This window comes from Micromonospora sp. NPDC049060, from assembly GCF_040649055.1.
GTDB classification, from domain to species: Bacteria; Actinomycetota; Actinomycetes; order Mycobacteriales; family Micromonosporaceae; genus Micromonospora; species Micromonospora reichwaldensis.
On sequence record NZ_JBEZEV010000019.1, the window covers coordinates 1 to 57,671 of the forward strand.

At 73.1% G+C, this 57,671-nt stretch carries 34 protein-coding genes, 2 tRNA genes and 1 other RNA gene (1 of these 37 running past the window's edge); 23 read left to right on the forward strand and 14 right to left on the reverse strand.

Going from position 1 to position 57,671, the window contains the following annotated elements:
• From AB0B83_RS10835 to AB0B83_RS10860, 6 genes are all read left to right on the forward strand, one after another.
• Nucleotides 1-8,592, forward strand: an 8,592-nt coding sequence (locus AB0B83_RS10835; RefSeq protein ID WP_357577969.1) for an SDR family NAD(P)-dependent oxidoreductase, incomplete at its 5' end; no start/stop codon positions are given.
• 36 nt (nucleotides 8,593-8,628) lie between these two features.
• Nucleotides 8,629-13,629: a type I polyketide synthase gene (locus tag AB0B83_RS10840; protein WP_357577970.1), complete on the forward strand. Its 5,001-nt coding sequence runs from the start codon at nucleotides 8,629-8,631 to the stop codon at nucleotides 13,627-13,629.
• A gap of 49 nt (nucleotides 13,630-13,678) precedes the next feature.
• Nucleotides 13,679-23,185, forward strand: coding sequence for a type I polyketide synthase (locus tag AB0B83_RS10845; protein ID WP_357577971.1), 9,507 nt, complete (start codon nucleotides 13,679-13,681; stop codon nucleotides 23,183-23,185).
• Between the two features lie 25 nt (nucleotides 23,186-23,210).
• Nucleotides 23,211-28,682, forward strand: coding sequence for a type I polyketide synthase (locus AB0B83_RS10850; RefSeq protein WP_357577972.1), 5,472 nt, complete (start codon nucleotides 23,211-23,213; stop codon nucleotides 28,680-28,682).
• Nucleotides 28,683-28,769: 87 nt separating this feature from the next.
• Nucleotides 28,770-29,822 (forward strand): ABC transporter ATP-binding protein, encoded by a 1,053-nt coding sequence (locus AB0B83_RS10855; protein WP_357577973.1) that lies wholly within the window; start codon nucleotides 28,770-28,772, stop codon nucleotides 29,820-29,822.
• Nucleotides 29,819-30,658, forward strand: a complete 840-nt coding sequence (locus AB0B83_RS10860) for an ABC transporter permease (protein WP_132240281.1) — start codon at nucleotides 29,819-29,821, stop codon at nucleotides 30,656-30,658. The genes AB0B83_RS10855 and AB0B83_RS10860 overlap by 4 nt, the downstream gene beginning before the upstream one ends.
• A 213-nt stretch (nucleotides 30,659-30,871) precedes the next feature.
• Here AB0B83_RS10860 and AB0B83_RS10865 read toward each other — a convergent pair whose 3' ends face one another.
• The 3 genes from AB0B83_RS10865 to AB0B83_RS10875 form a co-directional block, all read right to left on the reverse strand.
• Nucleotides 30,872-32,536, reverse strand: coding sequence for an ABC transporter substrate-binding protein (locus tag AB0B83_RS10865; protein WP_357577974.1), 1,665 nt, complete (start codon nucleotides 32,534-32,536; stop codon nucleotides 30,872-30,874).
• Nucleotides 32,537-32,856: 320 nt separating this feature from the next.
• Nucleotides 32,857-33,450: a recombination mediator RecR gene (gene recR, locus AB0B83_RS10870; RefSeq protein ID WP_089003014.1), complete on the reverse strand. Its 594-nt coding sequence runs from the start codon at nucleotides 33,448-33,450 to the stop codon at nucleotides 32,857-32,859.
• Between the two features lie 7 nt (nucleotides 33,451-33,457).
• On the reverse strand, nucleotides 33,458-33,766 hold the full coding sequence (locus tag AB0B83_RS10875; protein WP_357578012.1) for a YbaB/EbfC family nucleoid-associated protein: 309 nt from the start codon (nucleotides 33,764-33,766) through the stop codon (nucleotides 33,458-33,460).
• Between the two features lie 159 nt (nucleotides 33,767-33,925).
• Here AB0B83_RS10875 and AB0B83_RS10880 point away from each other — a divergent pair, with 159 nt between their 5' ends.
• Complete coding sequence (locus AB0B83_RS10880) at nucleotides 33,926-34,999, forward strand: DUF2332 domain-containing protein (protein ID WP_357577975.1); 1,074 nt, start codon at nucleotides 33,926-33,928, stop codon at nucleotides 34,997-34,999.
• 175 nt (nucleotides 35,000-35,174) lie between these two features.
• Here the strand turns inward: AB0B83_RS10880 and AB0B83_RS10885 are convergent, their stop codons facing one another.
• On the reverse strand, nucleotides 35,175-38,042 hold the full coding sequence (locus tag AB0B83_RS10885; RefSeq protein ID WP_357577976.1) for a DNA polymerase III subunit gamma and tau: 2,868 nt from the start codon (nucleotides 38,040-38,042) through the stop codon (nucleotides 35,175-35,177).
• Nucleotides 38,043-38,150: 108 nt separating this feature from the next.
• Nucleotides 38,151-38,240: signal recognition particle sRNA small type (gene ffs, locus AB0B83_RS10890), an RNA gene on the reverse strand.
• Between the two features lie 82 nt (nucleotides 38,241-38,322).
• Here ffs and AB0B83_RS10895 point away from each other — a divergent pair.
• The 4 genes from AB0B83_RS10895 to AB0B83_RS10910 all read left to right on the forward strand — a co-directional run bounded on the left by AB0B83_RS10895 (nucleotide 38,323) and on the right by AB0B83_RS10910 (nucleotide 40,174).
• A tRNA-Ser gene (locus tag AB0B83_RS10895) sits at nucleotides 38,323-38,407 on the forward strand.
• Between the two features lie 179 nt (nucleotides 38,408-38,586).
• On the forward strand, nucleotides 38,587-38,787 hold the full coding sequence (locus AB0B83_RS10900; RefSeq protein ID WP_357577977.1) for a hypothetical protein: 201 nt from the start codon (nucleotides 38,587-38,589) through the stop codon (nucleotides 38,785-38,787).
• Complete coding sequence (locus AB0B83_RS10905) at nucleotides 38,784-39,215, forward strand: hypothetical protein (RefSeq protein WP_357577978.1); 432 nt, start codon at nucleotides 38,784-38,786, stop codon at nucleotides 39,213-39,215. The genes AB0B83_RS10900 and AB0B83_RS10905 overlap by 4 nt, the downstream gene beginning before the upstream one ends.
• A gap of 158 nt (nucleotides 39,216-39,373) precedes the next feature.
• Nucleotides 39,374-40,174, forward strand: coding sequence for a sulfite exporter TauE/SafE family protein (locus AB0B83_RS10910; RefSeq protein WP_357577979.1), 801 nt, complete (start codon nucleotides 39,374-39,376; stop codon nucleotides 40,172-40,174).
• A 159-nt stretch (nucleotides 40,175-40,333) separates the two neighbouring features.
• Here AB0B83_RS10910 and AB0B83_RS10915 read toward each other — a convergent pair whose 3' ends face one another.
• Entirely contained in the window at nucleotides 40,334-40,585 is a 252-nt protein-coding gene (locus tag AB0B83_RS10915; protein ID WP_151457621.1) for a flavin reductase, read from the reverse strand.
• Complete coding sequence (locus tag AB0B83_RS10920; RefSeq protein WP_357577980.1) at nucleotides 40,582-40,950, reverse strand: hypothetical protein; 369 nt, start codon at nucleotides 40,948-40,950, stop codon at nucleotides 40,582-40,584. The genes AB0B83_RS10915 and AB0B83_RS10920 overlap by 4 nt, the downstream gene beginning before the upstream one ends.
• Nucleotides 40,951-41,352: 402 nt before the next feature.
• Between AB0B83_RS10920 and AB0B83_RS10925 the strand changes: the two genes are divergently transcribed.
• The 7 genes from AB0B83_RS10925 to AB0B83_RS10955 all read left to right on the forward strand — a co-directional run bounded on the left by AB0B83_RS10925 (nucleotide 41,353) and on the right by AB0B83_RS10955 (nucleotide 47,500).
• Nucleotides 41,353-42,120: a helix-turn-helix transcriptional regulator gene (locus tag AB0B83_RS10925; protein ID WP_357577981.1), complete on the forward strand. Its 768-nt coding sequence runs from the start codon at nucleotides 41,353-41,355 to the stop codon at nucleotides 42,118-42,120.
• Nucleotides 42,111-42,302, forward strand: coding sequence for a DUF397 domain-containing protein (locus AB0B83_RS10930; protein WP_357577982.1), 192 nt, complete (start codon nucleotides 42,111-42,113; stop codon nucleotides 42,300-42,302). The genes AB0B83_RS10925 and AB0B83_RS10930 overlap by 10 nt, the downstream gene beginning before the upstream one ends.
• 298 nt (nucleotides 42,303-42,600) lie before the next feature.
• Nucleotides 42,601-43,215: a hypothetical protein gene (locus AB0B83_RS10935; protein ID WP_357577983.1), complete on the forward strand. Its 615-nt coding sequence runs from the start codon at nucleotides 42,601-42,603 to the stop codon at nucleotides 43,213-43,215.
• The gene (locus AB0B83_RS10940; protein ID WP_357577984.1) at nucleotides 43,212-43,742 is read left to right on the forward strand and encodes a hypothetical protein; all 531 of its coding nucleotides are present in this window, start codon (nucleotides 43,212-43,214) and stop codon (nucleotides 43,740-43,742) included. The genes AB0B83_RS10935 and AB0B83_RS10940 overlap by 4 nt, the downstream gene beginning before the upstream one ends.
• Nucleotides 43,743-43,794: 52 nt before the next feature.
• Nucleotides 43,795-44,346 (forward strand): DUF5872 domain-containing protein, encoded by a 552-nt coding sequence (locus tag AB0B83_RS10945; RefSeq protein WP_357577985.1) that lies wholly within the window; start codon nucleotides 43,795-43,797, stop codon nucleotides 44,344-44,346.
• 424 nt (nucleotides 44,347-44,770) lie between these two features.
• Complete coding sequence (locus AB0B83_RS10950; protein ID WP_357577986.1) at nucleotides 44,771-45,862, forward strand: hypothetical protein; 1,092 nt, start codon at nucleotides 44,771-44,773, stop codon at nucleotides 45,860-45,862.
• 345 nt (nucleotides 45,863-46,207) lie between these two features.
• Nucleotides 46,208-47,500, forward strand: a complete 1,293-nt coding sequence (locus AB0B83_RS10955; RefSeq protein ID WP_357577987.1) for a hypothetical protein — start codon at nucleotides 46,208-46,210, stop codon at nucleotides 47,498-47,500.
• 334 nt (nucleotides 47,501-47,834) lie between these two features.
• Here the strand turns inward: AB0B83_RS10955 and AB0B83_RS10960 are convergent, their stop codons facing one another.
• The 3 genes from AB0B83_RS10960 to AB0B83_RS10970 form a co-directional block, all read right to left on the reverse strand.
• Nucleotides 47,835-48,920 carry a three-Cys-motif partner protein TcmP gene (locus AB0B83_RS10960; protein WP_357577988.1) on the reverse strand — a complete coding sequence of 362 codons (1,086 nt, stop codon included), beginning with the start codon at nucleotides 48,918-48,920 and terminating at the stop codon, nucleotides 47,835-47,837.
• Between the two features lie 80 nt (nucleotides 48,921-49,000).
• Nucleotides 49,001-49,777: a phage Gp37/Gp68 family protein gene (locus AB0B83_RS10965; protein ID WP_357577989.1), complete on the reverse strand. Its 777-nt coding sequence runs from the start codon at nucleotides 49,775-49,777 to the stop codon at nucleotides 49,001-49,003.
• 358 nt (nucleotides 49,778-50,135) lie between these two features.
• Nucleotides 50,136-50,222 (reverse strand) — tRNA-Ser (locus AB0B83_RS10970).
• Between the two features lie 75 nt (nucleotides 50,223-50,297).
• Between AB0B83_RS10970 and deoD the strand changes: the two genes are divergently transcribed.
• From deoD to AB0B83_RS10985, 3 genes are all read left to right on the forward strand, one after another.
• Nucleotides 50,298-51,005 (forward strand): purine-nucleoside phosphorylase, encoded by a 708-nt coding sequence (gene deoD, locus AB0B83_RS10975; RefSeq protein ID WP_357577990.1) that lies wholly within the window; start codon nucleotides 50,298-50,300, stop codon nucleotides 51,003-51,005.
• Between the two features lie 123 nt (nucleotides 51,006-51,128).
• On the forward strand, nucleotides 51,129-51,767 hold the full coding sequence (locus AB0B83_RS10980; RefSeq protein WP_132238435.1) for a TetR/AcrR family transcriptional regulator: 639 nt from the start codon (nucleotides 51,129-51,131) through the stop codon (nucleotides 51,765-51,767).
• A complete protein-coding gene (locus AB0B83_RS10985) occupies nucleotides 51,764-52,231 on the forward strand; it encodes a thioesterase family protein (protein WP_357577991.1) in 468 nt (155 codons plus the stop codon). The genes AB0B83_RS10980 and AB0B83_RS10985 overlap by 4 nt, the downstream gene beginning before the upstream one ends.
• A 67-nt stretch (nucleotides 52,232-52,298) precedes the next feature.
• On the opposite strand, the gene AB0B83_RS10990 is transcribed toward AB0B83_RS10985, so the two are convergent.
• The 4 genes from AB0B83_RS10990 to AB0B83_RS11005 form a co-directional block, all read right to left on the reverse strand.
• On the reverse strand, nucleotides 52,299-52,751 hold the full coding sequence (locus AB0B83_RS10990) for a nucleoside deaminase (RefSeq protein ID WP_357578013.1): 453 nt from the start codon (nucleotides 52,749-52,751) through the stop codon (nucleotides 52,299-52,301).
• 184 nt (nucleotides 52,752-52,935) lie between these two features.
• Nucleotides 52,936-53,463: a tRNA adenosine deaminase-associated protein gene (locus AB0B83_RS10995; protein ID WP_357577992.1), complete on the reverse strand. Its 528-nt coding sequence runs from the start codon at nucleotides 53,461-53,463 to the stop codon at nucleotides 52,936-52,938.
• 122 nt (nucleotides 53,464-53,585) lie between these two features.
• The gene (locus AB0B83_RS11000) at nucleotides 53,586-53,753 is read right to left on the reverse strand and encodes a hypothetical protein (protein WP_357577993.1); all 168 of its coding nucleotides are present in this window, start codon (nucleotides 53,751-53,753) and stop codon (nucleotides 53,586-53,588) included.
• Between the two features lie 142 nt (nucleotides 53,754-53,895).
• Complete coding sequence (locus AB0B83_RS11005; RefSeq protein WP_357577994.1) at nucleotides 53,896-54,288, reverse strand: hypothetical protein; 393 nt, start codon at nucleotides 54,286-54,288, stop codon at nucleotides 53,896-53,898.
• 60 nt (nucleotides 54,289-54,348) lie between these two features.
• Between AB0B83_RS11005 and AB0B83_RS11010 the strand changes: the two genes are divergently transcribed.
• On the forward strand, nucleotides 54,349-55,113 hold the full coding sequence (locus tag AB0B83_RS11010) for a peptidoglycan DD-metalloendopeptidase family protein (RefSeq protein ID WP_357577995.1): 765 nt from the start codon (nucleotides 54,349-54,351) through the stop codon (nucleotides 55,111-55,113).
• Between the two features lie 171 nt (nucleotides 55,114-55,284).
• Nucleotides 55,285-57,671: the 5' portion of a glycosyl hydrolase gene (locus tag AB0B83_RS11015; protein WP_357577996.1), read on the forward strand. Its footprint extends 550 nt past the window's final position; 2,387 of the gene's 2,937 nt are visible here — the first part of the coding sequence; the start codon lies at nucleotides 55,285-55,287; the stop codon falls past the right edge of the window.

Sequence of the window (57,671 nt, forward strand, 5' to 3'; positions counted from 1 at the left end):
CCGGCGCTGCCGATCGTGTCGAACGTGACCGGGGCGCTCGCCGACGCCGACGAGATCCGCACCGCCGACTACTGGGTGCGCCACGTCCGGCAGGCCGTCCGCTTCGCCGACGGGGTCGCCGCGCTGCGCGCCGCCGGGGCGGACACGTTCCTGGAGGTCGGGCCGCAGAGCGTACTGACCGCGATGGCGGCGGACATCCTGCCCGGCGACGACGGCGTGCTGGCCGTCGCCGTGCAGCGCAAGGACCGGCCCGCCGTGCACGGGCTGCTGGCCGGGCTGGCCGAGCTGCACGCGCACGGGGTGGCCGTCGACTGGCAGCCGTGGTTCGCCGACACCGGCGCGCGGCGGGTGGACCTGCCCACGTACGCGTTCCAGCACCAGCGCTACTGGCCCGAGGCGGGCGCCGGGTGGACCGGCGACGTCACCGCGTTCGGCCTGCGGCCCGCGCAGCACCCCCTGCTCGGGGCCGCCGTCGGCGTCGCGCACGCCGAGGGCTTCCTGTTCACCGGCCGGCTGGCCCGGCGTACCCACCCGTGGATCTCCGACCACGTCGTCTTCGACACCGTGCTGCTGCCCGGCACGGGCTTCGTCGAACTCGCCCTCCAGGCGGGCGCGCACGTCGGCGCGGACCACGTCCGCGAACTCACCCTGGAGTCGCCGCTGATCCTGCCGGAGACCGGGGGCGTCGACATCCAGCTCTGGATCGGCCCGGCGGACGAGACGGGCTGCCGGTCCGTGTCGCTGCACTCCGCCCAGGACGGCGAGCCGGCCGAGGGCGAGCGGGCCTGGACCCGCAACGCCAGCGGCGTGCTGGCCAGCGGCCCGGCCGTGCCGAGCGGCCCCGCCGGCTGGTCCGACCTGACCACCTGGCCCCCGCCAGGCGCGACCGAGGTCGGCACCGACGACCTCTACCTGAACCTCGCCGCCCAGGGCTACGACTACGGCCCGTCGTTCATCGCCCTGCGCTCCGCCTGGCGGCGCGGCGACGACCTCTTCGCCGAGCTGGCGCTGCCCGAGGCCCCCGCCGCCGAGGCCGGCGGGTACGGCCTGCACCCGGCCCTGCTCGACGCGGCGCTGCACACCCTCGGCCTGACCACGCCGGCCGGGGAGCCGTCCGGGGCGGACATGCCCCCGGGGTACGGCCGGCTGCCGTTCTCCTGGAACGACGTCGCCCTGCACGGCGCCGGCGCCGCGGCGGCCCGCGTCCGGGTCTCGCACACCGGCCCCGACAGCATCTCGCTGCTGCTCACCGACGTCACCGGCGCGCCCGTCATCTCCGTCGGCTCCCTGGTCCTGCGGCCGGTCTCCGCCGACCAGCTCCGCACCGCCTCCGGCGGCGGCGCCGAGTCGCTGTTCCGGGTGGAGTGGGCCCCGCTCGCGCTGCCCGCCGGCCCGTCCACCGTCGAATGGGCGGTCATCGGCGACGCGGCGGCGCTCACCGAAGCGGTCGCCGCCACCGGCACGACCGTGTCGGCGTACGCCGACCTGACCGCCCTGGCCACGGCGATGGACGACGGGACGGGCGCGCCCGGCGTGCTCGTCGTGCCGTTCCTCGACCCGCCCGCGTCGGCGGACGTGCCCGGGGCCGTCGCCGAGGTGACCCACCGGGCGCTCGCCGTGCTCCAGCAGTTCCTCGCCGAGGAGCGCTACGCGGACTCCCGGCTGGTGGTGCTGACCTCGGGCGCGGTCGCCACCGAATGGGACACCGACCTGACCGACCTGGCCGGCGCGGCCGTGATCGGCCTGCTCCGCTCCGCCCAGTCGGAGAACCCCGACCGGTTCGTGCTGGTCGACGTCGACGACGTTGCCGGCTGCGCCGCCGCGCTCGTCCCGGCCGTCGCCACCGACGAGCCGCAGGTCGTGATCCGCGCGGGCGTCGCCGCCGGCGCCCGGCTCACCCGGGTCCCCGCCCCGAGCGAGCCGCCGGCCGCCCCGTTCGACTCCGACGGCACCGTCCTGATCACCGGCGCCACCGGCACCCTCGGCCAGCTCATGAGCCGGCACCTGGTGGACACGTACGGTGTCCGGCACCTGATCCTCACCAGCCGGCGCGGCCGCGCCGCCGGGGGCGTCGCGGAGCTCTGCGCCGAGTTGGAGGCGCTCGACGTGAGCGTCACCGTCGCCGCCTGCGACGTCGCCGACCGCGCCGCCGTGGCCGAGCTGCTGGCCGGCATCCCGGTGGAGCACCCGCTCACCGCCGTCATCCACGCCGCCGGCGTCCGCGACGACGGCGTCATCTCCTCGCTCACCCCCGAGCGGATGGACGGCGTGCTGCGGCCCAAGGTCGACGCCGCCTGGCACCTGCACGAGCTGACCGCCGACCTCGGCCTGAAGGCGTTCGTCTCGTACTCCTCGCTCGCCGCCACCGCCGGCGGCCCGGGCCAGGGCAACTACGCCGCCGCGAACGCGTTCCTCGACGGGCTGGCCCAGCACCGCAAGGCGCGCGGCCTCGCCGCCCTCACCCTCGCCTGGGGCCTCTGGGCCGACCGCAGCGGCATGACCACCGAGCTGGACGACGTCCACCTCAACCGGATCTCCCGCTCCGGCGTCGCCGCCATGGAGGCCGAGGAGGGGCTCGCCCTCTTCGACGCGGCCTGCCGCACCACCGACGCCGCGCTCGTCCCGGCCCGGCTGGACCTCGCCGCGATGAAGGTGCAGTTCGCCGGCGGAAGCATCCCGCCGCTGTACCGGGCGCTGATCCGCACGCCCGCCCGCGCCGCCGCGGCCACCACCGGCGCCTCGCTGGTGCAGCAGCTCGCCGGGCTCGGCGACGCCGAGCGAGCCGCCGCGCTGGTCGAGATCGTCCGGGGCCAGGCCGCCGCCGTGCTCGGCTACCCCGACCCGGCGGCCATCGAGCCGCGCCGGGCGTTCAGCGAGTTCGGCTTCGACTCGCTCACCGCCGTCGAGATGCGCAACCGGCTCAACAACGCCTTCGGGATGCGGCTGCCGGCCACCCTCGTCTTCGACTACCCGACCCCGCACGACCTGGCGGGCTTCCTGGGTACGGAGATCGCCGGCACCCCGGTCCCCGTGCGACCCACGACGACCGCCGTGTCGGTCGGCGACGACGAGCCCCTCGCGATCATCGGCATGGCCTGCCGGCTGCCCGGCGGCGTGTGGTCGCCCGACGACCTGTGGCGGCTGGTGGTCGACGGCGTCGACGCGATCAGCGACCTGCCGACCGACCGGGGCTGGGACCTCGACAGCCTCTACAGCCCCGACCCGGACGCCCCCGGCACCTTCTACGCCCGCGGCGGCGGCTTCCTCAGCGGCGTCGACCGCTTCGACCCCGGCTTCTTCGGCATCTCGCCCCGCGAGGCCCTGGCCATGGACCCGCAGCAGCGGCTGCTGCTGGAGACCACCTGGGAGTCCTTCGAGTCCGCCGGCATCGACCCGACCGACGTACGGGGCAGCAGCACCGGCGTCTTCGTCGGCACCAGCGGCCAGGACTACGGCTCGCTGCTCGCGTACTCGCCGGAGGCCGCCGAGGGCTACATGCTGACGGGGATGACCAGCAGCGTCATCTCCGGCCGGGTGGCGTACACGTTCGGGCTGGAGGGGCCGGCGGTGTCGCTGGACACCGCCTGCTCCTCGTCGCTGGTCGCGCTGCACTGGGCCGGTCAGGCGCTGCGGCGCGGCGAGTGCGACATGGCCCTCGCCGGCGGCGTCATGGTGATGGCCACCCCGACCGCGTTCGTCGAGTTCTCCCGGCAGCGCGGCCTCGCGGCCGACGGCCGGTGCAAGTCGTTCGCCGCGTCCGCCGACGGCACCGGCTGGTCCGAGGGCGTCGGCATGCTGCTCGTGCAGCGGCTCTCCGACGCCCGCCGGCAGGGCCGCACCGTGTACGCGGTGGTGCGCGGCTCGGCGATCAACCAGGACGGCGCCTCCAACGGGCTGACCGCCCCGAACGGCCCCTCGCAGCAGCGGGTGATCCGCCAGGCCCTCGCGTCGGCCCGCCTGACGACCGCCGACGTGGACGTGGTCGAGGCGCACGGCACGGGCACCACCCTCGGCGACCCGATCGAGGCGCAGGCCCTGCTCGCCACGTACGGGCGGGAGCGGCCCGCCGACCGGCCGCTGCTGCTCGGCTCGATCAAGTCGAACATCGGCCACGCCCAGGCCGCCGCCGGTGTCGCCGGTGTGATCAAGATGGTGCAGGCCATCCGGCACGGCCTCGTCCCGGCGACGCTGCACGTGGACGAGCCGTCCCCGCACATCGACTGGACCTCCGGCGCGGTGGAGCTGGCGACGGAGTCGCGGCCGTGGCCGGCGGTGGACCGGCCGCGCCGGGCGGCGGTGTCGTCGTTCGGCATCTCCGGCACCAACGCCCACGTGATCATCGAGCAGGCCGACGAGCCGCAGGCCGTGGCCCCGGCCGAGCCCGGCCCCGGGCTCGTGACCTCCGACGCGGTGCTGTGGTCGCTGTCGGGGCGGTCGAAGGGCGCGCTGGCCGGTCAGGCGGCCCGCCTGGCGGAGTACGTGCGCGAGCGCGGCGACATCGACGCGGCGGCGGTGGGCTGGTCCCTTGCCGCCACCCGGTCGACGTTCGACCAGCGGGCCGCCGTGGTCGGGTCGAGCCTGGAGGAGTTGCTGGCGGGGCTGGACGCCCTGGCGTCGGGGGCGCCGGCCGGCAACGTCGTCGCCGGCACCGTCACGTCCCACGGCGCGGGCCCGGTGTTCGTGTTCCCGGGTCAGGGTGCGCAGTCGGCGCGGATGGCGGCCGGCCTCGTCAGTCGCACGCCGGTGTTCGACGCGCGGCTGGCGGAGTGCCAGCGGGCCCTGGCGCCGTACCTGGACGTCGATCTCGTGTCGGTGTTGACCGGCGAGGACGAGTCGTGGTTGGCGCGGGTCGAGGTCGTGCAGCCGGTGCTGTGGGCCGTCGGCATGGCGCTCGCGGCGGTGTGGCAGCACGCCGGTGTGACCCCGGCCGCGGTGGTCGGCCACTCGCAGGGCGAGATCGGTGCCGCGTGCGTGGCCGGGATCCTGTCGCTGGAGGACGCGGCGAAGGCCGTCGCGCTGCGGTCGCGGGCGCTGACGGTCCTGCGGGGCACCGGCACGATGGCGTCGATCGACCTCTCCGCCGACGCGGTCGCCGAGCGCCTCACTGCGTTCCCGGGCGTCGGGGTGGCGGCCGTCAACGGCCCGTCCACCGTCGTGGTGTCGGGTCCGCCGCAGCCGGTCGCCGACCTGGTGGAGTCCTGCCAGGCCGACGGGGTGCGGGCGCGGTTGATCCCCGTGGACTACGCGTCGCACTCGGCGGCGGTGCAGGAGGTCGCCGAGCAGTTGCGCGCCGACCTGGCCGACGTGACGCCGCAGCCGGGGCACACCCGGCTGGTGTCGACGCTGACGGGGGACTGGGTCGACCCGACGTCGATGACCGCCGCCTACTGGTACGACAACCTGCGGCAGACCGTCCAGTTCGACGCGGCCGTGCGGGTGGCCGTCGCCGCCGGGCACACCACGTTCGTCGAGATCAGCCCACACCCGGTGCTGACGATGCCGGTCACGGCGATCCTCGACGACGCCGGCGCGAGCGGGCACACCCTGGGCAGCCTGCGGCGCGGTGACGACGACGCGACGCGGCTGCTGACGAACCTCGCCACCGCCCACACGATCGGCCTGCCCGTCGACCTGGGCACGGTCCTCGCCGGGACCGACGTCGTGGCGCTGCCCACGTACGCCTTCGACCACCAGCGGTACTGGGTCGAGCCGCCGCTGCACCGGGCGCAGGACGTCAGCTCCGCCGGCCTCCAGGACGCCGGGCACCCGCTGCTCAGCGCCACGCTGACCTTCCCCGACAGCGAGCGGATGGTCTTCACCGGGCGGCTGTCGGTGCGTACCCACCCGTGGCTCGGCGAGCACCGGGTGATGGACAACATCCTGCTGCCCGGCACCGCCTTCGTCGAGCTGGCCACGTACGCCGGTGAGCAGGCCGGCTGCCCGACGGTGGAGGAGCTGACCCTCCTCGCCCCGCTCGTCCTGCCCGAACTCGGCGCGCTCCAGGTGCAGCTGATGGTCGGCGACCGGGACGACGACGGGCGGCGTACCGTCCAGCTCTACTCCCGGCCCTACCGGGACGGCTCCGACGAGATCCTGGCCGACGTCGCCTGGACCTGCCACGCCACCGGCCTACTCGGTCCGCAGCCGGCCGACGCCGCGCCCGCCTTCGACCTGGGGGTGTGGCCGCCGCCCGGCGCGACGCGCGTCGAGGCCGACGACTTCTACTCTGGCATCGAGGCCACCGTCTTCGGGTACGGCCCGGCGTTCCGTGGCCTGCGCGCCGCGTGGACCCGCGACGACGAGGTCTTCGCCGAGGTCGAACTGCCCGCCGACCACCACGCCGAGGCCGGCCGCTTCGGGGTGCACCCGGCGCTGCTGGACGGCGCGTTGCAGGCCATGTCGATCGGCGGCTTCCTCGGCCGGATGGGCGACGGCGCCGACGCCAGCGTGCCCCGCCTGCCGTTCGCCTGGACCGGGGTGTCGCTGCTCGCCGCCGGGGCCACCGCCCTGCGCGTACGCGTCGCCGCCGCCGGCGAGGTCGGCGTCTCCTTCCAGGTGGCCGACGCCACCGGCGCCCCGGTGCTGCACGTCGACTCGCTGATCATGCGCCGGGTCGCCGGCGACTCGCTCGGCGCGGCCCGCTCCGGCCGGCACGAGTCGCTGTTCCAGGTGGACTGGCCGGCGCTGCCGGTGCCCACCGGGCCCGTGCCGGCGGCCACCCGCTGGGTGGCGCTCGGCGACGACCTGGCGCTCAGCGCCGCCTGCGAGGCGGCCGGCGCCCGGGTGCGTACCGACGTCGGCCTCGACTCGCTGGGCGACCTGCTCGCCGGGGGTGAGCCGGCGCCCGAGGCGGTGATCGTGCCGATCGGCGACGCCGGGGACCCGACGGACCCGGCGCTGGCCGGGCAGGCGCGGGCCACCACGCACCGTACCCTCGCCGCGTTGCGGACCTGGCTCGCCGACGACCGGTTCGCCGAGTCCCGGCTGGTGCTGGTCACCCGCGACGCGGTCGCGGCGGGCGAGCAGCAGGTGGTCAACCTGCGCCAGGCCCCGGTCTGGGGTCTGCTGCGCACCGCCCAGCTCGAACACCCGGGCCGGTGCCAGCTCGTCGACCTCGACGACACCCCGGACAGCGCCACCGCGCTGGCCGCCGCGATCGCCTCCGGCGAGCCGCAGCTCGCCGTGCGGGCCGGGCAGGTGCGCACGCCACGGCTCGGGCGGGTCCCGGCCGGCGTGGAGCCGCTGCCCGGCGGGATCGACCCGGACGGCACCGTGCTGATCACCGGCGGCACGGGCGTGCTGGGCCGCATCCTGGCCCGCCACCTCGCCACCACCCACGGCGTGCGGCACCTGCTGCTGGCCGGGCGGCGCGGCGCGGCGGCCGAGGGGATCGACGACCTCGTCACCGAGCTCGCCGGCGCCGGTACGGAGGTGACCGTCGCGGCCTGCGACGCCGCCGACCCCGACGCCCTGTCGGCGCTGCTGGCCGGGGTGCCCGCGGCGCACCCGCTCACCGCCGTGGTGCACGCCGCCGGTGTCCTCGACGACGGCGTGCTGGAGTCGATGACGCCCGAACGGGTGGACGCGGTCGCCGTGCCGAAGATCGACGCGGCGTGGCACCTGCACCGCCTCACGGCCGACGCGAACCTCGCGGCCTTCGTCCTGTTCTCCTCGGCGGCGGCCACCCTGGGCAGCGCCGGCCAGTCCAACTACGCGGCGTCGAACGCCTTCCTCGACGCCCTCGCGGCGCACCGCCGGGCCCGCGGGCTCGCCGGCATCTCGCTCGCGTGGGGCCTCTGGGAGCAGGCCAGCGGCATGACCGGCCACCTCGGCGACGACGACGTGCGGCGGATGGCCGAGCAGGGCGCCGCCGGCCTCGCCACCGAGCAGGCGCTGAACCTCTTCGACGCCGCCTGGCGGCTCGATGCGGCGGCCGTCGTGCCGATGCGCCTGGACGTCGGGACGCTGCGGGGGCAGGCCGAGGCCGGCACCCTCGCGCCGATGCTCCGGGCCCTGGTCCGGGTGCCGCTGCGGCGCTCCGTCGACGCCACCGGGGCCCGCTCCGGCGGGGTGCAGCTCAGCCAGCGGCTCGCCGGCCTGGCCGGCCCGGAGCGGCTCAAGGTGGTGCTCGACGTGGTACGGGCGAACATCGCCGCCGTCCTCGGTCACGCCGGCGCCGACGCCGTCGACCCGAACCGGCTCTTCACCGACCTGGGCTTCGACTCGCTCACCGCCGTCGACCTGCGCAACCGGCTCAACGGCCTGTCCGGGCTGCGGCTGCCGGCGACGCTGGTCTTCGACTACCCGACGCCGACCGCGCTCGCCGAGAAGCTGACAAGCGAGATCGCCGCCGACGCGGCGCCCTCCACGCAGCCCCTCTTCCAGGGCATCGACACGGTGGAGAGCCTGCTCAACGCCATCCCGCTCGACCCGGCGGCCCGGGCCCGCTTCACGGCCCGGATGCAGGACCTGCTCGCCAAGGCGTCCGACCTGGCGGCCGGGCCCGCCGCCGAGCCGGACCGGCCCGACCTCGACTCGGCCAGCGACGACGAGATCTTCGACTTCATCAGCAAAGAGTTTGGAATCTCCTGAGATGACCAACCTTCCAATCGAGGCAGGTGCCCCCCGATGAGCGATGACAAGCTGCGGTACTTCCTCAAGCGGGTCACCGCCGACCTGCACGAGACCAAGCGCAAGCTGCAGACCGTCGAGGCGCGCGACCAGGAGCCCCTGGCCATCGTCTCGATGAGTTGCCGCTTCCCCGGTGGGGTCCGGTCGCCGGAAGCCCTGTGGGACCTCGTCGCCGACGGCCGGGACGCGCTCACCGAGTTCCCGGACGACCGGGGGTGGGACCTGGAGGCGCTCTACGACCCCGACCCGAACAAGCCGGGCAAGAGCTACACGCGCATCGGCGGGTTCCTCGACGGCGCCGGTGACTTCGACCCGTCGCTGTTCGGCATCTCGCCGCGTGAGGCCCTCGCCATGGACCCGCAGCAGCGGCTGCTGCTGGAGACGTCCTGGGAGGCCATCGAGCGGGCCGGCATCGACCCGCTGTCGCTGCGCGGCAGCTCCACCGGCGTCTTCGTCGGGCTGAGCACCTCGAACTACGGCATGGGTCTGCCGCACGTGCCCGAGGGCGTCGACATGTACATCGGCACCGGCAACACCACGAGCGTCGCGTCCGGCCGGATCTCGTTCACCCTCGGCCTCAACGGCCCCGCCGTCACCGTCGACACCGCCTGCTCCTCCTCGCTGGTGGCCCTGCACCTCGCCGTGAACGCGCTGCGCCGCGGCGAGTGCGACCTGGCCATCGCCGGTGGCGTCACCGTGATGGTCACCCCCGGCGTGTTCGTCGTCTTCTCCCGGCAGCGCGGCATGTCCGTCGACGGCCGGTGCAGGGCCTTCGCGGCCGGCGCGGACGGCACCGGCTGGGGCGAGGGCGGCGGCGTGCTCGTCGTGGAGCGGCTGGCCGACGCCGAGCGCAACGGCCACCCGATCCTCGCCGTGATCCGGGGCAGCGCCCTCAACCAGGACGGCGCGTCCAACGGGCTCACCGCCCCGAACGGCCCCTCCCAGCAGCGGGTCATCCGGCAGGCCCTCGCGAACGCCCGGCTCGGCACCGCCGACGTCGACATGGTCGAGGCGCACGGCACCGGCACCACCCTCGGCGACCCCATCGAGGCGCAGGCGCTCATCGCCACGTACGGGCAGGACCGGCCCGCCGACCGGCCGCTGTGGCTGGGCTCGGTGAAGTCGAACATCGGCCACACCCAGAGCGCCGCCGGCGTCGCCGGGCTGGTCAAGATGGTGATGGCGCTGCGCAACGGCGTCATGCCGGAGACCCTGCACGTCGACGAGCCCTCCCCGCACGTGGACTGGACCGCCGGGGCGGTGTCCCTGCTCACCGAGTCCAAGCCGTGGCCGGAGCTGGACCGCCCCCGCCGCGGCGGCGTCTCCTCGTTCGGCGTGAGCGGCACCAACGCGCACGTGATCCTGGAGGAGTACCGGCCGCGCGTCGCCGAACCGGCGTCCGTGGACGGCGGCGAGGCCGTCGAGGCCACCGCCGTCGCGCCCGCGCGACGCCCCGGCCTGGTCGGCTCGGACGTGACCCTCTGGCCGGTGTCGGCCCGGTCGCGCTCCGCCCTCGCCGGGCAGGCCGCCCGGCTCGCGCGGCACGTGCGCGAGCACGGCGACCTCGCCCCGGCGGCGGTCGGCTGGTCGCTGGCCACCACCCGCTCGACGTTCGACCACCGCGCTGCCGTGGTCGGCCTCGGCACCGACGAGCTGCTCGCCGGGCTGGACGCCCTCGCCGCCGGCCACCCGGCCGGCAACCTCGTCACCGGTACGGTCACCAGCGCCGGTGCCGGCCCTGTCTTCGTCTTCCCGGGCCAGGGCGCGCAGTCGGCGCGGATGGCCGCCGGCCTCGTCGGCCGGACGCCGGTGTTCGACGCGAAGCTGGCCGAGTGCCAGCGGGCCCTCGCCCCGTACCTGGACGTGGACCTCGTGTCGGTGCTGACCGGCGACGACGAGTCGTGGCTGGAGCGGGTCGAGGTCGTGCAGCCCGTGCTGTGGGCCGTCGGCATCGCCCTCGCGGCCGTGTGGCGCGCGGCGGGCGTCGTCCCGGACGCGGTCGTCGGCCACTCGCAGGGCGAGATCGGCGCGGCGTGCGTGGCGGGCATCCTGAGCCTGGACGACGCCGCGAGGACCGTGGCGCTGCGCTCCCGCGCCCTGGCGGTGCTGCGCGGCACCGGCACGATGGCGTCGGTGGACCTGTCGGCTGACGCGGTCGCCGAGCGCCTGCCGGCGTTCCCGGGCGTCGGTGTCGCGGCGGTCAACGGCCCGTCCACCGTCGTGGTCTCCGGCCCGCCGCAGCCCGTCGCCGACCTCGTCGCGGCGTGCCAGGCCGAGGGCCTGCGCGCCCGGCTCATCCCCGTGGACTACGCCTCCCACTCCGAGGCCGTGCAGCAGGTCGCCGAGCAGTTGCGCGCGGACCTGGCCGACGTCACCCCGCAGGCCGGCCACACCCGCCTGGTCTCCACGCTCACCGGGGACTGGGTCGACCCGGCCTCGATGACCGCGGACTACTGGTACGACAACCTGCGCCGCACCGTGCGGTTCGACGCCGCCGTCCGGACGGCGATCGCCGCCGGGCACACCACGTTCGTGGAGATCAGCCCGCACCCGGTGCTGACGATGCCGGTGACGGCGATCCTCGACGACACCGGCGTCACCGGGCATACGCTGGGCAGCCTGCGCCGCGGCGACGACGACGCGACCCGGCTGCTGGCCAACCTCGCCACCGCGTACGCCATCGGCCTGCCCGTCGACCTCGCGAACGTCCTCGCCGAGACCGAGGTGGCGCCGCTGCCCACGTACGCCTTCGACCACCAGCGGTTCTGGCTGGACGGCAGCGGCGGCCCCGACCTGCAGAGCCTGCTCCAGGGCGCGGCCGGCGGCGACCCCAGCGACACGAGCTTCTGGGCGGCCGTGGAACGCGGGGACGTCACCGCCCTCGCCGAGACCATCGCCACCGAGGACACCCCGGCCCACGAGGTCCTCGACGCGCTGCTGCCGGCCCTGCCGCTGCTCACCTCCTGGCGCCGGCAGCGGCGCCGCCAGTCCGACATCGACAGCTGGCGCTACCAGGACACCTGGAAGCCGCTGACCGGCGTCACCAACCGGGGCATGAGCGGCACCTGGGTCGTCGTGCTGCCCACCGGCGACATCATCGAGCCCTGGCAGGACGCCTGCGTCGACGCGTTCGCGGCGGCCGGCGCGACGCTCGTCCCGGTGCCCGTCTCCACCCCCGACGTCGACCGCGACCAGTTCGGCAAGCTGCTTCAGGAGGCGCTCGCCGCCGCGCCGGGTGGCGCCGACGCCGCCGCCGAGGTGACCGGCGTGGTCTCGCTGCTCGCCTTCGACGAGCTGGCCCACCCGCTGCACCCGTCGGTGCCCGGCGGCTTCGCCGCCACCGTCGCGCTCTTCCAGGCCCTCGGCGACCTCGGCCTGCGCGCCCCGATGTGGAGCGTCACCTCCGGCGCCGCGTCCGTCGGCATGGCCGACCTGCTGCGCTCCCCGGTGCAGTCGCTGGTCTGGGGCTTCGGCCGGGTCGCCGCGCTGGAGCACCCGCAGCGCTGGGGCGGTCTCGTGGACCTGCCGGAGGCCGTCGACGAGCGCTGCGCCGACCTGCTGGTCGCGGCCCTCACCGCCGCCGGTGAGGAGGACCAGATCGCGGTACGCCCCGGCGGACTGCTCGCCCGCCGGCTCACCCGGGTCCCGCTCGGCGAGAGCCAGCCCGCGAACCCGTGGCAGCCGTACGGCACGGCGCTGGTCACCGGCGGCACGGGCGCGCTCGGCGGGCACGCCGCCCGCTGGCTGGCCCGCAGCGGCGTGGAGAACATCGTGGTCGTCAGCCGGCGGGGTATGGCCGCGCCGGGCGCGCAGCAGCTCGTCGACGACCTCACCGAGCTGGGCGCCCAGGCCACCGTCGTCGAGTGCGACGCCTCCGACCGGGACGCGCTGGCCGACCTGATCGACGCGATCCCCGTCGAGTACCCGCTCACCACTGTCGTGCACGCCTCCGCCGTGCTCGACGACGCCATGATCAACGACATCCGGCCGGAGCAGATCGAGCGGGTGCTCCAGGCCAAGGTCGACGTCGCGTACAACCTGCACGAGCTGACCCTCGACCACGAGCTGTCGGCGTTCATCATGTTCTCGTCCTTCGCCGGCAGCGTGGCCAGCTCCGGCGTCGGCAACTACGCCCCGAGCAACGCGTTCCTCGACGCCCTCGCCCAGCACCGGCGTGGCCTCGGCCTGACCGCCACCTCCATCGCCTGGGGGGCGTGGGCCGGCGGCGGCATGGCCGACGGGCCGCTCGGCGAGCTGCTGCACCGCCACGGCGTGCCCGAGATGACCCCCGAGGCGGCCATCGCCGCGCTGCACCAGGCCGTGGACCACGGCGAGGCGTTCCTGACCATCGCCGACATCGCCTGGGAACGGTTCTCCGTCGCCTTCACCGCCACCCGGCCCGGCCCGCTGATCAGCGACCTGCCGGACGTGCGGCGCCTCGTCACTGCCGAGCAGGTGGCCAGCGTGGAGGCCGGCGACGGCCCGGAGACGTTGCAGGACCGGCTCGCCGGCCTGCCCGCCGCCGAGCGGCTCGCCGTGCTGCTCGGCCTGGTCCGCAACCAGGTCGCCGCCGTGCTCAACTACCCGTCCGCCGAGTCGGTGGACGAGCACCGGGCGTTCCGGGAGCTGGGCTTCGACTCCGTCACCGCCGTCGAGCTGCGCAACCGGCTCGGCTCGGCCACCGGCGTGGCCCTGCCGGTCACCCTGGTCTTCGACTACCCGACCCCGACGACCCTGGCGGAGTACCTCTTCGCCGAGGTCGCCCACGACGACGTGGTCACCCCGACCGCCCTCCTCGACGATCTGGACCGGATCGCCGACAGCCTCGACGTGGTGGCGCGGGACGAGGCGGCCCGGGTGCGTGCCACCGTACGCCTGCAGGCGATGCTGTCCCGGCTCGCCCAGGACAGCGGTGGCGCCGACATCGGCCGGCACCTCGACGACGCCACCGACGACGAGTTGTTCGCGATGGTCGACAAGGACCTCGGCATCTCCTGACCTTCCAGCTCCAGCTCTCTCCCGTCCCTTTCGAGGAAGCGGCACTCCGATGGCCAACGAAGACAAGCTCCGCGACTACCTCAAGCGGGTCATGGCTGATCTCCACGACACCCGCCGCCGGCTCAGTGAGGCACAGTCCCAGGAACTGGAGCCGGTGGCGATCGTGGCGATGAGCTGCCGGTTGCCGGGCGGGGTGCGCAACCCCGACGACCTGTGGGAGCTGTTGCGGGACGGCCGGGACGCGGTCACCCCCTTCCCCGACGACCGGGGCTGGGACCTGGAGCGCCTCTACCACCCCGACCCCGACCACCCGGGCACCTCGTACGCCCGGGAGGGCGGGTTCGTCGACGGGGCCGGGGACTTCGACTCCGCCTTCTTCGGCATCTCGCCCCGCGAGGCGCTGACCATGGACCCCCAGCAGCGGTTGCTGCTGGAGACGTCCTGGGAGGCGGTCGAGGCCGCCGGGATCGACCCGGCCTCGCTGCGCGGCAGCCGGACCGGTGTGTTCGTCGGCACCAACGGGCAGGACTACGGGACCCTGCTGATGATGTCGCCCGACGGCGACGAGGGGCACTCGATGACCGGGGGCGCGGCGGCCGTCGCGTCGGGCCGGGTGTCGTACACCCTCGGGCTCGAAGGGCCGGCCGTCTCCATCGACACGGCCTGCTCGTCGTCGCTTGTGGCACTGCACCTCGCGGTGCAGGCGCTGCGGGCGGGGGAGTGCGACCTGGCGCTGGCCGGCGGCGTGACCCTGATGGCCACCCCGGGCCTCTACATCGGATCCAGCCGGCAGCGCGCCCTCTCCACGGACGGGCGGTGCAGGTCGTTCGCCGCCAGCGCCGACGGCGCCGGGTTCTCCGAGGGCGTCGGCTGGCTGCTGGTCGAGCGGCTGTCGGACGCCCGTCGCAACGGACACCACGTCCTCGCGGTGGTCCGCGGCACGGCCGTCAACCAGGACGGCGCGTCGAACGGGCTGACCGCCCCGAACGGGCCGGCGCAGCAGCGGGTGATCAGCCAGGCCCTCGCCTCCGCCCGGCTCTCCACCGCCGACGTCGACGTCGTGGAGGCGCACGGCACCGGCACCAAGCTGGGCGACCCGATCGAGGCGCAGGCGCTCATCGCCACGTACGGGCAGGACCGGGGGGACGCCCCGCCGCTGCTGCTCGGCTCGGTGAAGTCGAACATCGGCCACGCCCAGGCCGCCGCCGGCGTGGCCGGGGTGATCAAGCTGGTGCTCGCCATCCGGCACGGCGTCGTCCCGGCGACGCTGCACGTCGACGCCCCGTCCCCGCACATCGACTGGACGGCCGGCGCGGTGGAACTGGCCACCGAGGCCCGGCCGTGGCCCGAGACGGGCCGGGCGCGGCGGGGTGCCGTCTCCTCGTTCGGCATCTCCGGCACCAACGCCCACGTGATCATCGAGCAGCCGGACGAGTCGGCCGAGGAGCGCCGCGCCGAATCCGCCCCCGGGCTGGTCGCGGCCGACGCGCTCCTCTGGCCGGTGTCGGCCCGGTCGAAGGCCGCCCTGGCCGGGCAGGCCGCGCGGCTCGCGTCGCACCTGCGCCAGCGCGACGGGCTGGAGCCGGCCGCGGTGGGCTGGTCCCTGGCGGCCACCCGGTCGACGTTCGACCACCGCGCCGCCGTGGTCGGCTCGACCGCCGACGAGCTGCTGGCGGGGCTGGACGCGGTCGCGGCCGGCCTGCCCGCCGGGAACGTCGTCAGCGGTGTGGCGTCGGGCCCCGGCGCGGGCCCGGTGTTCGTCTTCCCCGGTCAGGGCGCGCAGTCGGCGCGGATGGCCGCCGGCCTGGTGGGCCGGACGCCGGTGTTCGACGCGAAGCTCGCCGAGTGCCAGCGGGCCCTCGACCCGTATCTCGCCGTCGACGTGGTGTCGGTGTTGACCGGCGACGACGAGTCGTGGCTGGAGCGGGTCGAGGTCGTGCAGCCGGTGCTGTGGGCCGTCGGCATGGCGCTCGCCGCCGTGTGGCAGCACGCCGGGGTCACCCCGGCCGCGGTGATCGGCCACTCGCAGGGCGAGATCGGCGCGGCCTGCGTCGCCGGCATCCTCAGCCTCGAGGACGCCGCGAAGGCGGTGGCGCTGCGTTCCCGCGCCCTGACCGTGCTGCGCGGCACCGGCACGATGGCGTCGGTGGACCTGTCGGCCGACGCGGTCGCCGAGCGGCTGCCGGCCTTCCCCGGCGTCGGGGTGGCGGCGGTCAACGGCCCGTCCACCGTCGTGGTCTCCGGCCCGCCGCAGCACGTCGCCGACCTGGTGCAGGCGTGCCAGGCCGAGGGGGTCCGGGCCCGGTTGATCCCCGTGGACTACGCGTCGCACTCGCCCGCCGTGCAGGAGGTCGCCGAGCAGTTGCGCGCCGACCTGGCCGACGTGACGCCGCAGGTCGGCCACACCCGCCTGGTCTCCACCCTCACCGGGGACTGGGCCGACCCGATCTCCATGGGCGCGGACTACTGGTACGACAACCTGCGCCGGACGGTGCTCTTCGACACGGCGGTGCGGGTGGCCGTCGCCGCCGGGCACACCACGTTCGTGGAGATCAGCCCGCACCCGGTGCTGACGATGCCGGTCACGGCGATCCTCGACGACACCGGAGTCACCGGCCACACCCTGGGCAGCCTGCGCCGCGACGACGACGACGCGACCCGGCTGCTGACCAACCTCGCCGCGGCGCACGCCATCGGCCTGCCCGTCGACCTGACGAAGGTCCTCCCCGCCGCGCCCACCGTCGACCTGCCCACGTACGCCTTCGACCACCACCGGTACTGGCCCGCTCCGCCGGCCTTCCTCGCCGCGCCCGACGGCGAGCCGGACCTCGACCGGTGGCGCTACCGGGTCACCTGGCAGGCCGTGCCCGACCTGCCGCTGACCTGGCTCGCCGGCACCTGGCTCGTCCCGGTGCCCGCGGCGCTGGCCGGGGACCCCCTGGTCGCCGACGTGCTGTCGGCGCTCGGCAACTTCGGCGCGGACGTCGTACCCGTGGAACTGGACGCCACCGACGACCCGGCGGCGCTGGCCGAACCGCTGCGCGCCGCGCTCGCCGGCCCGGACGGACCCGTCGCCGTGCTCTCCCTGCTGGGCCTCGACGAGCGGGCGCACCCGGAGCACCCGGCGACCTCGCTGGCAGTCTCGGGCACCGCCCTGCTGGTGCAGGCGCTCGGGACGCTCGGCGTCGAGGCGCCGCTGTGGTGCGCGACCCGGGGAGCCGTCGCGGTCAGCGCCGACGACCCGGCGCCGAGCCCCGTCGCCGCCGCCGTCTGGGGGCTCGGCCGCGCGGTCGCCCTCGAACACCCCGCCCGCTGGGGCGGCCTGCTCGACCTGCCGCACACCCTCGACGCGCAGGCCGGCGCCCTGCTCTGCGCGGCGCTCGGCGCCGGCGGCGAGGACCAGTTCGGCGGTGGCGCCGACCAGTTCGGCGACGACGACGGCGCGGAGCAGTTCGGCGGCGACGAGGACCAGCTCGCCGTGCGCGAGTCCGGGGTCTTCGTCCGCCGGCTCACCCGGCTCACCGAGCCCGAGCCGGCCGCGTCCGGCGACGCCGTCGACGACACCTGGCGGATGCGCGGCACCGTGCTGATCACCGGCGGCACCGGCGGGCTGGGCGGGCACCTGGCCCGCTGGGCGGCCCGCTCCGGCGCCGCGCACGTCCTGCTGGCCAGCCGGCGCGGCCCGGACGCCCCGGGCGCCGCCGAACTGGAGGCGGAGCTGACCGACCTCGGCGTACGGGTCACCGTGGCCCGCTGCGACGTCGCCGACCGGGCGCAGGTGGCCGACCTGCTGGCCGCCGTCCCCGCCGACGCCCCGGTGACCGCCGTGCTGCACACCGCCGCCGTCCTCGACGACGGGATCGTCGACACCGTCACCCCGCAGCGCCTGCACACCGTCGCCGCGCCCAAGTGCGCAGCCGCCGTCCACCTGGACGAGCTGACCCGCGACCGCGACCTCGACGCCTTCGTGCTGTTCTCCTCGGTCGCCGGCACCACCGGCAACGCCGGGCAGGGCGCGTACGGGGCGGCGAACGCGTTCCTCGACGCCCTCGCCGAGCGGCGCCGGGCCGAGGGCCTGCCCGCCCTCTCGGTGGCCTGGGGCGCGTGGAGCGGGGCCGGCCTGCCCGCCGACAACGAACGCGCCCAGCAGCGGCTGCGCCGGGGCGGCATGCTCGGCATGGACCCGGACCTGGCCGTCGAGGCCCTCGCCCGGGCGCTGCGGCGCGGCGAGACCACGACCCTGATCGCCGACATCGACTGGGCCCGCTTCGCCCCCGCGTTCACCCTGGTCCGGCCCAGCCCGCTGATCGGCGACCTCGAAGAGGTGCGCGAGGCGACGCGGCCGGCCCCGCAGGAGGCCGCCGAGGAGGCGACGGACGTACCGTCCGCCCTGGCGCGGCGGCTCGCCGGGCTCGCCGCGACGGAGCGCGCCGCGACGCTGCTGGAGCTGGTCCGCCAGTGCGCGGCGACCGCGCTCGGCTACGGCGCGGCCGACGACATCCCGGCCACCCTGCCCTTCCGCGACCTCGGCCTGGACTCGCTGACCGCCGTGGACATGCGCAACTTCCTGGCCACCGCCACCGACCTGCGGCTGCCCGCGACGCTCGCCTTCGACTACCCGAACCCGACGGCGCTCGCCGCGCACCTCGACGAACTGCTCACCGGGGCCGCCCCGGACGTGGCCACCCCCGCCCCGGCCGCACCGGTCGACGACGACGAGCCGATCGCCATCGTGGCGATGAGCTGCCGCCTGCCCGGCGGTGCGGACACCCCGGAGCAGCTGTGGCAGCTCCTCGCCGCCGGCGGCGACGCGATCGGCGAGTTCCCCACCGACCGGGGCTGGGACCTCGACCGGCTCTTCGACTCCGACCCGGAGAAGGAGGGCACCAGCTACGCCCGCGAGGGCGGATTCGTCACCGGGGCCGCCGACTTCGACGCCGGTTTCTTCGGCATCAGCCCCCGCGAGGCCCTGGCCATGGACCCGCAGCAGCGGCTCCTGCTGGAGGCGTCCTGGGAGGCGATCGAGCGGGCCGGGATCGACCCGCACGCGCTGCGCGGCAGCCCCACCGGCGTCTTCGTCGGCACCAACTACCAGGACTACCGGAACCTGATGTTCAGCGCCGAGGGCGCCGAGGGGCACCTGATGACCGGCAACGCCGGCAGCGTGCTCTCCGGCCGGGTGTCGTACACCCTCGGGCTGGAGGGGCCCGCCGTCTCGGTCGACACCGCCTGCTCGTCGTCGCTGGTCGCGCTGCACTGGGCCTGCCAGGCGCTGCGCCGCTCGGAGTGCTCCCTCGCCCTCGTCGGCGGCGTCACCGTCATGTCCACCCCCGGGGTGTTCGTCGGCTTCAGCCGGCAGCGGGGGCTCGCCCCGGACAGCCGGGTCAAGGCGTTCGCCTCCGCCGCCGACGGCACCAGCTGGGGCGAGGGCCTCGGCCTGCTGCTCGTCGAGCGGCTCTCCGACGCCCGCCGCAACGGCCACCCCGTGCTCGCCGTGATCAAGGGCAGCGCGGTCAACCAGGACGGCGCCTCCAACGGCCTGACCGCCCCGAACGGGCCGTCGCAGCAGCGGGTGATCCGGCAGGCGCTCGCCAACGCCGGCCTCACCCCGGCCGACGTGGACGCCGTCGAGGCGCACGGCACCGGCACCAAGCTCGGCGACCCGATCGAGGCGCAGGCCCTGCTCGCCACGTACGGCCAGCGGCCCGCCGACCAGCCGCTCTGGCTCGGCTCGATCAAGTCCAACATCGGGCACACGCAGGCCGCCGCCGGCGTCGCCGGGATCATCAAGATGGTGCTGGCACTGCGGCACGGCTACCTGCCGCAGACCCTGCACGTCGACGAGCCGACCGACCAGGTGGACTGGTCCGTCGGCGCGGTCGAGCTGCTCGGCGAGGGCCGCCCGTGGCCGGTCACCGACCACCCGCGCCGCGCGGCCGTCTCCTCGTTCGGCATCAGCGGCACCAACGCGCACACCATCCTGGAGCAGGCCCCGGAGCCGTCCGTCGTCGAGCCGCCGACCGGGGAGCCGGCCGGGCTGCCGGTGGTGCCGGTGCTGCTGTCGGGACGTACGGCGGTCGCGTTGGCCGCCCAGGCGGACCGCTGGGCCGAGCAGCTCACCGGGCTGGAGGCCCCCCGGACGGTCGACGTGGGCTGGTCGTCGGCGGTCTCCCGGGCCACCCTGGAGCACCGGGCCGTCGTGCTGGCCACCGACCGGATCGCGCTGGGCGCCGGGCTGCGCGCCCTCGGCGCCGGTGAGGACTCGCCGCTGGTGGTCACCGGCGTGGCCGCGTCCCGGCCGAAGGTGGCGTACCTGTTCTCCGGGCAGGGGGCGCAGCGGGCCGGGATGGGTCGCGAGCTGGCCGAGGCGTTCCCGGTCTTCGCCGCCGCGCTCGACGAGGCCTGCGCCGCACTCGACCCGCACCTGCCCCGCCCGCTGAAGCCGCTGCTCTTCGCCGAGCCCGACACCGGAGAGGCCGAGGCGCTGGACCGGACCGAGTTCACCCAGCCGGCGCTCTTCGCCGTGGAGGTGGCGCTGTTCCGGCTGTTCGAGGCGTGGGGGGTGCGCCCCGACGCGGTCGCCGGGCACTCCATCGGCGAGTTCGCCGCCGCCCACGCCGCCGGGGTGCTTTCCCTGGCCGACGCCGCCGAGCTGGTCGCCGCCCGGGGCCGGCTGATGCAGGCGCTGCCGGCCGGCGGGGCGATGCTCGCCATCGCCGCCACCGAGGCCGAGGTGACCGCCGGGCTCGGCGACCGCGCCGACCGGGTCTCCGTCGCCGCCGTCAACGGTCCCGCCGCCGTCGTGGTGTCCGGGGCCGGCGACGCCGTCGAGGAGCTGGCCGCCGAGTGGACCGCGCGGGGCGTCCGGATCCGGCGGCTGACGGTCAGCCACGCGTTCCACAGCCCGCTGATGGAACCGGTGCTCGACGACCTCGCCGCCGTCGCCGGGCGGCTGCGGTACCAGGACCCGACCATCCCGATGATCTCCACCGTCACCGGCGCGCCGGTCGACGCGGCGGAGATCGGCACGCCGGAGTACTGGGTGCGGCACGCCCGCGACGCCGTGCGCTTCGCCGACGCCGTCGCGGCGCTGCGGGAGCGCAACGTCACCGGCTACGTCGAGATCGGCCCGGACGGGGTGCTCACCGCCCTCGCCCAGGCCGTCCTGGCCGGGGACGCCCCGACCGGCGGCCGGGCCCCGCTGGTCGTGCCCGCCCTGCGCCGGGACCGCCCCGAGCCGACCACCCTGCTGCGGGCGGTCGCCGCGCTGCACACCCACGGCGTCTCCCCGGACTGGTTCGCCCTCTACGCGGGCACCGGCGCGCAGCGCGTCGACCTGCCCACCTACACGTTCGACCGGCAGCGCTACTGGCCGGAGCCGCCGCCGTGGGCCAGCCTGGCGGCCGAGGACGACCGCACCGACGTCGAGCGTCGCTTCTGGGCGGCCGTCGAGGCCGAGGACCTCGAGTCGCTGGCCCGCGACCTGGACGTCGACCGCGACCAGCCGTTCGGGACGGTGCTGCCCGCGCTCTCCGCCTGGCGGCGGCGCGGCCGGGAACGGTCCCTGGTCGACGGCAGCCGGTACCGGGTCGTCTGGGAGCCCATCGAGGAGACCCCGCAGGAGCAGGACCCCGGCCGCTGGCTGGTGCTGCTGCCCGCCGACCGGGCCGACGACCCCGACCTGAACTCCTGCACCTGGGCCCTGGGCACCGACGTGACGATCGTGCCCGTGGACACCGGCGCCGACCCCGACGAGCTGTGCGGCGGGTTCGCCGACGTGCTCACCGAGGCACTCGGCGAGGACGGGGGGCCGCTGTCGATCCTCTCCTTCCTCGGCCTGGACGACGCCCCGCACGCCGAGCACCCGGCGCTGCCGCGTGGCCTCGCCGCGACCGTGCACCTGCTCCAGCAGCTCGTCGACCTCGACGCCCCGGCCCGGCTCTGGTCCGTGACCCAGGGTGCCGTCGGGGTCGGCGACGGCGACGTCCCGGCCAACCCGCGGCAGGCGATGCTGTGGGGCCTCGGCCGGGTGGCCGCGCTGGAACAGCCCGCCCGCTGGGCCGGTCTGGTCGACCTGCCCACCGACCTCGAGCCCTGGACGGCGATGCGGCTCGGCGGCATCCTCACCGGCGGCGGCGTGGAGGACCAACTCGCCGTCCGCGAGTCCGGGGTGCTGGTGCGGCGGCTCGTCCCGGCCGTCACCGACGGGGAGCCCGCGCCGTGGCAGCCCCGGGGCACCGTCCTGATCACCGGCGGCACCGGCGCGCTCGGCGGGCACGTGGCCCGCTGGGTGGCCGGCGCCGGCGCGGAACGGGTGGTGCTGACCAGCCGGCGCGGCACCGACACCCCCGGCGCCGCCGAGCTGCTCGCCGAGCTGACCGGCCTCGGGGTGGACTGCCGGGTCGCCCGCTGCGACGCCGCCGACCGGAACGCGGTGGCCGAGCTCCTGGCCGACCTCGGGCGGGAGGGACCGCCGCTGCGCGCGGTGGTGCACGCCGCGGGCGTCAGCGAGGTGGTGCCGCTGGCCGACACCACCCTGGAGGACCTGGCGTACGTCATCGCCCCGAAGCTGTCCGGCGCCGAGCACCTCGACGAGCTGCTCGACGGCGTCGACCTGGACGCGTTCGTGCTCTTCTCGTCCATCTCGGCGGTGTGGGGCAGCGGCGGGCAGGGCGCGTACGCGGCCGGCAACGCCTACCTGGACGCGCTCGCCGAGCGACGCCGCGGCCGGGGCCTGGCGGCCACCTCCGTCGCCTGGGGGCCGTGGACCGAGTCCGGCATGTACACCGAGGGGGCGGCGGAGCAGCTGCTCCGCCGCGGCCTGCGGGTGATGCCGCCCGGCGTGGCGATGGCCGGGCTGCGACACGCCCTGGCCGCCGGCGACACCTGCGTCACCGTCGCCGACGTCGACTGGGCCACCTTCGCGCCGCTGTTCACCTCGCTGCGGCCCAGCCCGCTGCTGGCCGACCTGCCGGCCGTACGCGAGCTGGCCGTCACCCCCGCCGACGCGCCGGACGCCACCGCGCCCGTCGCGCGGGACCTGCTCGCCGAATTGCGGGCGTTGCCCGGCGACGAGCGGCGGGCCGCGCTGCTGGAGATGGTGCGCGTCGACGCGGCGAAGGTGCTCGGCCACTCCTCCGGCGACGTGATCGAGACGGACCGGGGCTTCCTGGACCTCGGCTTCGACTCGCTCACCGCCGTGGAGCTGCGCAACCTGCTCACCGCGGCCACCGGGCACGACCTGCCCACCACTGTCGTCTTCGACTACCCGACGCCGGCCGGGCTGGCCGACCACCTGTACGAGGAGCTCTTCGCCGACGGCGACGGGGAGTTCGGCGAGGACGGCGACGAGGAGTCGGTCCGCCGGGCCCTCGCCGCGATCCCGCTGGACGAGCTGCGGCGGACGGGTCTGCTCGACCAGCTGCTCCAGCTGGCCCGCACGAGCGCCGGTCCGCCGGCCGTGGCGTCCGCCGCCCCGGCCGCGCCCGAGGCGCAGATCCACGAACTCGACGTCGCCGGCCTGGTCCGGATGGCCCTGGAAGGCTCCGACTCGTGACCCGGCCGGCCCTGAGGAGCCCCCGATGAGTGTTTCACTGGACGAGGTCGTCGGCGCGCTGCGCGCGTCCCTGCTCGACAACCAGAAGCTCAAGCAGCAGAACCAGCAGCTCACCGCCGCGCTCAGCGAGCCGGTGGCGATCATCGGCATGAGCTGCCGGTTCCCCGGCGGCGTCGGGTCGCCGGAGCAGTTGTGGGACCTGGTGGCCGACGGCACCGACGCGATGTCGGCGTTCCCCGACGACCGGGGCTGGGACCTGGGGGCGCTCTACGACCCCGATCCCGACCCGGACAGCCGGGGCACGTCGTACGTGCGGGAGGGCGGGTTCCTCTACTCCGCCGGGGACTTCGACCCCGCCTTCTTCGGCATCAGTCCCCGCGAGGCCCTCGCCATGGACCCGCAGCAGCGGCTGCTGCTGGAGACCGCCTGGGAGGCGTTCGAGCGGGCCGGCATCGACCCGACCACGCTGCGGGGCGCGCCCACCGGCGTGTACGCGGCGACGAGCAGCCAGGGCGACTACGCCGCGCTGCTCACCGGGGTCAGCGGCGGCGTCGAGGGCTACCTCGGCACCGGTAGCGCCGCCGCCGTGGCCAGCGGCCGGATCTCGTACGCCCTGGGACTGGAGGGGCCGGCGGTCACCGTGGACACGGCGTGCAGCTCGTCCCTGGTCGCGCTGCACCTCGCCTGCCAGGCGCTGCGGCTGGGGGAGTGCACGATGGCGCTGGTCGGCGGGGTGTCGGTGATGGCCACCCCGACCGTCTTCGTCGAGTTCTCCCGCCAGCGCGGCCTGTCCACCGACGGCCGGTGCAAGTCGTTCGCCGCCGCCGCCGACGGCACCGGCTGGTCCGAGGGGGCCGGCATGCTGCTTGTCGAGCGGCTCTCCGACGCCCGCCGCAACGGCCACCCGATCCTCGCCGTGGTGCGCGGCAGCGCGGTCAACCAGGACGGGGCGAGCAGCGGGCTGACCGCCCCGAACGGCCCGTCCCAGCGGCGGGTGATCCGGCAGGCCCTGACCAACGCGGGGCTGACCGCCGACCAGGTGGACGTCGTCGAGGCGCACGGCACCGGTACGACGCTCGGCGACCCGATCGAGGCGCAGGCGTTGCTGGCCACGTACGGGAAGGACCGCCGCGCCGACCGGCCGTTGTGGCTGGGGTCGGTGAAGTCGAACATCGGGCACACCCAGGCGGCCGCGGGCGTCGCCGGGGTGATGAAGATGGTCCTGGCCATGCGGCACGGGATGCTGCCGCCCACCCTGCACGTGGACGAGCCCACCCCGCACGTCGACTGGTCGGCCGGGGCGGTGTCCCTGCTGACCGGGGCGGAGCCCTGGCCGGAGACCGGGCAGCCGCGCCGGGCCGGGGTCTCCGCGTTCGGGATCAGCGGCACCAACGCGCACGTCATCATCGAGCAGGCCGCCGAAGCGGACACCGACGACGCCCGGCCGGCCGGTACGCCCGCCCCGCCGACCCCCTGGATCGTCTCCGCCCGCTCCGCGCCGGCCCTGGCCGGGCAGGCCCGGCGGCTGCTGGGCCACCTGGCCGACCACCCCGACCTGGCCCCGGCCGACGTGGCGTACTCGCTTGTCACCACCCGCGCGGCGCTGCCGCACCGGGCAGCGGTGATCGGCGAGGACCGCGACGCGCTGCTGGCCGGCCTGCGCGCGGTCGCCGAGGAGCGCAACACGTCCGGCGTGGTACGCGGCGTGGCCCGCCCGGCCGGCAAGGTCGCCTTCCTCTTCACCGGCCAGGGCGCCCAGCGCCTCGGCATGGGCGCCGAGCTGTGCCGCCGGTTCCCGGTGTTCGCCGCCGCCTTCGACGAGGTGGCCGGGGAACTGGACCGGCACCTGAGCCGGCCGCTGCGGGAGGTGGTCTTCGCCGATCCCGACTCGCCCGAGGCGGCGCTGCTGGACCGTACCGAGTTCACCCAGCCGGCACTGTTCGCCTACGAGGTCGCCGCCTACCGGCTGGTCACGGCGTGGGGGCTGCGCCCGCAGCACCTGCTCGGCCACTCGGTCGGCGAGCTGGCCGCGGCGCACGTCGCCGGCGTGCTGTCGCTGGCCGACGCCGCGGCCCTGGTGGCCGCCCGGGGCCGGCTGATGCAGCAGCTGCCGGCCGGCGGGGCGATGCTGGCGGTGCGGGCGTCGGAGGCCGACGTGACCCCGCTGCTCGACGAGCGGGTGTCGCTGGCCGCCGTGAACGGCCCCCGGTCGGTGGTGCTCTCCGGCGACGAGGAGGCTGTGCTCGCGGCCGGTGCGCGGCTGGCCGCCGAGGGCCGGCGGTCCCGCCGGCTGCGGGTCAGCCACGCCTTCCACTCGGCCCGGATGGACGCCATGCTGGCCGACTTCCGGGTCGTCGCGGAGAAGGTCACCTGGCATCCGCCGACCCTGCCTGTCGTCTCCGACCGCACCGGCGAGCCGCTCACCGCCGCCCAGGCCACCGACCCGGGCTACTGGGTCGACCACGTCCGGGACACCGTCCGCTTCCACGAGGGCGTCGCCACCCTGGCCGCCGCCGGCGTGGGGACCTTCCTGGAGCTCGGCCCCGACGGCGCCCTGACCGCGCTGGCCCGCGAGTGCCTGCCCGACGTCGAGCCGGCGGCCTTCGTGCCGCTCGGCCGCCGGGACCAGCCCGAGCCGGCCAGCCTGCTCGCCGCGCTCGCCGCCGTCGACCTGCGCGGCGCCGGGGTGGACTGGCCGGCCCTCTTCGCCGGCAGCGACGCCGCGCGCGTCGAGCTGCCCACCTACGCCTTCCACCACGAGCGGTACTGGCCGGATCCGCCCGCCGTCGACCTCCGTCAGCCCGCCGCGCCGAGCGACGACGAGGAGTTCTGGGCCGCCGTGACCCAGGACCGGCCGGCCGTGCTGGCCGCCGCGCTCGGCCTGGACGCCGACCGGCAGGAGGCGCTCGCCGAGCTGCTGCCCGCCCTGGCGTCCTACCGGGACCGGCGGCGCCGCGGTTCCGCCCTGGACGGCCTGCGGTACCGCGCCGACTGGGTCCGCGTCGCCGCGCCCTCCGGCACCGCGACGACCGGCGGCTGCCTGGTGGTGGCCGGGACGTGGACCGACGCCACGGGCGTGCTGGCCGCACTGCGCGCCGAGGGACTGGACCCGGTGCTCGTGACCGTGGGCGACGACCCGGACGAGATCGCCCGGGCCGTCGCGCACGCCGGGGGCACCCCGTCGGTCGTGGTCTCGCTGCTGGCGGCGGAGGCCACGGGGACGGTCGCGCTGGCCGGGACCGCCGCGCTCGTCCGGGCCGTCGCCGGGGGCAGCGCGCCGGTGTGGACCGTGACCCGGGGCGCGGTGGCCGTCGACGCCGACGATGCCGCGCCCGGCGTCGCCGGCGCGTACCTCTGGGGCCTGGGTCGGGTGCTGGCGTTGGAACAGCCGCGCCTCTGGGGCGGGCTGGTCGACCTGCCGGCGGAGCCGGACGACGCCGCGCTCGCCGCGCTCGCCCGGCTCGTCGCGGCCGGCGGCGACGAGGACCAGCTGGCGGTGCGTTCCGGCGGGGTGTACGCGCGGCGGCTGTCGCGCGCCCCGGCCGGCACCGCCGCCGACGCGGACTGGCGGCCCCGGGGCGGGGTCCTGGTGCACGGGGCCGCGGCGGTGCGCACCCCGCACCTGCTGCGGTGGCTCGCCGACCGCGGCGCCACCCATCTCGTCCTCGTCGGTCCCGGGGTGCCCACCGGCACGGTCGGCCCGGACGTCGCCGTCACCGTCGTCGACGACCTCGACGGGCTGCCCGAGGCGCTGGACCGGCTGGCCGACGCCGGGACGGTGGTCCGCACCGTCCTGCACGTCGCTGACTCCGACGGGGCCGGCGAACCGGTCGCGGCGCTGGATCCGCGCGAGCTGGCCCACGCCGTGGCCGCCCGTACCGCCGGGGTGGAGCTGCTCGACCGGGCCTGCGCCGGCCGGCCGATCGACGAGTTCGTGGTCTTCACCTCCACCGCCGCGGTCTGGGGCAGCGGGGGAGCGGCAGTCGCCGCCGCCGCGGGCGCCGGGCTGGAGGCGCTGGCCGCCGGCCTGCGCGCCGCCGGCCGCCCGGCCACCGTCGTCGCGTGGGTGCCCTGGGCCGACGAGGTCACCGACCCGGCACAGCTGCGCCGCCGGGGGGTCCGTCCGCTCCCCGCCGAACTGGCCGTGTCCGCGTTGCAGCAGGCCGTGGGCCGCGGCGACGACCAGCTCGCGGTCGCCGACCTCGACTGGCCGGCGTTCGTGCCGGCTTTCACCGCCGTACGGCCCGCACCGCTGCTGCACGGCGTGCCCGAGGCGGCGGCCGCCGTGGCCCGGGACGCCGGCTCCGGTGGCGAGGCGACCGACCCCGCCCTGGCCTTCCGGGACCGGCTGGCCGGCACCCCGGCCGGCGATCGGCACGGGATCCTGCTGGATCTGGTCCGCGCGCGCGTGGCCACGGTGCTCGGGCACGCCTCGCCCGGGGCGGTCGAGGCCGACCGGGACTTCCTGGAGCTCGGCTTCGACTCGCTGACCGCGCTGGAGCTGCGCGACGCGCTGTGCCAGGAGACCGGGGCGGAGCTGTCGGCCACCCTGCTCTTCGACCATCCCACCCCTACGGCGCTCGCCCGCCACCTGCTCGGTCAGCTCGGCGGCGCGGACGCGGCCGGGGACGGCGCGGACGACGCCGGGGGACCGGCCGCGGAGAGTTCCGGCGGCGGGCTGCTCGGCGGGCTGTTCAACCAGCCGAAGGCGCGCGAGGATCCCGCCGGGTATGCCGAACTCCTGGTCAAGCTCGCGCAGTTCCGGCCCAGCTTCAGCGAGCCGGCGCAGCTCACCCGCCCGGCCGGCATCCTGCGGCTGGCCGAGGGCAGCGCCGCGGCGCAGCTGGTGTGCTGCTGCACCATGTCCCTGCTCTCCGGCGCCCACGAGTACGCCCGGCTCGCCGCCGGCTTCCGGGGGGTGCGCAACGTCTGGGCCCTGCCCAACCCCGGGTTCGGCGTGGGCGAGGAGCTCCCCGCCGACCTCGACGCCCTGCTGCGGGTGCACGCCGACACGGTGCTGCGCGCCGTCGACGGCGGCCCGTTCGTGCTGGCCGGTCACTCGGGTGGCGCGATGGTGGCCAACCTGCTCGCCGGCGAGCTGGAACGCCAGGGCCGCTCCCCGGACGCGGTGGTGCTGATGGACACCTACCCGGCCAACAGCGAGGTGCTCGGCGGGTGGGTGCCGCAGCTGCTCGACGGGATGATCGACCGGGAGACCGCGTACACGCCGATGGACGACTGGCGGACGACCGCGTGGGCCGGCTACCTGCCCCTGTTCCTGGACTGGCAGCCGATCGAGATGGCGGTGCCGACCCTGCTGGTCCGGGCCAGCGAGCCGTTGGGGGAGTGGAACGGCGAGGAGGACGGCTGGCGGTCCCGCTGGCCCTACCCGCACGAGGTGGCGGACGCGGCCGGTGACCACTTCAGCATGGTCGCCGACCGGGGGCCGGAACTCGCCGGCACGCTCCAGCGGTGGCTGGCCGCGCGGGGCCTGTGACCGTTCCCGCCCCTGGCGTGCCCCTAGCGCCCCCTATCGGCGCACACACATCTATCGAACCGACGTTGCAGGACGGAGCATGACGACGTGGACGAGGCAGTGGTGGTCACGGAGCTGGTCAAGCGGTACCAGCCCAACATGCCACCGGCGGTGGACGGGCTGAGTTTCTCCGTCGCCGCCGGTGAGGTCTTCGGCCTGCTCGGGCCGAACGGGGCGGGCAAGACGACGACGATCGGGGTGCTGACCACACGGGTGCGGGCCACCTCGGGCCGGGCCCGGGTGTGCGGCGCGGACGTGATCGGCGCGCCCGCTGTCGCGCGGCAGTTGCTGGCGGTCGTACCGCAGCGGGTGAACCTGGACCGGGCGCTGACCGTCCGGCAGAACCTGCTGTTCCACGCGGCGTACCACCGCGTGCCCCGGGCGGAGCGCATCCGGCGGGCGGACGAGCTGCTGGACCAGATGGGGCTCAAGGACTTCGCGAACCACCGTACCGACTTTCTGTCCGGCGGCCTCGCCCAGCGCACGATGATCGCCCGCGCGCTGATGCACTCGCCCCGGGTGCTCTTCCTCGACGAGCCGTCCGCGGGCCTCGACCCCCAGTCCCGGCTCTTCGTGCACGACCGGGTCGCCGAGCTGAAGCGGTCCGGGGTGACCGTGGTGGTCACCACGCACGACATGGACGAGGCGGAGAAGCTCTGCGACCGGGTCGGCATCGTCGACCACGGCAAGCTGCTCACCCTGGACACCCCGTCCGCGCTGACCCGTACGCTGCCGGGCAGCAGCACCCTGACCCTCGTGGTGACCCCCGGTGCCCCCGCCGAGCAGGTGCGGGCCGCGCTCGACGCGATCCCGGACGTGGAGCAGGTGGAACACTTCAAGGTGACCGCCCCGGCGCCCGTCGCCGCGCCGGCGTTCCCGGGCATGCCGGCGATGCCGATGCCCGCGCCGGCCCCCGACGCCCCCGCCGACCCGGACGCCCCGCTCTCCTTCCGGGTCTACACCAGCGGCCAGCCGGCCAACGCCATCCCGATGGCGATGAAGATCCTCGCCGACCTGGGCTGCGAGGTCCGTGACCTGAACATCGGCCAGCCCAGCCTGGAAGATGTCTTCATCCACCTGACCGGAAGGGAACTTCGGTGAGCGTCGCCGCCCCCGCCCCCCCGTCCGCGCCGTCGCCGGCCTCGTCGCCGCCGCCGGTGCGCGCGCTGGACCAGTTCGCCACGTTCCGGGCGGTGCTCTCGCGGGACCTGTTCGTCACCGGCCGGGAGCTTGTCGGCTTCCTGCTCCAGGTCTTCATCCAGCCGCTGTTCATGCTGCTGATCTTCGGCAAGGTGCTCAGCGACCTGGGCTACGCCAGCGACGACTTCTCCAACGTGCTGCTGCCCGGCGTCATCGCGCTGAACGCCTTCCTGATCGGCCTGGAGAACACCGCGCTGCCGATGATGATGGATTTCTCCTTCACCCGGGAGATCGAGGACCGCCTCCTGTCGCCCATGGCGATTCCGCTGGTGGCCCTGGAGAAGATCGTCTTCGGCGGCATCCGCGGCCTGATCGCCGGCGTGGTGCTGATCCCGGTCGGCATGCTCATGCTCGGTGTCACCTGGCCCTGGGCGGTCGTGCTCAAGGTGGTCGGGGTGTTGGCGATCGGCGCGCTGGTCGGTGCGGCGGTGGGCCTCGCCTTCGGCACGCTGGTGCCGACGCAGCACATCCAGATCATGTTCACCGTGGTGATGACCCCGATCATGTTCACCGGCGCGACCCAGTTCCCGCTGCTGGGCCTGGACTCGCTGCGCTGGTACCAGGTGATCTGCTCGCTGAACCCGCTCACCTACATCAGCGAGGCGACCCGGTCGCTCGTCGGCCCGCCGGGGGTCGAGTCGCTGCCGCTGTGGCTGTGCATGTGCGTGCTCACCGGGGTCTTCGTGGTGTTCTCGATGATCGGCATGCGTGGCTTCATGCGCCGCGCCGTGGACTAGCCGAACCGCGGTCGCGGACCGCGCGACCCCGGCAGGGGCGCGCCGGCCCGGCGCTCCCCGTCCCCGTTTCCCGTACCACCTCGACGGGGGGGTGGCCGGGGGCGGGGGGGGGGCGGGGGCGGGGGGGGCCGCGCGGCGGGGGGGGGGGGGGGGGGGTGTGGGGGGGGGGCGCGCCCCCCCCCAGGGCCCCCCCCCACGACTCGGAGCGTCAGATCAGGACTTGAACTCGGCGGTGGAGAACCGCTCATCGGTGAGCGGGCTCGCCTTGACGCCGGTCACGTCCTTGCCGAACACGATCGCCGGCGGCGAGTGCGACACCGGGACACCGGGCAGGAAGTCCATGATGGCCTTGTTCAGGGCCTTGTACTTCTCGGTCCGGGCCGCCGCGTCGGCGGTGGTGTCGGCGTCCTTGAACTGGTCGAACAGGGCCGGGTTGTCAAAGCCCCACTCGTCCTTCTGCCGGTCGAAGAAGGTGCCGATGAAGTTGTACGCGTCGCCGTAGTCACCGGTCCAGCCGAGGAAGTGCAGGTCGTGCTTGGCGCCCGACGTGGTGGCGTTCAGGTAGTCCGGGCTCCACTTGAGCGGGATGGCCTGGACGTTGATGCCGACCGCCTTGAGGTCCGCCGAGAGCAGCTCGAAGATGTCCTTCGGGTTCGGCATGTACGGCCGGGTGACCTCGGTCGGGTAGTGGAACCGCAGGGTCAGGTTCGTCGCGCCGGCCTCAGCCAGCAGCGCCTTGGCCTTCGCCGGGTCGTAGTTGTACTTGGTGACGTCGCCGTTCCAGCCCTCGACGGTGTCCGGCAGGAAGTTGTCGGCGACCTTGGCGCCCGGGGGCAGCTTCGAGTCGACCAGGGCCTGCCGGTTCAGCGCGTGCGCGATGGCCTGGCGGACCTTGATGTCGGCGAGCTTCGGGTTCCCCTTCTGGTTCATGGCCAGGTAGAGGATGTTGAACGCCGGGCGGGTCAGGACGTTGAAGCCCTCGCCCTTCAGCGGCTCGACGTCGGCCGGGCCGACCAGGTCGTACCCCTGGATGTCGCCGGAGCGCAGCGCCTGCTTGCGCGCGTTCTCGTCCGAGATCGTCTTGTAGATGAGGGTCTTCAGCTTCGCCTTGGTGCCGGCGTAGTCCTCGTTGCGCTCGATGGTGAGCGTCTTGTTGGCGACGTCCCAGGACTTGAACTTGAACGGGCCGGTGCCGGTCGGGTGCGCCGTGGCGTAGGCCGGGTACTTGATGTCCTCGGCGGTGCCGCCCACGTTGCTGGCGTCGTACTTCTCCAGCGCGGTCGGGCTGTGCATCGAGAACGAGGGCAGCATCAGCGCGGCCGGGATCTTGCTGGAGACCCGGGTGAAGGCCAGGTCGACCGTGGTGGCGTCCTTGGCGGTGCAGGACTTGAAGAGGCTCGGCGGCAGGTCCGCGCTCTCGTTCTTGGCGAAGCCGCCCATGACGTCCTGCCAGTAGGCGGTCACGTCCGGGCTCTGCATGAGGCCCTTGGCGTTGTACCAGCGGTCGAAGTTCTTGCAGACCGCCTCGGCGTTGAATTCGGTGCCGTCGTGGAACTTCACGCCGGAGCGCAGCTTGAAGGTCCAGGTGGTGCCCGCGGCGTCCGGGGTCCAGGACTCGGCCAGGCCGGGGGTGACCTTGGTGCCACCCTCCTCCGGACGGACCAGCGTCTCGAAGACCTGACGCGCCACGCGCAGCGACTCACCGTCGCTGGCGAAGCTCGGGTCGAGCACCTTCGGGTCTCCGGCTACGCCGAAGACGAGGGTGTCCTTCTTGCTACCGCCGGAACTGTCATCGCGGTCGCTCTCGGCGCAGCCTGCTACCGCGAGGGCCGCGACCGCGACGGCCGCGAGCGCGACCTTCGGCCTGGATGCACGCATGGGTGCTTCACCTCGTCCTTGGGGTTACGGACAATCGTGGTGACAGGGGTCACCGATCGCCGTGACCTTAGCCGCCGTTCGGACCGGCGGGAAACCGTAGCGGAACCGGTTGGTACCGGATCGTGTCTTAACCGATGCGGCCCGCCGCAGAGGCCGTTCCGGACCGCCAACAAAGGGGCACTATGTCTGGTTTGACCGATGCGGATTTGTTACATCGATCGTCGCCCGCATCGCTGTGATGTCAGACCTCACAGTGGACCCGACAGTGCCCGTACGACGATGGTCGGCACCCGAATCGGGTGCCGACCATGGCGGAAACGTCAGACGGCGCGACGGCCCTCGAAGGCGCGGCCCAGCGTGATCTCGTCGGCGTACTCCAGGTCGCCGCCGACCGGCAGGCCGCTCGCCAACCGGGTCACCGAGATGCCCATCGGCTTCACCATCAACGCCAGGTACGTCGCGGTCGCCTCGCCCTCGGTGTTCGGGTCCGTGGCCAGGATCAGCTCCCGCACGGTCCCGTCGCTGAGCCGGGCCATCAGCTCACGGATGCGCAGATTGTCCGGCCCGATCCCTTCCAGCGGATTGATCGCCCCGCCGAGCACGTGGTAGCGGCCCCGGAACTCGCCGGTCCGCTCGATCGCGACCACGTCCTTCGGCTCCTCGACCACGCAGAGCACCTCGTCCGTGCGGCGCGGGTCGCGGCAGATCCGGCACCGGTCGGACTCGGCCACGTTGTAGCAACTGGTGCAGAACCGCACCAGCTCCTTGACCTTGCGCAACGCCCCGGCCAGCCGGTTGACGTCGGCCGGGTCGGCGGACAGGACGTGGAAGGCGATCCGCTGGGCGCTCTTCGGGCCCACGCCCGGCAGCCGCCCCAACTCGTCGATCAGGTCCTGGATGGCGCCCTCGTACATCTGCCGCTCAGAAACCGGGCAGGCCGAGGCCGCCCATGCCGCCGGTGACCGGGCCCATCTTCTTCTCGGTCAGCTCCCGCGCCGCCTCGGCGGCGTTGTGCATGGCCGCGACGACGAGGTCCTCCAGGGTCTCCACGTCCTCCGGGTCCACCGCCTTCGGGTCGATCTTGATCGACTTCAGCTCGCCGCTGCCGGCGACGGTCGCGGTGACCAGGCCACCGCCGGCGGTGCCGGTCAGCTCCGCCTCGGCGAGCTCGGCCTGCGCCTTGGCGATCTGCTGCTGCATCTTCTGCGCCTGCTTCAGCATCTGCTGCATGTTCGGCTGTCCACCTGGGCGCACGGATGGCTCCTTCTCGCACTCGTCTGCTCGGCCGCCGCTCAGCCTATCGGCTGTGAGCAGCCTCGCCCCGCCCGGTGCTTCCCTCACGCCGGGTCCGGGCGCACGATCACGGAACCGACCGGATGGAGGTGGCCGATGTCCCGGAAACAGGCCGCGACGGCCATGGAACGACAGGCCCGGGCCTGCGCCGACATGGACGCCGCCCTCTACGCCCACCTGCTGGCGCGCGCCGCCGGTGACGTGCGGGCCGGCGGCCCGTGCGCCACCGTCATCAAGGGGTACGAGGACAGCGACGCCGACGCCCTCGTGTCGCTACGCCTGCTCGGCGGGGTGCACGCGCTGGTGCTGTCCGGCCGGGCACCCGAGCTGGCCCGGTTCTACCCCAGCGCGGGTGGGGCGTACCGGGCGGCGGACGCCCCCGCCTGCTGGGCCGCGTTCCGGGCGGTCGTCGAGGCCGAGCACGACACGCTGCGCGGCTGGCTACGCCGACCGCCCCAGACCAACGAGGTCGGCCGGGCCAACCTGCTGCTCGCCGGCCTGCTGCACGCCGTCCACGAGGTGGGCGGGCTGCCGGTGCGCCTCGTCGAGCTGGGCGCGAGCGCCGGGCTGAACCTGCGCGCCGACCGGTTCCGCGTCGAGGCCGCCGGCTTCGCCTGGGGACCGGTCGACTCCCCGGTACGCCTGCCGGACGCCTGGCGGGGCGGGGCGCCCGACTGGCTGCGGGCGGCGGCCGAGGCGTACCCCGAGCTGACCGTGGTGGAGCGGCTCGGCTGCGACGTCAGCCCACTCGACCCGGGCGACTCCGACGGCGCGCTCGCGCTGCGGGCGTACCTCTGGCCGGAGCACACCGCCCGCGCGGCCCGGCTGGCCGGCGCGCTGGAGCTGGCCGGACGGCTGCCGGCCCGGGTCGTCGCGGCGGGGGCGGCGGACTTCCTCGCCGGGATCACCCCGCGCCCCGGCACGCTGACCGTGGTGTGGCACTCGGTGATGCGCCAGTACGTCCCGGCCGAGGAGTGGGCGCGGGTCACCGCCGAGCTGGACCGGCTGGCCGCCGCCAGCGGCACCGACGCGCCGGTCGCCCACGTCTCCTTCGAACCGCACCCACATGAGGCCCGCAACGACTTCCAGCTCCGCGCCCGACTCGGCAGGGGTCAGGAACGCCTGCTCGCGGAGGCACACCCCCACGGCCTCCCGGCCTGGCCTGCCTGACCCCACCCCGCCCGCCGCGCCACCGCGTCCGCGTCATCGCCAGAGATCTTGGTACCGGAGCGCCCCCAGAGGGGCCGATTCCTGCCAAGATCTGCCGCGTTCGCCTCGCCGGTCACGGCGAGGCGTGCCCCCGCGTCGGCGTGCCCTCCGCGTCGGGGTCGGCGTGGGGGAAGGGTTATCGGGCGTCGACCTCGTCGATCTTCTCTGCGCCGAACACCTCGCGGAGCAGCCGTACCGCCTGTTCCTCGCTGGACTCCCGCGCGGTCTGCTCGTCGATGACCTCGTCAAGCGGCTCGTCACCCGGGTCGAAGCCCTCGAAGTTCGGGGCCGCCGGCCGGGCACCGCCGGGGCGCCCCCCGCCGCCGCGCACCGGGCCGTCGAAGTCCGGGTCGTACGGCGGCTCGCCGGCCCAGTCGGCGTCCGCTGTCTTCCGTACCGGCTGGCCGGTACGCGGACCACGTCCCGCCGCAGCCGCCCGCGCCGCCGCGATCGCGCTGCTCACCGGAGGGCTGGCGGGCGCAGCCTGCTGCGGCGCACCCGAGGGACCAGCCGGCTTCGGTACGGCGGGCGCGCCAGTCGCCGACGCCGTGGCGGCGCTCGCCGGCCGGGTGGTCGCCGCTGCGCCGGGCAGGCCGGCCGCCGCCGGGGCAGCGGCTGCCGTACCGCTGGTCGACGTGACGGCCGACGCGCCACCCGGTCGAGCCGGTTCCGGCCAGTCGTCGCCACCCCCGGCCGCGCCACCCGGGCGGGCGGGCTCGGGCCAGTCGTCGCCGCCCCCGGCCGCGCCACCTGGGCGGGCCGGCTCGGGCCAGTCCTCGGCGACGTCGGCAGCGGCGGGGGCACCGCCGCTGCCCGACGCACCAGCTCCGGAGGTGGGCCGGGTCGCCCCGCCCTGGCCGCCCGCAGCGCCACCCGCGCCACCCGCGCCGCTCGTGCCACCAGACCCGCTGGCCGCACCACTGAGTCCATTCGGCCCGCCCGTGCCGGCCAGGCCACTCGGGCCGCCGGGACCGGTCGGGCCTCCGGAAATGCCGCCGCCGCCCGCGCCACCACCGGACGCGCCGCCACCAGACGGGCCGCCACCAGACGGGCCGGCGTCGGACATGCCACCACCGGACATGCCGCCGGACGGGTCACTACCAGACGGGCCGGCGCCGGACATGCCGCCACCGGACGGGCCGGTGCCGGTCCGGTCCTGGTGGGCGGGGGCTGCCGACGGCGGGGATGCCGGGCGGGCCGCAGCGGCGGGACGGGACGAGCCACCGAGTGACGTGCCACCCCGCTCGCCGGCCACCTCGCAGCGGATCTGCCAGCGGCCACCGAACTCCTCGTAGAGCACGTCGGCCAGTACCGACGTGTGGTTGCCCATCATCTGCGCGAGCACCGGCGACTTGACGGTCAGCACCAGGGTGTCGCCATCCACGTCGCGGACCACCGCGTCGCGCATCAGCGCGGCGGCCGGCTTCTTGATCCGGTTGACCTTCGCGACGATGTCCGGCCAGACCCGGCGTACCGCGACGGCGTCCAGGGGGCCCGCCGCAGCCGCGCCGGGGCGGGGCGGGGCGGGGGTGGCCGGGTCGGGCAGCACCGCCGAGGGGGGCACCTGACGGCGGGCGGAAGCATCGGCGGGCGGCCCACTGGCGGGCGCGCCCACCGGCTCCGTGGCGGCCGGGGCTGCCTGCGTCGTGCGGGAACCGGTGGCGGCCAGAACCGCCGCGCGGGCAGCCGCAGCGCCGGACTGGGCGCCGGCAGCCGCCGGCGGGCCGGCGGGCGACGGGTCGGGCGCGGCGGCAGCCGCGGTCGGGGCGGGAGCTTCGGGGCGTACGGGAGGAGGGGCGGCGACCGGCGCGGGGCCGGCGGCGGCCGGCGGCGCGTCGGTGCCGGCGAGGGTGAGCCGGCGCTCCATGCGTTCGAGGCGCTGGAGCAGGCCGCCGGTGCTGTCGTCGGCGCCGGGCAGCAGCATCCGGGCGCAGATCAGCTCCAGCAGCAGCCGGGGCGCGGTGGTGCCGCGCATCTCCACCAGGCCGTTGTGCACGATGTCGGCGCAACGGGACAGCGTGGCCGGGCCGAGCCGCTGGGCCTGGGCGGCCATCCGCTCGATCTGGTCGGCCGGGCCGTCGATGAGGCCCTTGGCGGCGGCGTCCGGCACCTGCTGGAGCACGATCAGGTCGCGCAGCCGCTCCAGCAGGTCGGAGGCGAACCGGCGCGCGTCGTGCCCGGCCTCGGCGACCCGGTCGACGGTCGCGTACGCCGTCGCGCCGTCCCCGGCCGCCAGCGCGTCGCACATCTCGTCGATGAGGGCGGCGTCGGTCACGCCGAGCAGGGCGGCGGCCCGGGAGTAGGTGACGCCCTCCGGCCCGGCCCCGGCGATGAGCTGGTCGAGCACGGAGAGGCTGTCCCGGGCGCTGCCGCCGCCGGCGCGCACCACCAGCGGGAAGACCGCCGGCTCGACGGCGACGTTCTCGGCCTCGCAGAGCTGCTCCAGGTAGGGCCGGAGCACCTTCGGCGGGATCAACCGGAACGGGTAGTGGTGGGTCCGCGACTTGATTGTGCCGAGGACCTTCTCCGGCTCGGTGGTCGCGAAGATGAACTTGACGTACTCCGGTGGCTCCTCGACCAGCTTGAGCAGGGCGTTGAAGCCGGCCGACGAGACCATGTGGGCCTCGTCGATGACGTAGATCTTGAAGCGGCTCTTGGCCGGCGCGAAGATCGCCTTCTCGCGCAGCTCGCGGGCGTCGTCGACGCCGCCGTGGCTGGCCGCGTCGATCTCCAGTACGTCGATCGAGCCGCCGTCGGTGGCCAGCTCGCGGCAGGAGTCACACTGCCCGCACGGCTCCGGGGTCGGGCCCTGCTCGCAGTTCAGCGAGCGGGCCAGGATCCGGGCGCTGGAGGTCTTGCCGCAGCCGCGTGGGCCGGAGAAGAGGTACGCATGGTTGAGCCGCCCGCTGCGCAGCGCCTGCGACAGCGGCTCGGTGACGTGCTCCTGCCCGATGACCTCGGCGAAGGTACGCGGCCGGTACTTGCGGTAGAGCGCCAGTGCCACTCGTCCCGCCTCCTCTCGACCGAGCCATTCTGCGCCGGTCGGGCGCGGGTGACCACCCACCACCCCGTGACCTGACCCGCAGGGACGTTACCGGGACCCGGAGACAAAAAAGGCCTCCCGTGCACCCGGCAGAGCCCGCTTATCCTTGCTGCCTTCCGGCCCTGGGGAGGTTCACGAGATACCGCCGCACGGGAGGTACCGCCAACCCTACCCGACGCCGCGTCGATCTTCAGGGGGTGGTGGGGTGGCCCACCCGCCGGGGACCTGTATCCTCGTCTGCGGAGGATTCGCCTAGAGGCCTAGGGCGCACGCTTGGAAAGCGTGTTGGGTTAACACCCTCACGAGTTCGAATCTCGTATCCTCCGCTCGCTGAGCAGCACGAACGCGAGGGCCGACCCCATCGGGGACGGCCCTCGTACCGTTTCTGCCGAGCGCCACGGCGGCTCCCCTGGTTACGCTCCTCCGACCTGTGTCGATGCCTCGTCGACGATCGGTCGGTGGCGGTCGCGCCTCTCGACGGGTGAGGCCGGAAGGGGCGACCCGCTTGGGCAAGAATCCGCGCTGGCTGCTCTGGACGCAACTGGTCGCGATGTCCTGCGTCCTTCTCTCCCAGGTGGGGTCCGGGTTCGACCGACCGCTGGAGATCATCGTGGGCTGCGGGGCGGCCGGGATGGCGCTGTACTGTGTCGCCGCGCTGATCATCGGCCGCACCGGCGGCAACGCCGAGAAAGCCGATGCCGGGTGAGCGAGCGGGCGACCGACCCGGAGTTCGACGAATGCGACTGCCCGGAGAAGGTCGACGCGGCCCTGGAGCGTACGGAGCCCGGGGCCGGGCCGGCGCTTCTCTGGCTGGTGCTGGACGAGTTCCACCCGCCCGCCGTCGTCCTTCCCAGGATCAAGCGCGGGCTCCGGTCGCGGGACGCGCAGACCAGGGCGAACGCGTTGCAGTCGCTGGGTCACTTCGGGCGCCTGCACCGCGACATCGACGTCGAGTCGCTGGCGCTGCTCCGGGGCGCGCTGCGCGACCGCACCCCGCTCGGCGGCTGCCAGCTACGCGGCTACGCCGACGACGCGGCGGACGACATCGGCATGTTCGTGCCCCGGCATCGCCTGCCCCGCTGGCTGCGCCGCCGCCACGCCGGGCCCTGGCGACCGCGCCCACCGCAGAGATGAACGCCGCCGACGAAGCGACTGGTCACGGCGTGATCCCCGCTGCACGTCGATCAGGAAGCACCGCCCGCGTCCTACGCTGACAGCCGCATCCGACAGCGAGACAACCGGGCGGCGGCGACCTGCGGGCGTCGACCGGCCCGGGGAGAGCGCGGACACAGGTGAACGCAACGCTGAACGTCGTCGACGGGCTGGCCGTGCTGGCCGCCGGGGTCGCCGCGGGAGCCATCAACGCGGTGGTGGGCTCGGGCACGCTTGTGACCTTCCCGGTCCTGCTCTCCCTCGGCTATCCACCCGTGGTGGCGAACGTGTCCAACACCGTCGGGCTGGTGCCGGGGTCGTTCACCGCGGCGTACGCCTATCGCCAGGAGTTGACCGGGCACGGCCGGCTGCTGGCCCGCCTGGGTCTCGCCGCCGTGCTCGGCGGGATCACGGGCGGCGTACTGCTGCTGCTCCTGCCGCCCGGTGCGTTCCGGGCCATCGTGCCGGCGCTGATCATCTTGGCGTTGGTGCTCGTGGTGGTGCAGCCGCGACTGGCGCGGGCGTTGGCCCACCGACGGCCGGTCGCGGACGACGCGGGCGCGTCGTCGGCGGGCGGTCAGGCGGTACGGCGGGCGGGGCCGCTGCTGCTGCTCGGCGTCTTCGGCACCGGGGTGTACGGCGGCTATTTCGGCGCCGCCCAGGGCGTGTTGCTGCTGGGGCTGCTCGGCGTGCTGCTCTCGGCCGACCTGCGCTGGGTCAACGGGGTGAAGAACCTGCTCGCCGGCCTCGTGAACGGGGTCGCGGCGGTCCTGTTCGTGGTCGTGGGAAACGTGGCGTGGCAGCCGGCGCTGCTGATCGCGGCGGGTTCCGTGGTGGGCGGCCTGATCGGCGGCCGGTGGGGGCGCCGGCTGCCGCCGGTGGCGTTGCGTGCCATCATCGTGGTCGTCGGCCTCGCCGCCCTGGTCAACCTCCTGCGCTGACCCCGCCGGCCGGTCGTCCGCGCGGGCGGCCCGGGGTGCGGAAGCGTTCGGCGAGTGGAACACCACGGGTGTCTCCCGGCATGGGATGCACCCGTGGTGTTCCACTCGACCCCGCCCGCCCGCCGGGCACGTCCACGGGTAGGAGCGGAACGGCGGCGGTCATCCGCGTGGGCGGGCCCAGGAGACGAAGCGGTCGGCTAGCTGGGCCGGGCTCACGCCGGGGTCGAGCGCGACGAGCTGTGCGGCGGCCTCGACCTGGAGAGTCGCCAGGTGGACGGTGAGCGCGGCGCGGTCGTGGCGGTACTCGCCGAGCAGCCGCAGCTTCGCCGGCGAGCAGGGCCAGGCGATGCCGCACGCCCGGCACCGCCACGTGGGCCGGGTCGGGACGTGCTCCCGGGTGCGGCGGCTCACCGCGCCGCCGGTCCCGCAGACCCGACCCGGGCCGCCGCCCCGGGTTGCTCCGTCCCGAGCCGGTCCACCGTCCCGAGTCGATCAGCCGTCCCGGGCTGGTGAGCCGCCCCGAGCCTGTCCGCAGCCCGGGCCCGGGGCGTATCGGTGGCGATCACCCGGGCGCGGTCGACGCGGATCGAGGCGAAGCGCTCGCGGGGGCGGAGGGTGCCGTCGGCGTTCACCTGATGGCCGCGTACCTCGGCCCAGAGCCGACCCTCGAACGGGCCGACGCTCAGCACCTCGGTGACGCGCAGCGTCAGGGGGCCCTCGCCGAAGCGGTAGGCGTCGTCGGGAACGCGGATGGTCGTACCGGCGGGCCACCCCACCGGCCGGCTCCGGGCGGGGGCGGCCGGTAGGGACGGATCGTCGCGGTCGGCCGGGGGACGGGGCTCGCCCCGATGCTCGGAGACTGGAGCGCGGCGGGTTGGCACGGGCGGACCTCCTTGGCGGGCTCGGCAGGGCTCGTCCTGGCGGGACGAAAGGCTGAAGGGGCCCAGGCTGGAAGAGACAAAGGGCTGAAGGGCCGGACTGGCAGGGACGTGGGGCTGGAGCGGGGCCGCCCCGTCCTCCCCGTCGGGGCGGCCCCGCGACTGACGCCGACCGCCGGGCTCCTTCGCCTCCACCGGCCGCGCCGTCTTTGTCACCCCAACTTGCCGCGTGTGCGCAGACAGATACAGCCCGTAGCGCTATGGTCGCCAGATATTTGGGACATCCGATGGGAGAAGCCCGTGAACGACGCGCTCAGGGTGGCGCTCAGCGACACCGGGCACACGATCGAATCCCTCGCCGAGACCGTCGGCGTCGACCCGAAGACGGTCGGGCGGTGGCTGACCGAGGACCGCATCCCGCACGCCCGGCACCGGCTGGGGGCGGCGGAGGCCCTCCGCAGGGACGTGTCGGACATCTGGCCGGACACTTCGAGACGTCGTGACCCGATCTGGTTTCGTCCGTGGCAGGAGATCGAGCGCGAGGCGGTGTCGCTGCGGTCGTACCAATCGGTGGTCCTGCCGGGCCTGCTCCAGACCGAGGCGTACGCGCGGGCCGTGCTGACCGGCGGCGGCCTGTTCCCCCGGGGCGACGTCGAGCGGCACCTCGCGGCCCGCCTCGCCCGCCAGGGCATCCTGCGGCAGGACGAGCCGCCGCAGTTCACGGCCGTGATCGACGAGGCGGCGCTGCGTCGCCCGGTCGGCGGGCGGGCCACCATGCGCGAGCAGCTCCGGGCCGTCGTCGCCGCCTGCGCCGAGCCGCACGTGCGGGTGCACGTCGTGCCGTCGTCGGTCGGCGCCTACGCCGGCCTGAACGGGCCGTTCGTGATCGCTAGCAGCCACGACCACCGGATCGCCGGCTACCTCGACAACCAACTCCAGGGGCAACTGGTTAGCGAACCCGCGGACATCGCCGCCATGATGGCTGCGTGGGAGAACGTGCGCGGCGAGGCGTTGTCCCACTGGCAGTCGGTCGATCTCATCACGGAAGTGGCGGAGACATGGAGCTGAACGGCGCGCGGTGGCGCAAGAGCAGCCGCAGCAGCGGCAACGGCGGCGACTGCGTCGAGGTCGCCGACAACCTGCCCGGCGTCGTCGCGGTGCGCGACTCGAAGGACCCGGCCGGCCCGGCGCTCGCCTTCGCCCCGACGGCGTGGCGCGCGTTCGTCGCCACCATCGCCGAGCGCCCCTGAACGACCCCACTCACGGCAGAGGCACCCCCGGCACGAGGCGCGGGTGGAACGACACGGGTGTCTCCCGACGCGGGATGCACCCGTGTCGTTCCACCCGCCCTTGGCGACGGCAGGGATCACCCCCCTGCTTCTCCAACCTGCCCGACCGACGGCCGCGTCACGCCCGGAGGAGGGCCGGCAGTGCGGCATCGCGGGGCGGTGCCGGAAGGGGACGATTGGGTACGGTGCGGAGAACGGCGTAGGCGGGACTCGTCGTACACATGTTCCATCCACAGGCTGTGGACGGCGGAGGGCTCCCATGGGTTACCAGCTCAGCGCGGTCGTCGCGGACGCCGAGCTGCTCCGCGAGCACACCGCCGACCTGGACCACGCGGTCCTCGGCGAGTTGCGCCAGGACTTCGCGCTGCTGCCGGTCACCCCGCAACTGGTCGAGGAGCTGACCGGGGCGCCACCCGACTACTCGACGGCGGAGCGGTCCCCGGAGACGCCGTTCCACCTGGCGCTCCCGGCGCCCCTCGCCGAGGTCCTCGCCCGCTGGTCGCGGTCGGGTCCGGTGGCGTACCTGGAGGCGGAGTTCCTCGGCGGCGCCGGCTACCAGTCGGCGCTGGTGTGGCTCGGCGGCCAGGTGAGCTGGGGGCCGGGGTTCGACCGCCTCTTCGACGGGCCGCGCCCGGAGTGGCCGCTCAACGCGGCGCTCGCCCGGCTCGGGGCGGAGCCCGGCGCGTGGATCGACCCGTTCGCCGAGCTGGGCCTGCACGTCGAGCGGAGCACCGCCGGCTGGCTGGCGCACGGGCGCCGACGGCTGAGCGCCGACTACTGGGACGAGCTGGCCGAGGAATGGGAAAACCGGCAATCTGCGGGCGGGCAGCAACCTGAACGGCCCGGTCCCGTTGGGGACTGGGGGATTCCATGAAATTGCGACAATTTGGCTTTATCGCCGCGCTGACGACGGCTGCCTGGGTCTCGGGCAGCGGCGTGCACCCGCCGCTGCGCGAGTTGGACGGCCGGCCCGTCGGGGCCGTCGAGGTGGTCGACCTCAACGGCCTGCGCGACGTCGAGTTCGGCGACACCGAGGACGAGCTGACCCGGCGGGGCATCCTGCGCTCCGACGTCGACGCCTGCGGCCCGGCGCTGGCCGGGTACGACACGACCAGTCCCATCTTCGTCGACGACCGGCTGGTGCTGCTCTGGCTCGGCGAGGCGACCCGCACCCCGCAGGGGGTCACCGCCGGCATGCCGGTTGACGAGGTCCGCACCCGCTACCCGGCCGCCCGGGAGTTGGACGCTCCACAGGGGACGTACCGGCTCGACGGGCTGCTCGCCCGGCAGGGCGACCGGGCGTACCTCTTCCTGCACGACGGGCGGGCGGTGAAGAAGATCATCGCCGGGTACGCAGACTGGGCCCAGCGCCTCTTCGACGAGGGCCACAGCCCCTGCTGAGCCCCGCGCAGGCTCGACGAATGAGGATCCCGAGGTGGGGTAACCGCCGGGCATGGCGCGGTACACGAAGCCCGAACTCCGGGAGCAGGTCAAGGAAGAGATCAAGGCCTCCGACAAGGGCGGCCGGCCGGGACAGTGGTCGGCACGCAAGTCGCAGCTGGTCACCCAGGAGTACAAGAGGCGCGGCGGGGGCTTCGTCGGCCCGAAGGACGAACGGCAGAAGTCCCTCCAGCGCTGGGGTGGCGAGCACTGGCAGACCAAGGAGGGCGACACCCGGGCGCGGCACGGCGACGAGACGAGCCGCTACCTGCCCGAACAGGCCTGGAAGGAGCTCTCCGAGAAGGAGAGGCGGGCGACCGACGCCAAGAAGCGGAAGGAATCAAAGACCGGCAAGCAGTACGTCGCCAACACCGGACCGGCCAAACGCGCCCGCCGCAACGCCACGTCGGCCGAACAACTGTCGGAGCTGCCGGTCGCCGAGGCCGCCAAGCTCGTCCGCGACCTCGACAAGGGCCAACTGAAGTCCGCCCTGCGCCGTGAACGCGACGGCAAGTCCCGCAAGACCCTCATCACCCGCCTGGAAAAGGAACTAACCCGCCGCTAACCCCCACCCATCACGGCGTCGATCATGCACTCGTGGTGGGCAATAGCCACCCATACGCCCCTTTCACGGAGCACCACAACTGCATGATCGACGCAGGCAGGGGGCGGGGCGCAGGCAGGGTGCCAGGGGGCACGGGAAGGCGTTGGGTTGGGCATGTGGAACGCCCGGCCGATCCTCGCGGATCTGCCGGGCGTTCTCGCATGTCACGAGCGGTGGCGGCGGGATTTGAACCCGCGGAGGGCGTAAACCCTCACACGCTTTCGAGGTCTGCGATCATGCGTCCAGAACGGTCCTACAACGCACGTGACCAGCGGCTGGGATGTCCGTCGAACCTCGCCGGAGAGTGCTGCACCGCGATGAACGAGACCATGGCTGAGACCATCGGGGTGTTGCGCTCAAAGAGCGGCAGGGCCAACATGGTCCAGTGATTGAGTGGGTGGGTTGGGATTCTGACAAGTGCGCGGGTGCCTTGGGGCAGAGACTGGAACTCGGCGAGGATTTCAGTCCCCACAGCCCAGATCACCTCTCAAGCCTTGGCAAAATGACCGTCGCCGAGTTAAGCGAAGCGCTTGCACCAGTAGCCGAGAGCGAAAAGGGCGAGCTTCGGGAAGCTACACTCTTCATCAGTTTAGCGGATCGACGCCGCCGACCATCTGACGAACCAGCAAGCGTAACTTTTTATTTTCGATTCGATGCCGAGGGTCGACTTGTTGGGGAAGTCGGCATTCTCGACCCATGGATGCAGGTCGAGGCCGAGGCGGAAACCGCGATAGGGCCGCTGATTCGATCATACGGCGTCAAAATACTACGCACCGACTACTCTGAATATCAATCCAGTGGAAACTACATGGAGTTCAGGTTTCAATATCCTAACTCCTGGACCATCGAGAAGGCCCTTGCACTTGCAGAGCTAATCGGCCTAATCGTCGGTCCGGACCAAATTGATCCGAGTTCCCCAGCTGGAGCTTTCTCCCTCCTGGCCTCCGGGCACCACGAAGGCCTCATAGGACAAGCGGAGTCATCCTTCCTTGAGGCCAAAGAAAAGGGATACGGCTTCCAGAACGAAAACCAAAAGCACGAATACGCCATGGACCTAGCCGCACTCGCAAACACAGAAAGGGGGGCACTGCTCATTCTTGGGATAAAAACCGCCAAGAACGCGGCAGGGCAGGACGTAATTACAGGTGCGCCCGGATGCTCCGTTGGGTCGCTGTCAGTAGAGACCTACACCCAGGTGGCGAGACAAAGAATAGTGCCTCCCATAACGGGAGTAGAGTTCCATTTGCTAGAATTCTCAGGACGCCATTTTATGGCAATCCTCATTCCATCCCAACCCGAATACCTTAAGCCCTTCTTAGTGAAAGGGGGGATCACTCTGGAAGGGCGAACGAATGGAGCCTCATTCACGATACCAACCCGAATTGGAGATTCCCGCTGGAACATGTCAGCCGAGGCCGTGCATTCGCTGCTAGTGGCTGCGAGAGCAGCACTGGCCAAGAGTGAACAACTCGGGTGACTCTCCTAGATTTTGCCTCGACCATACAGCCGTGACTTGAGGTGGATGAGCTTAGCAGCCTCATACAGGAGTCGGCTGTAAGCAAGTTTGCGATGAGCGCATGGAAAGAGCTGACCGACATGGCTAGGTGCCTGCATGACTGTAATTTATGAGTCGACCGATGGCTCTCGGCGCGTGTCCGTTCATCTCGATACGGATGGTAGGCGAGTCGTCGAACAACGGATTAGGATGAGTGATGGGCGGCCTGCCGTGATACGGCACCATCACCCAGATGTCCTTACCCACCCTTACTTCGTTGAAGGCATAAACTCCGAGGCTTGCCTATACCAAGGAAGTTTCGGATTTGTGGAGGACTCCAATCCGACCTTGCTTGAGGGTGACATCCGCTTCAAATGGGATCCAAGCACCCGTACTGTTGCTCACGGCTCTCGGGACACTTCATTTAAGGACCTTCATGACAGTCTGAAGCCATCGAACGCCACGACCTTATGGCGGGACTTGCCTACCGTAAGTTTTCCGGTCGATGCCGAGTTGTTTATCCGGTCCATGGACTGCACCCCGAACGATCCTCCAGAAAAGTCGTCGACGTATCAAGAGATCCTCGGGTCCCAGGAAATTGGCGTTGGTCCTGTTGACAGAATCGGGTTTCTAATCCCGAATGGCTGGGATGCCCATGACGGCAGCATGGTTTGCAGTCCAGATAATCTCACGCATTCTTGGAACGCGCGTCTAGAGGTACAGGTATGTGATTGGTCGATTAGAATCGATCGAACCAAGCAAGCTAGCCGTAAGGCTTTCTGGAAGGACTTGAAGAGCGCGGGCGGTCGTGCCGTCACCCATGTCGGTGAGCTTCGCAGGGCAGACGGGGAAGAGTTTGAACCAGAAGACGCGGCAACTGTCTTGGAATCTATTCGGATCTTGCTGAACGTCGCGGCGGGACGCCGCATCAACCCGGTTCTGCCCGTAGGCTGGCGGGGCGACCAGGTTGTATGGGCAAGGTGGACAGCGCCGCCGGTAGACAGAATGGCGCTGGTCGATTCCTGGCTCGATCCTTCAGTCGCGTCCAAGCAAGTAAGCGAGCTGCTAGAACGCGGCTTGGATTATCTGTCTACGCCAAGCCATCAAAACGCCCTCCGGTACGCCGCTTCGTATTACGTCAGTGCGAATGCAGACGTAGATGTTGAGCCGGCGCTCGGTCTTGCTGTATCCGGCCTGCAGCTACTGGCACACCAACGTCTGGTAAACGAGAAAAGGAAGTACCGGTCCTCTAAAGCGTTTGCGAATGCAGCATCAAACACGGAAGGCGAGATTCGAGAGTTTTTGGGCGAGTGTCAGATTGACACCGCCATCCCTCCGCACCTTACCGAGCTACAAGCGGCGGCGGCAGCTGCTATGCCAGCCAACCAAGGAGTTGCGCGGGATGCCCTTAGCGCTGTTATCTACCTCCGGAATAGGACAGTCCATCCGACCAGAACGCTGGACAGTTGGAGCGTCTACGCCTGGGCCGAAGCTAGCATGGTTGCGCGACATTTCCTAAGGCTTGGCATCCTCAATATGCTTAGTTACGGGGGGCAGCACAAGTCCGCGTTATCGCTTAATCGTTGGGTTGGCTCAGTTGACCCTGTCCCTTGGGTCTAACACGAACGGCCGCCACGCTGGTTCCGAAACTGTGTGTGGCGGCCCGCAGGTGTTTCCCTCAGCAGCTAGGCGCTGGAAGCAGTAAGACCCGGCGATGGCGGGCCGATACCAACACCTGACCGCCCAAGTCCGCCGAGACATCGCCCAGCGGGTCGGCGGGCTGCTTTGGGACAGGCCGCAGGGCCGGGATGACTAGTTCCGCCGCGATTCGCAAGTCACTCATAAGCCTTCGGTTCTAACCATCCACGGTGTGGCTGTGCTGGCACCATTCGTGCCAGCACAGCCCGCCGCTTAGCTTAGTTACCAAGACCCGCCGAGACAGCGCCCAAGAGACTTATTGCTGTGCAAGCGAAACGAGGGAGAGCCTCCGTAGGGCGCCTCCATCCTTGACCCTGACCGTCCCTTGATCAACCAACGGCTTTAGCGCTCTGATGACATGCTCCGGCCGGTACACGGTCTCGAACAGCGAGAAATTTCGCAGGGCTTCTACTTGCATCTCTCCGCTCTTTTGCAGTTTTTGAACTAGTAGTCGGGCTAGCGGCCCGAGCTGTGGTTGATCAACGTCGAACAACGCCTCGGCCTGCTCATCGCGTGGATCGCGGAAGCCGACCCCCTGCGCACGGTCGACCTCCCAGAGGCTGTCCTTCATCTTCTGCACCCCAAGTGGGTGTCCGGTACCAAAGATGAGGTAAAGAGGTTGCCCCTTCCTAGGGATCAACTCGAAGTCCAACAGGTACGAAAAACCTGCCTCCTGTAGAGCTTTCCGGTAGCAGGTCAGGATGTGTCGGCTCTTCGCGCCAGGAGCTAGGTCCACGACCGCTCGCCACTCGGGGTTGCCACCGAAAACCTCATCCCCGGCTTCACCGAGATTGGTAACGAAGCGGACGAAATGTTGCGGGAAGAGGGTAATGATTACTTCGCTAGAAATATTCGCAGCAAGCCGCTGCAAGAGCTTGTACGGCACTGGCGCATTACCCCAGGAGTCAAGGTTAGCGAAAATCGGCTGGCCCCAAGCGTTCATCTCATCGAGGGTGGCCTCAAGGTGCGTGGCACACGTACCCTTGACAGTCCTTACAGGCATCGCATCTCTCGATCGAGGCCGCTCAGGGAAGGCTTTTCTAAGCGTATCCCCCAGCATGTCGATGCATCGCTGATCATCGTCGATGAAGACAAACCGGGCGACACCCTTGGTCGCCGAAACCTTGTCAATGAGCGCTCGCATAGCAATGACAGGCGAGCCCGGCTCCCCACCGCTGTACACGCCAGGGCCGGAGAAGCCCTCAGCGTAGGTGACCGACGGGTACGCGTTAGCGCCAGCCAGGAGGATTGGGAACCACCGTTCAAGATAGCGGCGATAGATGTTGTGCTTGGCGACCGTGTGCGGCTCGCACAGCCATGGCACCTCACCGTTGACAGGCATCAGCCCTCCCGACTGCCGAAGGTCCGGATCAGTGTCTCATCACGGCCCCGCTTTGTGGAACTCCCGAGAGGGCTGCGGTATCACCGACTAGCAGTTTCCAGCCGGTTGGCGCTCCTATTGCGGGCTACCGGCATCTCTGAGTGCTCGCGTCCGTCGAGATCACGGCCGCCAGCCTTCGGCGTGCGGCCGCCCCACTGCTTGAAGAAGAAGGCTGTCCTTGCTGCGGCGCATTGGTCTCGTAGCGCTCGCACCCATTCCGGATCCACGGGACGGCAGTTGCGCCCGGACTCACCGCCGACGATGAGCCAGTCGATGCCAGTTAGGTCCAGGTCAGCAAGCGGGCCAAGCAGTGGCTCTGCAGAGACGAAGCGCACGGCGGCGGGAACCCGCCGCAAATGATCAATGCGCTCCACCTCGCCGGCGCCCTCCACGCTGACACCCATCCACACGTTCGAGGGCCAGGCAAGCTGATGCGCCACCTTTGCCAGCCTTGCCGCACGTTTCGTGAGCAGCTGGTACGTGTGTCGAGGGGTCTCCCGCATGACCTCGAACACCTGCTGCACGTAGCTCAACGGCACCCGAGCGTGGAACAGGTCAGACATCGAGTTGACGAACACGAGCCGTGGGTCTCGCCACCGCCGAGGAATGTCTAGCGCGTCCGCGTGGACAGCCACGCCGAAGCCGGGGCCAGAGGTTCGTGGATCGCCATCGGTCTGGTACTTAGCTGATCCCATGGCCTTCAGCCGCTTGGCCAAGGCAAGAGCGTAGCAATTGTCACATCCCGCAGAGATGCGGTCACATCCTGTCGTGGGGTTCCATGTGGCTTCTGTCCACTCAATGGCACTTCGATCAGCCACCTCCTCACCTCCTTTGATCTAGACATCTTGTCGAACATCCGTACGGCACGGAAGGGCTACGCGCTGACGTGCCGGCCGATCTCCGGGGACCGCCGTGCCGCCCATCAGCGCCTCACGCGCTTGCACGGTCATGTTCGTCGTTCGTCCCAGACCACCAGCGGTTCTGCCAAACCTCTGATCTTGACTGCCCAAGCAGCCAACGAGTCAGATGGGTCAGGGCGCCCGAGGCAACGAGGCACCGGGGCTGCGACAGGGCAGTTGGAGTGAACCGAACCCTCACTGAGACCGAAACTGAGACCACAAGCGGAACGCCCGGTGCGATCCTCGCGGATCGACCGGGCGTCTTCGCACTTCAGAGCGGTGGCGGAGGGATTTGAACCCTCGGAGGGCGTAAACCCTCACACGCTTTCGAGGCGTGCTCCTTAGGCCGCTCGGACACGCCACCGCCGAGAAGGGTACATGACCCCGGGTTCGGACGCCGAACCGGTATGCCGCGGGGCGGCCTGGCAGGATCCTTGCCATGAGTACGCACATCGGCGCGAAGCCGGGAGAGATCGCCGAGCGGGTCCTGATGCCGGGCGACCCGCTGCGGGCGAAGTGGATCGCGGAGACCTACCTCGAGGGCGCGCGGTGCTACTCGACGGTCCGGGGCATGCTGGGCTTCACCGGCCGCCACAACGGCGTCGAGGTCTCCGTCCAGGGCTCCGGCATGGGCATGCCCTCCGCCTCCATCTACGCCCACGAGCTGGTCAACGAGTACGGCGTGAAGAGCCTGATCCGGGTCGGCTCCTGCGGGGCCCTGACCGAGGATCTGCGGCTGCGCGACGTGATCGCGGCGATCGGCTCGTCCACCGACTCGAACATGAACCGGATGCGCTTCGACGGGTTGATCGACTACGCCCCGGTGGCCGACTTCGGGCTGCTGCGTACGTCGGTCGAGGTGGCCGAGCGGCGCGGCATCGCGATGCGGGTCGGGCCGATCCTGGCGGCGGACGCCTTCTACACCGACCGCCCGGACCTCTACGACAGCCTCGCCGACTACGGCGTGCTGGCGGTGGAGATGGAGTCGGCGGCGCTCTACACGATCGCCGCACGGTTCAAGGCCCGCGCGCTGACGCTGCTGACGGTCAGCGACCACATCAAGACCGGCGAGAAGACCACCTCCGAGGAGCGGGAGCAGACCTTCAGCCAGATGGTCGAGATCGCCCTGGACACGATCATCGCCTGATCCTCGTCGGCCCCGACGCCGCCCGCCGTCCGTCCCCGGATGGCGGGCGGCGTCGCTGTGTCGTGACCACGGTCACGCCAAGAAACTATACGAACGGTCGTGCTTATTGATTAGCCTGTGCCCATGACAGTCGACGGACGCGTCGCGCGGGGCGACCGGACCCGCACCGCCGCGCTGGACGCCGCCGTGGTCCTCGCCACCGAGGTCGGGCTGCACGGGCTCTCCCTCGCCCAGCTCGCCGACGCGCTCGGCGTCAGCAAGTCCGGCCTCTTCGCGCACTGGGGTTCCAAGGAGGCGCTCCAGCTCGCCACGGTCGACCGGGCGGTCGAGCAGCAGCGGGAACGGGTCATCGAGCCGGCCCTGCGCGCCCCCCGGGGCGTACGGCGGCTCTGGGCGCTGCACCAGGCCCGGATCGACTTCTTCGCCGCCCGGGTGCTCCCCGGCGGCTGCTTCTTCGCCAGCGCCGACTTCGAGTACAACGCGCGTCCCGGCCCGGTCCGGGACCGGCTCGCCGAGGTGTTCGGCCGCTGGACCGCGTTCCTCGAACAGCTCGTCCGCGAGGCGGTCGCCGCCGGCGAGCTGCCCGCCGACGTGGACGTCGCGCAGCTGGCGTACGAGATCGACGCGCTCGGGATCACCGCCGCGATGCGCTCCCGGCTGCTGGACCCCGACACCGCCTACCGGCACGCCCGCCAGGGCCTGCTGAACCGCCTGCGGGCACTGTGCCCCGATCCGACCCTGCTACCGGAAGGCATCTCATGAGCCACGCCATCGTCGACCAGCCCGCCGTCGAGTTCGGTCACGTCGCGCACGTCGCGGTGCACTTCGACGACCTCGACGCGTTCGGCCTGCTGCACAACGCCCGGTACGCGGTGCTGCTCGAACGGGCCCTGACCGGGTACTGGGCGGACCACGGTGTCGCGTTCCAGGCCGGCCAGCAGAGCGCACCGGACGTGTTCCACGCCGTCCGCGAGTTCACCATCACCTACCGGGCCCCGGTCACCGGGACCGGCCCCGTGGCGGTGCACTTCTGGCTCGACCAGTTCGGCACCAGCAGCGCCCGGTACGCCTACCGGTTCCACTCGGTCGACGGACGCATCGTGCACGCGGAGGGCCAGCGGTCGATCGTCCGGGTCGACCCGGCGACCCTGCGCCCCGCCCCCTGGACCGACACCGCCCGCGCGGTCGCCGCGACCCTGCTCCGGCCCGCCCCGGCCGACGCCTGAGCCCGATCACCGGCCCGTCCCCCGCAGCCCGGGCGGCCCGCCCGAGGGGTCAGGAAGGGGCCCTTCCCTACACCCGGAAGAAGGCGCGCAGGATGGCGGCGCTCTCCGACTCCAGGATGCCGCCGTAGACCTCCGGCCGGTGGTTGAGCCGGCGGTCGCGCAGCACGTCCCACAGCGACCCGGCGGCCCCGGTCTTGGGCTCCCAGGCGCCGAAGACCACTGTGGACACCCGGGCCAGCACCAGCGCACCCGCGCACATCGTGCAGGGTTCCAGGGTGACGACCAGGGTGCAGCCGTCGAGCCGCCAGCGGCCGAGCCGTCCGGCGGCCCGGCGCAGCGCCAGCACCTCGGCGTGCGCGGTCGGGTCACCGGTCAACTCCCGCTCGTTGCGCCCGATCGCCAGTTCGGCGCCGTCCGGCCCGTAGAGCACGGCGCCGACCGGGATGTCGTCGGCAGCGTCGGGGCCGGTGTCCGCGGGGCTGTCGGGGCCGGTCACGGCGACCGCCAGGGCCCGCCGCATCCACAGCTCGTGCCGCTGCCGCCGGCCGGCGCCATCCGGCTCGGCCAGCCCCTCGTGGGCGCCGGGCCCGACCCGGCCCGCCGCGCCGGGGGTCGGCTGACCAGGGCGTACGGTGCCCAGCGCCGGATCGGTGGCGTCGGCCGGCTCGGCGCCGCCCGTACCGGCCCGGCCGGGCCCGGACGGCTCAGACCTCACGCAGTTCCTCGACCTCGTCGGCGCAGCCGAGCACCTGGCACACCTCGGCGGTGACGTCGCCCGGCATCATGCCCTCCTGCGCGCAGAGGTTGAGCAGCTTCTGCGCGGGGATGCCCAGGTCGGCCAGCAGGTCCGCCTCGCCGACCGGGTCGGCCTCGGGGTCGACGGCGGGCTGCTCGGTGTCGTCGTCGCCGCGGCCGGACGGGCGCGGTTCGTCGGTGTCGTCGAGCCCGGTCACCGAGGTCTTCAGGTCCCCGACCAGCAGGGCGCCCAGCCGGGACTCCTCCGCGTAGGCCGAGTCGGAGCCGAAGACCCGCAGGTCCTCCCCCTCGTCCAGGCGCATGATCACCAGGTACGTGTCGTCGGCCTCGACGAAGAGCAGCGACAGGTCGGCGTCGGAGTCGACGTCGCGCAGCCGGTCGGCGACGTCCTCGATGTCGGTGACCCCCCGCAGGTTCACCTCGGCGGCCGTCCAACCGCTGTCGTCACGTACGACGGCCGCAGCGAAGTACGACACGGTTCCCCCAAAAGAGCCTCGGCAGGCCGACCCGTTACGCGTGCACGTTAGCCGGTCGGGTCGGCAGGCGACCGGTCAACGCCCCGAAGGGCCGGTCAATCCTGGGGAAAGTCTGCCGTTCGTCAGCCGGAGACCCGGCGGCGGGTGGCGATCAGCTCCCGCAGGCGCTCGCTGCGCACCCGCTGCGGCCGTACGCGCTGGCGTACCGCCCGGGCGCCCGCCAACTCGGCGAGGAGCTGCTGGCGACGGCGGCTGCGCTCGGGATCGAGCCGCGGAGTGGTCCAGGCCATAACGCCGAGGGTGCCGAGTTCGGGCGGCCACGTCAAGGCAGGATTCGCTGCGCAGCCGGCCCGCGACGCAGCGCAGCCACGGGCCCGCCGCAACGGGCGCCGGTAGGCGGGTCGCCGCTGGGCGGGACGGGCCGGACCGGGCTCACCAGAGCGGCCAGTCCCCGCTCGACGCCCACCGCACCGCCACGATGGCGGCGGCGATGCTCCACCCGCCGGCGGTGACGATCGCGATGCCGGTGGCCACGCCCCGGTCGCCCGCGCGGACCAGCAGCAGCGCGGCCAGCCAGGCCAGGCCGCCGGCCAGCAGCGTCCACCAGGCGTACCCGGGCACGCTGCGGCCGAGCAGGCCGAACAGGAGCAGCCAGACGGTCGCCACAGCGGCGCCGGACGCGACGCCCGCGCCGGTGACCGGGTGCGGCTCGCGGTAGGTGGGCTGGGACGGCGGCGCGGACGGGAAGAGCCCCGAGGGGACCCGTGGCGCCGGCCGGAACCCGGCGTCCGGCTCGGGCGGGAAGGCGTACCGTCCGGTCGTCATCGACCCCTCCCCTTCTGCCGCGCACCTCCACCACCGTACCGACTCTGCGAGGATGACCGGATGCCCTCGCCGACGATCGGACGCCGCGCGCGTCCGGCGTACCCGGTCCTGCTGGTGCTGGTGCCGGTGCTGGCCGCCGGCTGCGCGACGACGCGGCCCGGAACGACGCCCGGCGCACCCCGGCCGAGCCTGCCGGCGACGGCCGGGCAGCCCGCGCCGCCGGCCGTCACCCCGACCGGCGCTCCCACCCCGACCAGCGCCGCCGCCCCGACCGGTCCGTCGACCGCGCCGACCCGCGCCGGGCTGCCGCACGTCTTCCCGGTACGCGCGGCGAACGTCGCCTACCACCCGACCCACTCGGCCTACCCGGGGACGGACATCTTCGCCGACTGCGGCGAGCCGGTCGTGGCGGTGACCGACGGCGTCCTGCTGGAGGTCAGCCGGGTCGACCGGTTCGACAGGCGCGGGCCGCGGGGGCCGCACAACGGCGGGCTGTCGGTGTCGCTGCTCGGCGACGACGGGGTGCGCTACTACGGCTCGCACCTGCGCCGCGTCGCCGACGGCATCGACGCCGGGGTGCGGGTGCGCGCCGGGCAGCGGCTCGGCGAGGTGGGCCGGACCGGGAACGCAAACAACGTGTGCCACCTGCACTTCGGCATCTCTCCGCCGTGCACGGGCCGGGACGGCTGGTGGATCCGCCGGGGCGTGGTCTGGCCGGCGCCGTACCTGAACTCGTGGCGGCGCAAGGGCAACAAGGAACCGGCCGCCGAGGTGGCCGCCTGGCACCGCCGGCACGGCTGCCCGAAGGCGCCGCCGACCGCCTGACGACCCGCTCCGGTTTGTCGTCATCAGCGCTTCATCGCTGGGAAACATTGACGAAAGTCTCGCCGCTGGGCTAGCGTCCCGCTTCAAGAGAGCGCTCTCTCAAGCAACTTTCCTCACAATTCGCCGTAAAACGCGCCCGTCCCCGACCGGCGCCACCCGACCGGAGGCACTGTGACACCTCCTGCGACACGCCGCACCTGGGCGGTGGCGGCCACCTCCGCCCTCGCCCTCGTCCTCGGCGGCCTCGCCGTCGTGACCACCACCCCCGCCCAGGCCGCCACCGTCGGCGCCGGCAGCTACACCACCGACCGCGTGGGCCCCCTGCCCAGCGGTTGCGGAGACATGACCACCAACCCCCGGCAGTTCGCCACCGCCGACGCGCCCCCCGGGCCGATCCCCACCAACGACTGGTGGTCGTCACTGCTGTGGAAGCGGACGAACTGCTCCTACAGCGAGCCGCTGCACGCGCACCCCGTCTCCTACCAGGCCTTCGGCGACGGCCTCGGCCTCTCGGCCACCTCCACCCCCACGATCACCGGCACCGCGACCGGGGTCGGCGAGTTCAAGTACTCCTACTCCGAGGACATCCGCGTCGGCCTCGCCGCGCTCGGCGCCCCCGTCGTCAAGGTCGACGGCTGGACCGACTGGACGGTCACCCCGTACTGGAACGACGGCGCCCGAACCCTGCGCGCCACCATCGGCCACGGCCTGCCGATCTCGTACTTCCGCGCCAGCGGCGGCGACGCGCTGATCAACGCCACCGGTGGCGGCGCCACGGTCTGGTCGAACAGCGGCGCCACGATCGGCTTCACCGTCCGGGGGCACGACTACGTCGCGTACGCGCCCACCGGCGCCACCTGGTCCGTCAACGGTGGACGGATCACCTCCACCCTGGCCGGCAAGGGCTACTTCTCGGTCGCCCTGCTGCCCAGCACGCCGAGCACCGACGCCGCGTCCCGCGCCGAACTGGCCACCACCTACGGCCGGTACGCCCACGCCCACGTGACCGGCACCCGCGTCTCGTACGCCTACGACCAGGCGACCAGCACCGTCAACACCACGTACGCCTTCACCACGACCGCCCGGGAGGGCACCGCCAACCGGACGGTCGTCAGCCTCTACCCGCACCAGTGGCGGTCGCTGACCGGCTCCACCCCGCTGGCGCTCACCTACCCGTCGGCGCGCGGCCGGATGAAGGTCCTCGCCGGCGTCGACTCGTTCCGCACCTCGATGAAGTTCAACGGCGTACTGCCGGAGGTGCCCGCCGTGGCGACCGGCACCGGGGAGGACCTGACCACGCTGCGCAACCACCTGGCGGCCGTCCGGGGCAACCCGATGGACCAGCGCGGCGGCGACACCTACTGGACGGGCAAGGGCCTGGGCCGGGCCGCCCGGATCGCCGAGATCGCCGACCAGGTGGGCGACGCCGAGACCCGTACCGCAGCGCTGAACGCCATCCGGAGCACGCTCACCGACTGGCTCACCGCCTCACCCGGGGAGGCCTCGAAGGTCTTCCACTACGACCGCAACTGGGGCACCCTGATCGGCTACCCGGCGTCGTACGGCTCCGACCAGGAACTCAACGACCACCACTTCCACTACGGCTACTACATCGCCGCCGCCGCCACACTGGCCAAGTTCGACCCGGCCTGGGCCCGGCAGGACCAGTACGGCGGCATGATCGACCTGCTGATCCGGGACGCGAACAACTACGACCGCACCGACAACCGCTTCCCGTACCTGCGCGACTTCGACATCTACGCCGGGCACGACTGGGCCGCCGGACACGGCTCGTTCCACGCCGGCAACAACCAGGAGTCCTCGTCCGAGGGAATGAACTTCGCCAACGCCCTCATCCAGTGGGGGCAGGCGACCGGCAACACCGCCGTACGCGACGCCGGCATCTTCATCCACACCACCCAGGCCGCGGCGATCCACGAGTACTGGTTCGACGTGACGAACGAGAACTACCCGGCGGCGTTCGGGCACTCCACGGTCGGCATGGTCTGGGGTGACGGCGGCGCGTACGCCACCTGGTTCAGCGCCGACCCGGAGATGATCCAGGGCATCAACATGCTCCCGGTCACGGGCGGGCACCTCTACCTCGGGCAGTACCCGGCGTCCAACCGCGCCAACTACCAGGAACTGGTGCGCAACAACGGCGGCGAACCGACGGTGTGGCAGGACATCCTCTGGCAGTTCCTGGCGCTCGGCGACCCGGACGCGGCACTGACGAAGCTGCGCGCGAACCCCGGGTACACGCCGGAGGAGGGCGAGAGCCGGGCGCACACCTTCCACTGGATCCGCAACCTCGCGGCCCTCGGGACGGTGCACACCCCGGTCACGGCCAACCACCCGCTGGCGGCGGTGTTCCAGCGCAACGGCGCGCGCACCTACGTGGCGAGCAACATCACCGCCGTACCGCTGACGGTCACGTTCTCCGACGGCACCCGGCTCGCCGTGCCCGCCGGAAAGACGGCGACCAGCGGGGCGCACACCTGGAGCGGTGGCACCGCGACCGGCGGGGTCAGCGGCACGACGCCGCCCACGACCACCCC

Excerpts from the sequence above, each read along its gene's own strand:
- AB0B83_RS10840 (WP_357577970.1), top strand. The coding sequence starts at position 8,629 with ATGAGCGATGACAAGCTGCGGTACTTCCTCAAGCGGGTCACCGCCGAC.
- AB0B83_RS10845 (WP_357577971.1), top strand. The coding sequence starts at position 13,679 with ATGGCCAACGAAGACAAGCTCCGCGACTACCTCAAGCGGGTCATGGCT.
- AB0B83_RS10850 (WP_357577972.1), top strand. The coding sequence starts at position 23,211 with ATGAGTGTTTCACTGGACGAGGTCGTCGGCGCGCTGCGCGCGTCCCTG.
- AB0B83_RS10865 (WP_357577974.1), bottom strand. The coding sequence starts at position 32,536 with ATGCGTGCATCCAGGCCGAAGGTCGCGCTCGCGGCCGTCGCGGTCGCG.
- recR (WP_089003014.1), bottom strand. The coding sequence starts at position 33,450 with ATGTACGAGGGCGCCATCCAGGACCTGATCGACGAGTTGGGGCGGCTG.
- AB0B83_RS10875 (WP_357578012.1), bottom strand. The coding sequence starts at position 33,766 with ATGCAGCAGATGCTGAAGCAGGCGCAGAAGATGCAGCAGCAGATCGCC.
- AB0B83_RS10880 (WP_357577975.1), top strand. The coding sequence starts at position 33,926 with ATGTCCCGGAAACAGGCCGCGACGGCCATGGAACGACAGGCCCGGGCC.
- AB0B83_RS10930 (WP_357577982.1), top strand. The coding sequence starts at position 42,111 with ATGGAGCTGAACGGCGCGCGGTGGCGCAAGAGCAGCCGCAGCAGCGGC.
- AB0B83_RS10935 (WP_357577983.1), top strand. The coding sequence starts at position 42,601 with ATGGGTTACCAGCTCAGCGCGGTCGTCGCGGACGCCGAGCTGCTCCGC.
- AB0B83_RS10940 (WP_357577984.1), top strand. The coding sequence starts at position 43,212 with ATGAAATTGCGACAATTTGGCTTTATCGCCGCGCTGACGACGGCTGCC.
- AB0B83_RS10945 (WP_357577985.1), top strand. The coding sequence starts at position 43,795 with ATGGCGCGGTACACGAAGCCCGAACTCCGGGAGCAGGTCAAGGAAGAG.
- AB0B83_RS10960 (WP_357577988.1), bottom strand. The coding sequence starts at position 48,920 with ATGCCTGTCAACGGTGAGGTGCCATGGCTGTGCGAGCCGCACACGGTC.
- deoD (WP_357577990.1), top strand. The coding sequence starts at position 50,298 with ATGAGTACGCACATCGGCGCGAAGCCGGGAGAGATCGCCGAGCGGGTC.
- AB0B83_RS10980 (WP_132238435.1), top strand. The coding sequence starts at position 51,129 with ATGACAGTCGACGGACGCGTCGCGCGGGGCGACCGGACCCGCACCGCC.
- AB0B83_RS10985 (WP_357577991.1), top strand. The coding sequence starts at position 51,764 with ATGAGCCACGCCATCGTCGACCAGCCCGCCGTCGAGTTCGGTCACGTC.
- AB0B83_RS10990 (WP_357578013.1), bottom strand. The coding sequence starts at position 52,751 with ATGCGGCGGGCCCTGGCGGTCGCCGTGACCGGCCCCGACAGCCCCGCG.
- AB0B83_RS11000 (WP_357577993.1), bottom strand. The coding sequence starts at position 53,753 with ATGGCCTGGACCACTCCGCGGCTCGATCCCGAGCGCAGCCGCCGTCGC.
- AB0B83_RS11005 (WP_357577994.1), bottom strand. The coding sequence starts at position 54,288 with ATGACGACCGGACGGTACGCCTTCCCGCCCGAGCCGGACGCCGGGTTC.
- AB0B83_RS11010 (WP_357577995.1), top strand. The coding sequence starts at position 54,349 with ATGCCCTCGCCGACGATCGGACGCCGCGCGCGTCCGGCGTACCCGGTC.